This window comes from Qipengyuania sp. (assembly GCF_965277845.1).
In the GTDB taxonomy this organism is placed as follows: Bacteria; Pseudomonadota; Alphaproteobacteria; order Sphingomonadales; family Sphingomonadaceae; genus Qipengyuania.
In genome coordinates this window covers 1,230,117-1,287,098 of the sequence record NZ_OZ255844.1, presented here as the reverse complement: position 1 = coordinate 1,287,098, position 56,982 = coordinate 1,230,117, and the positions used below count along the sequence as shown (strand labels likewise).

The window sequence follows — 56,982 nt, the reverse complement described above, 5'->3', positions numbered from 1 at the left end:
AAAGGGAGTTCGAATTCGGTCAATCTGTTTCAATCGAAATCGGGTGGGGTCCAGCGCCGGTTAGAGCGATTCCGGTAGATAGTCGCCAAGCAGGCTGCGTTCCATCGCATTGCCCCAGCCCGCACCGTGGTCGCTGGTGTTTCTCTCCACATGGGCCGGCGTGATCCGGTGCTCCCCATAGGCCAGCAAGGACAGCACGGCCCCGGGACGCAAATGCCAGCTCGCCCAGGCCAGCGGCGTATCGCCATGGGCGTCGCGCACTTCCTTGTCGGCTCCATGATCGAGCAACAGCTGGATACCCCGCGGGTCTGCGAACGCGGCCGCGCGGTGCAGCGGGGTTTCACCGCGCGTTCTCACATCGCGCATGAACCCGCCGGTTTCGCGGCCCGGCACGGTCGCGGCATTGGTATCCGCCCCATGCTCGAGCAGCAGCCGGACGACGTAGTTGTAGTGGGGACGACCTGCCTTGCAGAAGGCACTGTGGAGCGCGGTTTCGCCGGTATCCGCATTGGCATAGCGCGCATCGGCGCCTTGCATCAGCAGGAAGTCGCACATCTTCCAGTGACCGAAGAACGCGGTGTTTCCCAATTCTTCATCGAGGTCGATGCTCGACAAGTCCCCGCCGGCATCGAGCACCAGCTTCATTGCAGTGACGTCGTCGTAATAGACCAACCACTGCAGCGGCTTGATGCGCCCCTGCGTCAAAACGTCGCGCCAGTCGTCGCGCTTCAACAGATCGACGAACAGATCGGTCCGCCCGGAGGCGATGCGAATCAGCATTTCGTCCGGCTGCATTGACTACTCCCATTCGAGATTGGCGGGCGGCTTCGAACCACCGTCATACACCAGCCGGTTGATACGCTGAACATCATTGGTGATGAGGGAGGCGACACGGCCGAGGGCGACGCTCCCATAGCCCGAATTCCGCGCTCGTCCCGTTGGCCCCGTCTATTCGCCGCGCGCAAACCGCTCCACGAAATCTCCGACGCCCTCCATGTCGTCAAAGCCGAAGATGTAGGCGATTTCGACCGTATCCGAGAAATCGAGCCCACCTGCAGCGACCGCCGGGTTCACATAGGCAGCGACCGGGTTGTGAAGGTCGGACAGGCGTTTTGCTTCGGCCCAGATCGGGCCGATGTGCGGGTCGGCGAGCAGCGCCTGCCAGTGCCGATTTTCCGTCGTATTGAAGGCGGGCGAGCCATTGTCGGGGAAATTGCCGTCTTGGATGCGGTGGTAGCGTGTGTTGTAGACGACGGTCTGCATGGCCTCGTCACTGGTCATGCTTTCATTCCAATAACTGTGCTGGACCACGTGAACGCCGGTCCACATGTCCTTTGGTAGCTGCTCGACCGCAGCAGCGGTCACATCGGACTGCCCTGCTTCGGCAACCCACACCCTGCCGCCACGCGCAATAGTCGTGTGCATCCGCTCGGCGAGCGCGACGACCGTGGCATCGCGATCAGCGTGCGCGTCCAACCACTTGTCGCCGAATGCGAGAGTGAAGAGCTGTGCTGCCGGAAGAAACTTCCCGCCCTGCGAGCCATAGGCACCGGCGGTGGCAATATAGTCGATACAGGCATAGTCGGGGTGCCTGAGTACCGATCCCAGCCCCGCGACCGCCTGCAAATCATCGACGTCGGGTTTGGAATCGTAATTGGCAACCAGAAGATCGCGCGAGGGATCGAACAGGCCCAGCTTTTCGGGAGCCTTGCAGTCAAGCGCTGTCGCGACGTCCGGCGTGGTTGCGCATGCGGCAAGGCCAAGCGTCAGCGGTATGAGGAGGACTTTCCCGATAGATATCGAAGTCAAGTTCCGCCCCTCCCCGCTTTGCGCTCTACTGTTGCAATTGTCCGCGAATTGCGCCCCTCGGATATTCTGCCGTGTGGACGTTCACGTAATAATTGCCGATGCCTTCGTCGAAGGCTTGTTGCACCCACGAGGTATCGCTGCTGCATCCACGCCAACCGCCCTCTGTTGCCTGCTTGAGCGGGAGGACCACTGGACCCTCCGTCCCGGCGGCACCGCGATGGATATGCGCGCCCGTGATCGGCGCAATATTTTCAAGATCGCTCAGGTCCCAGCACACCCGCGTAAGCTCGTCGGCAAAGCTGATTTCCGCCAACCCCGACCCATCGGGGTCGCCCGGATGCACCTCGTTCGCGCCGCTAAGCTCGGCAGTATAGGTCGAAGAAATGGCCTCGGTATAGGTCTGCTGGACCGTTTCGCAGCCGATGAGAGCGATAGCAGCGGTGGCGGTGACAAGCGTGCGACGGATCATTGGGTCCCCCTTGCGACAATAAGTCTCGCAATTGGAACGGGAGGCTGTGGGGGATGTTCCCTGGCCTCTGCTGGCCTCACTCCCACTCGATCGTGCCCGGGGGCTTCGACGTATAGTCGTAAACCACGCGGTTGATGCCCTGTACCTCGTTGATGATGCGCGTGGCGACGCGGCTGAGAAAAGTGCTGTCGAAGGGATAGATATCGGCGGTCATGCCATCCGTGCTGGTCACCGCACGCAGTCCGCAGACGCTGTCGTAGGTGCGCCCGTCGCCCATCACGCCGACGGTCTTGACCGGCAGCAGCACCGCGAAGGCCTGCCAGATCGCGTCGTAAAGACCCGCATTGCGGATTTCCTCAAGGTAGATCGCGTCGGCCTTCCGCAGGATGTCGCAGCGTTCCTTGGTCACCTCGCCAGGGATGCGGATGGCCAGGCCCGGGCCGGGGAAGGGATGGCGGCCCACGAAAATCTCGGGCAGGCCCAGCTCGCGCCCCAATTCGCGGACCTCGTCCTTGAACAGTTCGCGCAAGGGTTCGACCAGTTCCATGTTCATGCGCTCGGGCAGGCCGCCGACATTGTGGTGGCTCTTGATGGTGACAGAGGGCCCGCCGGTGAAGCTGACGCTTTCGATGACGTCGGGATAGAGGGTGCCCTGCGCAAGGAAGTCGGCGCCGCCGATTTTCTTGGCCTCGGCCTCGAACAGATCGATGAAGGCGCCGCCGATGAACTTGCGCTTCTTTTCGGGATCGGTCTGGCCTTCGAGGCCGCCGAGGAACATCTCTTCGGCATTCACATGGACCAGAGGGATATTGTAATGGTCGCGGAAGAGGGTGACGACCTGCTCGGCCTCGTTCATGCGCATGAGGCCATGGTCGACGAAGACGCATGTCAGCTGGTCGCCAATGGCCTCGTGGATGAGGACCGCGGCAACCGCGGAATCGACACCGCCCGAAAGGCCACAGATGACCTTGCCGTCGCCGACCTGTTCACGGATTTCGGCGATCTTGGTCTTGCGGAATTCGGCCATGGTCCAGTCGCCCGCCAAGCCGCAGACGTGACGCACGAAATTGGCCAGCAGCTTGCCGCCATCGGGCGTATGGACGACCTCGGGGTGGAACTGGGTGCCGTAATAGCGGCGCTCGTCATCAGCGATCAGCGCGAAGGGCGCACCGGAACTTGTTGCGACGATACGGAAACCATCGGCAATCCGGGTAACCTTGTCACCGTGACTCATCCAAACCTGGTGCGTTTCGTCCGGCTTCCACAGGCCGTCGAACAGCACGCATTCATCCGACACCTCGCAGAATGCGCGGCCGAACTCGCCGCCCTCGCCAGTTTCATGCCCCGGGCGGACCTCGCCGCCGAGCTGGTGGGTCATGACCTGCTGGCCATAGCAAATGCCGAGCACGGGCACACCGCTTTCGAAGATGATGTCGGGCGCGCGCGGGCTGCCTTCATCGGGTACGCTGGCCGGGCCGCCGGACAGGATCACGCCCTTGGGCTTGAGCCGATTGAAGGCATCTTCCGCCTGTGTGAACGGTGCGATTTCCGAATAGACCCCCGCCTCGCGCACGCGGCGTGCAATGAGCTGGGTGACCTGACTGCCGAAGTCGACGATCAGAATGGAATCGGGAAGATGTTCTGCCTGCATGGCGCACCCGTTAAGGCCAGCGCGCCACGCCTGTCCAGCACCAGCGAACCGATTGCGTGGCAGACGCTGGAAAACGGGCCTGGCGGCGCTTGCTCGACGTTGCGACTATGCACTTCGGTGCAATTCGCAAGGAATGCCCGGACCTTATCCCGTCGAGAATAGCGGGATGCCGCTCATCAGGCCCAAATGCATACGAGTTCTGCGTTGCGTGAAACGCAACGTCGTTCAACCTTTTCTCACTTTCTATCACTCGACTGAAAGATTATTACCGACCTCACAGCCGGACGGTGACCCCTGATACTCCGTCCCGGACGATTTGCAGGAGCGTCGGTCCCCCAAGCAACCGTGCTTCTGGCCTTCCTCGCCAATAGCGGCCGGCCACCGGCCCCCCGCACCGGCGAGGCGATATGGCAGCGAGTAGAGACGCGGCCGCCGACATTCCTCTCCCTCCCCCCTAGAAGTCGGCGCCGCGTCTCGAAACGCTCGCGGCGATTCGCCCGTGTAACTTTCGCAAAGGCATACGCGAACGTCCTTGCACACTCACGCAAGGAGATTTGTCATGTTCGATTTCGCAAACCGCTTCGCCGCCCTCATCCTGGCCGCCGGTCTGACCAGCCTGCTGCTATCACCGACGGTAATCTAGACGGGCAAGCCCTGCCGCTCGGCCTCCGCGCGCAGGTCGGTCTTAAGCAGCTTGCCGATATGGCTGCGCGGCATGTCTTCGATCGCGTGAAGCTGGGCAAGGCGCTGGGTTCTGCCCAGCCGCGCATTGACCCTCTCGCGGATCGCCTCGCAGTCGCCCGCACCGTTTCTCAGGGTAACGAATCCCACGGGCGTTTCGCCCCAACGCTCGCTCGGCACGCCGATTACCGCGGCTTCGACCACCTCGGCCTCGCGCAGCAATTCGCCTTCGAGATCGACGGGGAAGATGTTGAACCCGCCCGAGATGATCATGTCCTTGGCGCGGCCGACTAGCTCGACGAAACCGTCGGCATCCACACGGCCGATATCGCCCATCCGCTGCCACACTTCGCCCGTTTCGGGATCGGTCCAGTAGCCTTCGCGCGTCTTGTCGGGCTGGTTCTTGTAACCTGCCATCATGGTCTGGCTGCGCCCGATCAGATTGCCCGCTTCGCCCGGCGGCACGGGCTTATCGGCATCGTCGAGCACTTTCAATTCGCTGCCCGGCGCGGGGCGGCCGACAGTGTGCAGCTTGTCGGGGAACTTGTGCGCTTCGAGCAGGCACACCACCCCGCCCTCGGTCATCGAATAGATCTCGATCAGCGCGCCGGGCATCCGGTCGAGTACCTCGCGTTTCAATTTCGCCGGGAAGGGCGCGGAAGTACAGTATTTGAGGTGGAGTGCGGAAAGATCGAAGTCATCGAAGCGCGATTCCTGCATCAGGCGCCGGTATTGAACCGGCACCAGCATTGTCGCGGTCGCCCGGTCGTCTTGCGCGAATTCCAGCCACCGAAGCGCGTCGAACTTGCGCATGACCCTCACGGTCCCGCCCGCAAGCAGTGGTGGCAGGAAAGCGACCATGGTGGTGTTAGAATACAGCGGGGTCGAGGCCAGCGTGCGCACCGGCAGGCCGCTTTCGAGCCAGCTTGCCGCCGTCGCGGCGAATTGCCGCCAACGCATCTGGTGCGAATGGACGATGCCCTTGGGCGTGCCGGTCGTCCCGCTGGAATAGATTATGTTGAACGGATCGCCCGGTTCCGGGTCGAAAGCCGGCGCGATGGTTCCTTCCGACGCCATCCAGCTATCGAGATCTTCGTCGAGCACGACGCGCGTCATGCCCGCGAAGCAATCCTCGCCCAGTTCGACCAGCTTCGCGCGATCGATGAAGATGTGCTGCGCGCCCGAATCGCTCGCCATTCCGGCGAGCTGGTCGGGACTGGCGCTGGTGGTCAGTGGCGCTGCCACTCCGCCCGCGCGGACCGCGGCGAGAAACACCAGCGCATAGGGGATCGAGGAATAGCCGAGGATTGCTACCGACTGGCCTCGCTCGAGGCCCTCCTCTGCCAGCCGCGCGGCGATCCGCTCGACCCTGTCGCCCAGTTCGGACCAGGTCAGCTCGCCATCGTCGTCTCGCATCGCGACCTGGCTGCCCAGGGCTGCGGCGTTGGCGGCGATGATGTGCGGAAAGCTGCCGAAGGGTTCGGCCAGCGCGGCAATCTGTGTCTCTCCCATGCGCGCACCCTATCGTCGCGCGCGCGCCTGTCGAGAGACTAGATCAGCATTCGATCACATTGACCGCCAGACCGCCCTGGCTCGTCTCCTTGTACTTGCTCGACATGTCGAGCCCGGTCTGGCGCATGGTCTCGATCACCTGATCGAGGCTGACGCGAGTGTCGGTCTCGGGCCGGTGCAGCGCGAGGCGCGCGGCATTGACCGCCTTGACCGCGCCGATGGCGTTGCGCTCGATACAGGGCACCTGCACGAGCCCGCCGACGGGATCGCAGGTCAGGCCGAGATTGTGTTCCATGCCGATTTCCGCCGCGCAGGCGACTTGCTGGGGCGAGGCGCCCCACAGCGCCGCGAGCCCGCCCGCAGCCATCGAGCAGGCGACGCCGACCTCGCCCTGGCAGCCCATCTCGGCGCCAGAAATACTCGCGCGCTGCTTGTAAAGCAGCCCGATCGCACCCGCGGTGAGCAGGAAAGTGCGGCGCCGCTCGGTACAGCGAGCGCCCTCGTCCTCGCAATAAAAGCGGATCACCGCCGGGATGATCCCCGCCGCGCCATTGGTCGGGGCGGTCACCACGCGCCCGCCCGCCGCGTTCTCCTCATTCACCGCCATGGCATAGCAATTGAGCCAGTCGAACAATTGTTCGCGTTCGTTCGATTGCGGGTTGGCCGAGAGCTTGTCCCACAGATCGGGCGCACGCCGCGCGACTTTCAACCCACCCGGCAGGATACCGCGCTGCGACAGGCCGCGATCGATGCACTGGTCCATCGCGCTGGCGATACGGTCGATGCCGTCGAGCGTCTTGTCGCGCGGGCGGAAGGCATCCTCGTTTGCAAGTACGAGTTCCGCGATCGGAAGGCCGGCCTCCTCGCATGCCGCGAGCAACTCTTCCGCCGAACCGAAATCATGCGGCACGCGCGCGCCCGCATTGATCCGATCGTCCTTGGGCTTGCGCTTCAATTGCGCTTCGGAGGCGACGAAGCCGCCGCCGGTCGAATAATAGGTACGCTTGGACAGCTGCTTGGCCGCGGCATCATAGGCGACCAGCGTCATGCCATTTGGGTGCAGATCGGGAATGATATGCCCTGCGAGCTCGATATCGCCGCTCGGGTCGAATGCGATCTCGCGCGCGCCTCCGAGTTTGAGTCGCTTGTCGCCGCGCAGCCGTTCTAGCGCTGCCGCAGCTTCGTCGGGGCAAGTCGTGTCGGGAGCGAAGCCCATCAGGCCAAGGATCGTGGCATCTACCGTCCCGTGCCCGACACCCGTCAGCGCCAGCGAGCCCTGCAATTCGACGGCCACTCGTGCGGTCTTGTTCAGCTTGCCCGACTTGGCCAGCGCCCGGACGAAGGTCCGCGCAATCCGCATCGGCCCGACCGTGTGCGAGGACGAGGGGCCGATCCCGATTCTGAAGATGTCGAGTACCGATAGCATGCGGCTCGGGATGCGCTTTTCGCATGCCTAAATCAACCGGTTGCAGCTGAAACCGATGCCACGCCAATCTGTGGGTAAAATCGACTGCAAAACTTTGGATTTCCGCCACCGAAAGCCTATATGATCGGCATGGATGATACCCCTGAAAATACGGGCGCAGAAGCGCCGAAAAAGAACGGTTACGGCGCGGATTCGATCAAGGTCCTCAAGGGCCTCGACGCAGTGCGCAAACGGCCTGGCATGTATATCGGCGATACCGACGATGGATCGGGTCTCCACCACATGGTTTTCGAAGTGTCTGACAATGCGATCGACGAAGCGCTGGCGGGGCACTGCGACCTCGTCCTGATCGAACTCAACCCCGATGGCTCGGTCAGCGTTGAAGACAATGGCCGCGGCATCCCCGTCGACATGCACAAGGAAGAGGGCGTGTCGGCGGCGGAGGTCATCATGACCCAGCTGCACGCGGGCGGTAAGTTCGAGAACACCAGCGACGACAACGCATACAAGGTCTCGGGCGGCCTGCACGGCGTGGGCGTTTCGGTGGTGAACGCGCTCTCGGAATGGCTTGAACTCACCATCTGGCGCGACGGCAAGGAGCACTGGATGCGCTTCGAGCACGGCGATGCGGTCGAGAGCCTGCGCATTGTGGGTGATGCGCCCACGGTCGAGCAGAATCCCGACGAGAATGGGTTCAAGAAGGGCACGCGCGTCACCTTCAAGGCTTCCGAAGACACCTTCAAGAACGTCACCGAGTTCGATTTCGAGAAGCTCGAGCACCGTTATCGCGAGCTCGCCTTTCTCAATTCGGGCGTGCGCATCCTGCTGCGCGACAAGCGGCACGAGCAGCCTCTCGAGCACGACCTGTTCTACGAAGGCGGGATCGCCGCCTTCGTCAGATACCTCGACCGCAACAAGCAGGCGCTGGTGGCCGAACCGATCGCTGTGTCGGCCGAAAAAGACGGCATCGGCATCGACGTCGCGCTCGAATGGAACGACAGCTATTACGAAAACGTCCTCACCTTCACCAACAACATCCCGCAGCGCGACGGCGGCACACACCTCGCCGCATTCCGCACCGCGCTGACCCGCACGCTCAACAATTACGCATCCAACTCGGGATTGCTGAAGAAAGAAAAGGTCTCGCTTTCGGGAGAGGACATGCGCGAAGGCCTGACCGCCATCGTATCGGTAAAGCTGCCCGATCCCAAATTCTCCAGCCAGACCAAGGACAAGCTGGTCAGCTCGGAAGTTCGCCAGCCCCTGGAATCGCTGATGGGCGAGAAAATGGGCGAATGGCTGGAGGAAAACCCGAACGAGGCCAAGGCGATCGTCCAGAAGGTGATCGATGCCGCCGCCGCACGCGAAGCCGCCCGCAAGGCACGCGAAATGAGCCGCAAGGGCGCGATGAGCATCGCCTCGCTGCCCGGCAAGCTGGCCGATTGCCAGGATCGCAACCCCGCCAATTGCGAACTCTTCCTGGTCGAGGGTGATTCGGCAGGCGGCTCGGCCAAGCAGGGCCGCGACCGCAAGACGCAGGCGATCCTGCCGCTCAAGGGCAAGATCCTCAATGTCGAACGCGCGCGTTTCGACCGGATCATCTCCTCGAAAGAAGTCGGCACGCTGATCCAGGCGATGGGCACGGGCCTGCGCGACGAATTCGACCTCGAGAAGCTGCGCTACCACAAGATCGTGATCATGACCGACGCCGACGTCGACGGCGCGCATATCCGCACGCTCCTGCTCACCTTCTTCCACCGCCAGATGCCCGAGATCGTCAAGGCCGGACACCTCTTCATCGCGCAGCCCCCGCTCTACAAGGTGACCCGCGGCAAGAGCGAGGTCTATCTGAAAGACCAGGCCGCCTATGATCGCTACCTGATCGCGCAGGGGCTCGACGGGCGGGTGCTCGAAACCCAAGGCGGCGGCGTGCGGGGCGGCGGCGAACTGGAAGCGCTGGTCGAACACGGCCTTCGCATGCGCAACCTGCTCGGCTTCGTGCCGCGCAAGTACAAGACCGACCTGATCGAGGCGATGGCGCTGGCTGGCGCGCTCGATCCGCAAGGCGACCGCTCGGCGGCGCTCGACCGCGCTGCCGCGCACCTGCAAATGGGCGATCCCGAAGCGCGCTGGAGCGCCGAGACCGGCGAAGACGGCAAGGTCCGCCTCAGCCGACTTTGGCGCGGGGTAACCGACGTCCACGAGATCGATCCCGCCTTCCTCGACAGCGCGGAGGCACGCAAGCTCCACCGCGTCGCGCATGACTTCGCGGATCTCTACACGAGCCCCATGCGGCTCGTGCGAAGCGGGACCGGGGCCGAGACAGATGAGGTCGATACCAGCGATACGGAGGACGATGCACCGATCCTTGCCGACGATGCGATCACCCTCCCCACGCAACTGCTCGAATCCGTCATCGCCGCTGGACGCAAGGGCCAAAAAATCCAGCGCTACAAGGGTCTTGGCGAGATGAATGCCGAGCAGCTGTGGGAGACCACGCTCGACCCCGACAACCGCGCGTTGCTGCAGGTCAAGGTCGAGGATGCCGATGTGACCGACGAGATCTTCACCCGCCTGATGGGCGACGTCGTCGAACCGCGCCGCGAATTCATCCAGAACAACGCGCTCAACGTCGCCAATCTGGACGTCTGACCGAGTGAGCGGGGGGCAGGCAACCAAGGGGGTCGAGCAGGGCGGGTTTCTGCTCTTCCTCGGCCTCGTCTCGGTGGCCTTGCTGGCTGTGGTACTGCCCTTCGCGCGCCCGCTTCTCTGGGCGGCGCTGGGCGCGATCCTGTTCCAGCCGCTCTATCGCTGGTTTCACGAGAAGCGCCCGGAAAAGGAAAGCCAGTCCGCGCTCGCCAGCATGGTGGTGATCCTGTTTGCGGTCGTCCTACCCGCATTTTGGATCGGCAGCGCCGTGGTCGACGAGGCCGCGGGACTTTTTCTGGCTTTTCGCGACGGCGATATCGACGTTTCGATCTACTTCGAACGCGTTTTCGCCGCGCTTCCCGCCAATATCCAGACCTCGCTCGCCAGCGCCGGCTTTGGCGATTTCGTCGCGGTGCAGGAGCGCGCAACCGCCTTCGTCCAAGCCAGTCTGGGACTCATCGCAACCCAGGCCATCGCCATCGGCGGCAGCGTATTCGGCTTCGTGCTGGCCTTCGCCGTTGGTCTCTATGTCAGCTTTTTCCTCCTGCGCGACGGGCGCGCGGTCGGCGATGCGATCCTCGCGGCGCTGCCGATGGAGCGCCCTGTGGCCGACCGCCTCGCCGAACGTTTCCTCACGATCGTACGTGCAACGATCAAGGGCTCGGTCGTGGTCGGGCTGGTACAGGGGGCGCTGGGTGCGCTGACCTTCTGGATCGTGGGCATTCCTTCGGTCCTGCTGCTTGGCGTGATCATGGCGATCGCTTCGCTATTACCCGCACTCGGACCGGCGATCGTGTGGGTCCCGGCGGCGATCTATCTGTTGGCGACGGGTGCGATCTGGGAAGGCGTGGTGGTCATCGTCTCGGGTATCGCCCTGATCGGCATGGCGGACAATGTCCTGCGCCCGATCCTCGTCGGTCGCGATACGGGCATTCCCGACTGGCTGGTCCTCGTCACCACGCTTGGCGGGATCGCCACGATGGGCTTGTCGGGTATCGTCGTCGGCCCGCTGGTCTGCGGGCTGTTCCTCGCGGCCTGGGGAATCTTTGCCGAGCAACGCGGGCCCGACGGCGCGAGCGTAGCCGAGGGACCCGAGCGCGAGACCGGAGCCTGACTAAGCCGCGCGGATATCCTTCGTACCGCGCGCACCGCCATCCTTGGCGTCGAGCCCGTCGAAAATGGCCGATACGATCAGCGCCAGCTTCTCCTCGCTCAGCCGTTCGTCGAGCATGGCGATCAGGTAGGGCTGCAAATAGCAGATCACCATCTGGTTGATCAGCGACAAGGCGGTGTCGACCTCGAGGCCTTCGAGGAAACCTTCTGCCTGTGCCTCGGCGATAAGCTCGCACAGATAATGATCGCCGAGGTCGATATAGCTGCGCGCATATTCGAAATAGCGCTCGCCCATTTCGACATAGAGGTTGAAGGTCGCCGGATCGTCGCGGAAATTCTTGCGCAGCAACCGAAAACGGCGGGCGAAGAACTCGTACATTTTGCGGCGTGGCGGCAGGTCGGAGGCCATCACCTCGTCCATGACGGCGAGCTTGGGCGCGAACCATTCGGCGGTAATTGCCTCGAACAGATCGCCGTCTTCAGGAAAAACCACCTCGACCCGTGCGCGCGCGATCTTGAGCTCGGCAGCTAGCCGGGTGCGGGTGACTTCTTCGCCCGTGCGCTCCATCAGAGCCATCGCCTCGCGCGCGAAGCGACTGCGCAATTCGTCGATGTCCTTCTCGCTCACGCTGGCGCGCTCCCCAATTGGCCTTCCGGCAAATTAGGGACGGATGCGCGCCGGTTAAACCCCTTACGGGCTTAGCCGACGGATTTCTTGGGCGGGAGCGGGAAGAAGGCCGAGGTGCGAGCCTTGTACTCCGCATAACCGGGGCGCGATCTCTTCATTCCCCCTTCGAGCAGCGGCGCTCCCGACCATTTGGTTAGCGTGAAAGTCAGGAAGATCGGCCCGATCACGGTCGTTGCGGCGACCCACCAGCCGGCCGAGGCGGCAGCGATCCAGATGCCCCACCACACGCAGGCATCGCCGAAATAGTTAGGATGGCGGGTGTAGCGCCACAGCCCCTTGTCCATGACCTCGCCCTCGTTGGCCGGATCGGCCTTGAAGCGCGCAAGCTGCCAGTCGCCCACCCATTCGAAGAAAATGCCGATGGCCCAGATCGCGAAGCCGAGCAACGCCAGGCCGCTGATCGGCGTCAGCGATCCTGCTTCGAGAATGCCATATTGCGCGGGGCTGGAGACCATGAACAGCAACACCGACTGGCCGAGGAAGACCTTGGTCAGTGCGGCGATCGCGAAGCGCCCCTTTTCCCGGTCCTTCTTGAGGATGCGTTTGTAGCGCTTGTCCTCGCCCTCGCGCCGCCAGCGGATGAAGAGGTAGATGGCGAGCCGCGCGCCCCAGATCACTGCCATCGCCATCAGCAGCGTCGCCAGCGGGCCTGGCTCGTAAAGCCGCAGCCAGCTGACCAGTGCCATCAGCGCCATGCCCCCGCCCCAATAGGCATCGACGAAGCTGACATCGTCGATCTGTACAGCGATCACCCACAGCACGAGCGCCATGCCCAGCAGGATCACCGCATTGGCGAGCAGCGCTTCGACGATCATTTCGCATCCTCCTCGATCAGGCGCAGGGCCTGTTGTTCCAGAACCCTGAAGCGCCCGTATTCGGGCAGTTTGGAGCGCATGAAGCGGGCGATTTCAAGAAGCGTTTCGCCATAGTTCCCGGTCGGCACGATTGCCGGGCCGAAGCCGAGTAGCCGTCGCTCGTTGCACACCCATGCGGGCACGATCGGCACGCAGGCGGCACGCGCAATATTGTAGAATCCCGATTTCCATTCCCCGCTGGAGTTGCGCGTGCCCTCTGCGGCGACAACCAGGGCGAGATGATCGCGCCGTTCGAACTCGTCAGCGATCTGGTCCACCATGTTGGCGCGCCGCGTCCGGTCGATGGGTATGCCGCCCATATCGAACATGAAGTTGCGCATCACACCCTGGAACAGCGTGTGCTTGCCCATGAAATTGGGTTCCACGCCTTCCGCGGCGGTCGCGCCGATGAAGAAAACGAAATCCCAGTTCGACGTATGCGGCGCGCCCGCGATGACGAACTTGGGGATGTCGGGCAGGTGCCCGTCGAGCTTCCAGCCCCTCAAACGATAGATCGCCATGATGATCCGTCGCACGATGCGCGACAGGATCGAACGCTTGCGGCGCGGCCCGTTGGACGACAATTCTCTCTCCCCTGGAAGCCAGACCTAGCAGCTACGTCGGGGAAAGCGATAGGGATGCAGCGGTTTGCCGCCGATTACATCCGGAAGACGCCGAACTGGGGTTTCTCGGGGATCGGCGCCTCGAGCGTCGCGGCGAAGGCAAGGCCGAGCACATCACGGGTCTGCACCGGATCGATCACCCCATCGTCCCACAGGCGCGCGGTGGCGTAATAGGGATTGCCCTCGTCTTCGTATTTCTGGCGGATCGGAGCCTTGAATGCCTCGGCCTCCTCCTCGCTCCAGCTGTCCGCATCGCGGTGGACTGTCGCCAGCACGCTCGCCGCCTGCTCGCCGCCCATCACGCTAATCCGCGCATTGGGCCAGGTGAAGAGGAAACGCGGCGAATAGGCGCGGCCCGCCATGCCGTAATTGCCAGCACCGAAGCTGCCGCCGATTACCACGGTGATCTTGGGCACGGTCGCGGTTGCGACCGCGGTAACGAGCTTCGCGCCGTGCTTGGCGATCCCCTCGGCCTCGTACTTCCCGCCGACCATGAAGCCCGAGATATTCTGCAGGAACAGCAGCGGAATGCGCCGCTGGCAGGCAAGTTCGATGAAATGCGCTCCCTTGCGCGCGCTTTCGGAGAACAGCACGCCATTATTGGCGAGGATCGCCACCGGCATGCCCCAGATATGCGCGAAACCGCAGATGAGCGTGCTGCCATAGTGTTGCTTGAACTCGTGAAACTCGCTGCCGTCGACCAACCGCGCGATGATCTCCTTCACATCGTAGGGTGCACGCACGTCCTCGGGGACGATGGCGTAGAGATCGTCGGCATCGAACTTGGGCGGGCGCGGGTCCTTGAGCGCAACGTCCTTCGCCGCGCCGGTATTCGCACCCAACTGGCTGACGATATCGCGCACGATGGTGAGCGCGTGCTCGTCATTCTCGGCGAGATGGTCGACCACGCCCGATTTCTTGGCATGAAGGTCGCCGCCACCTAGGTCCTCTGCGCTGATTTCCTCACCCGTCGCGGCCTTCACCAGCGGCGGTCCGGCGAGAAAAATCGTGCCCTGGTTGCGCACGATCACGGTCTCGTCGGACATGGCGGGAACATAGGCGCCGCCCGCGGTGCAGCTCCCCATCACACAGGCGATCTGCGGGATGCCCAGTGCCGACATATTGGCCTGGTTGAAGAAGATACGCCCGAAATGGTCGCGGTCGGGGAAGACTTCCGCCTGGTGCGGCAGATTCGCCCCGCCGCTGTCGACGAGGTAGATGCACGGGAGCCGGTTCTCCTGCGCGATCTCCTGCGCGCGCAGGTGCTTCTTGACCGTCATGGGGTAGTAGGTGCCGCCCTTCACGGTGGCATCGTTGCACACGATCATGACCTGCCGGCCCGACACGCGCCCGATCCCGGCGATCATCCCCGCACCGTTGATCGCGTCTTTATACATGCCATTGGCGGCGAGCTGGCCGATCTCGAGAAACGGGCTGCCCGGATCGAGCAACCGTTCCACCCGCTCACGCGGGAGCAGCTTGCCGCGCGAGACATGCCGCTCGCGGCTGCCTTCGGACCCGCCAAGCGCGGCCGCAGCGACGGTGGAGCGCAAGTCAGCCGCAAGCGACTTGTTATGCTCGAAGCGCGCCTTCGCATCCGGCGCTTCGCGGTCAAGTTGCGATGTGAGAACGGGTGCGGTCATGCAACTTTCTCCGGCTGTGCAAAGCCATAGGGATTTTCTCGCCCGAGCTTCAAATGTTCGAGATTCATGTCGATCGCCAGACCGGGAGTGCCTTGTTCGCGTTCAAAAGGGGCGAAGGGCATCAACCAGATAGAAAGCCGTTCGATCTGGTCGAGAACTTCGATCGGAGGATGAGACATGCCGCCTGCTTGTGCATTGACCCGCAAGAAACGCGCCAACGATTCCTTCGCAACACAGCTCTGTCCGGTGAACGACCTTAGGCAAACAGCATAGGCACCAGACGTCCACGCATCCCACTCCTGGTTGGCGATTGATGTCGCCATAGCGATCTTCACGACACCATTTTCGAAAGCGTCCGGATAATTCGTAAGAGCCAGCGGCTCTGATTCCAGAGCATCGACAAACTGGGCGGCGAAATCCTTACGGTTCTGGGCGGCAGCTTCTTCAGCGCTGCTCCCGTCGCGCATGATCAGCACAGCTCGGCGGAGCCAATACGCGGCCGCCGGAGCATAGCGATCTTCTCCCCCAGCAGCTGGCGCTGAAGGGGATTTCCCAGTGTAACCGGCAAGGGCAGACCACCACTCACCGCTAACGTTGCGGCTATATACCACTCCCGGCGCCGCTTTCGCGTTGAGCAGTTCGTCCAACGCCTGTTCAGACAGCCCGCACTGATTGGCGAGGGCTTCCTTGGTGACGAACCAACGCTCTACGTAGCACGAGGTGAGGTCGCTCACCCCGCCGCCCCGATCAACTCGCGGCCGATCAGCATCCGACGAATCTCGTTGGTGCCCGCGCCGATGTCGAGCAGCTTGGCATCGCGCATGTAGCGCTCGACCGGCCAGTCAGTGGTGTAGCCCGCGCCGCCCAGTGCCTGGACGCTCTCCGCCGCAACCCGGAAGGCATTCTCGCTCGCCAGCAGGATGGCACCCGCGGCATCGAACCGCGTGGTTTTGTCCGCATCGCAGCTCTTGGCCACCGCGTAGGTATAGGCGCGCGCCGATTGCAGCGCGACATACATGTCGGCGACCTTCGCCTGCATCAGCTGGAAGCTGCCCAGCGGCTTGCCGAACTGCTTGCGCTCGCGAAGGTAGGGGATGACCGTGTCGAGGCACGCCTGCATCACGCCGAGCTGGAGCCCGGCGAGCACCACGCGCTCGTAATCGAGCCCGCTCATCAGCACGCCCACGCCGCCGTTTTCGGGGCCCATGATGTTCTCTTCGGGCACGAAGCAATCGTCGAACACCAGCTCGGCGGTGGGGCTGCCGCGCATGCCGACCTTCTCGATCTTCTGGCCGATCGAGAAACCGTCGAAGTCCTTCTCGATCAGGAAGGTGGTGATCCCGCGGCTGCCCGCATCGGGCGTGGTCTTGCCATAGACAACCAGCGTATCGGCATGGGGCGCGTTGGTGATCCAGAACTTGGTGCCGTTGAGCAGGTAGCCGCCCTGCACCTTTTCGGCTTTCATCTTCATCGAGACGACGTCCGACCCGGCGCTCGCCTCGCTCATCGCGAGGCTGCCGACATGTTCGCCGGAGATGAGCTTGGGCAGGTATTTCGCCTTCTGCTCGGCATTGCCCCAGCGCGCGATCTGATTGACGCACAGGTTGGAATGCGCGCCATAGCTGAGGCCGACCGATGCGCTGGCGCGGCTGACTTCCTCCACCGCGATGACATGTTCGAGATAGCCGAGACCGAGGCCGCCATCCTCCTCGCTCACAGTGATGCCGTGCAGGCCCAGCTCGCCCATGGCGGGCCACAGCTCTTCCTTGGGGAACCAGTCCTCGCGGTCGACTTTTTCGGCCAGTGGAGCGATCTGTTCGTCGGCGAAACGGCCGACGCTCTCGCGAATCATCTCGGCGCTTTCGCCGAGCTGGAAATCGAAATCGGGGGTCGCGCGCATGCTCTCTCCTTGGGGCTCCGCGAAAATTCGTATGCGGAGCGGGCCGATAGCCGAGCAAGCGGCACGGGGCAAACCCAATAGGCGGCCCCAATTGGCGGCCGGCATGCGCCGGCGGCGCTAAGTGCTTTACGCCGTGGGCGCATGGTCCTAGGCGAATGGACATCGGCATGTATCGGAAGGGTTCCATCCTGTGGCCCGGGGGCAAGGCACCCTCGGATGCGCATTGCGACGAGGACAAGCGTCTCGCGATCCTTGCCGCGCATGGCGTAGATGCGCTGGTCGACGATCCCGAGCTGCAGGAACTCGTCGAACTCGTCGCCAAGATTTGCGCCGCGCCGATGGCGCTGGTCACCATGGTCGAGGAGGGCCGGCAGCTGTTCCTGACCCGCACCGGGATCGATGCGCGCGAAACGCCGCGTTCGACCAGCTTCTGCGCGCATGCGATGCTCGGCAGCGAAGCGATGGAAGTATGCGATGCCCGCGAAGACGAGCGTTTCGCCGACAACGCCCTGGTCACCGGGCCGCCCTACATTCGCTTCTATGCCGGCCACCCGCTGATTTCGGCCGAGGGCGCACCGCTCGGCGCGCTATGCGTGATCGACACGGTGCCGCGCAGCGCCGGGCTAACCGGCTTCCAGCAGGAGAGCCTAGGCGTCCTGGCCAGGGCGGTCATGCGGCGCATTTCGCAGCGGCGGCTGGGCGAAACCGCGCAGGAAGCGGTGGCAGTGCGCGACGACTATCTCCAGCGCATGATCGACAGCGTGCCGGGGATCGCCTGGTCGGCCGACGCCTCGGGTAAGTTCGACCAGATCAATGCGCAATGGGAAGACCTGACCGGTCTCCCGAAACCCACAACGGTCGAGGACTGGCGCGCTGCGATCCACCCGGACGACTGGGACAAGGCGCTGGCGGCGTTCGAGGCCTCGCTGGAAAGCGGCCGGCCCTACGAGTACGAATGGCGCTTGAAGCTCTCCGATGGCGACTATCGCTGGATGCTCTCGCGCGCGGTCCGCATCCCGATGGGCAAGGATGCCAATCGCTGGTTCGGCACGGTGATCGACGTCGACCGCCAGCACCGGCTGTCCGAATCGCGCGACCTGCTGGCGAACGAGTTGTCGCACCGCATCAAGAACATCTTCGCCGTCGTCTCCGGCCTCGTCGCGATCCGCTCTCGCGGCAAGCCGGAAGTCGCCGATTTTGCCGCCGAACTGAACCAGACCATCCGCGCTTTGGGCGCGGCGCATGACTATGTTCGGCCCGGTCACGGGAAAGGAGGTGGCACCCTGTCGGGGCTGCTCGCCGACCTGCTGGCTCCCTATGGCACGGCAGAGCAGGAACGTTTCAGCGTAAGCGGCCCGGGGATCAAGATCGGCGCCCGCGCTGCGACGCCGCTGGCGCTCATTTTTCACGAGCTGGCGACCAATTCGGCAAAATATGGCGCGCTCTCCTGCGCCGAGGGCCATGTCACGGTCACCGTGGAAGACGATTGCGCGGGCGGCGACGATGTGTGCGTCAACTGGGAAGAGAGCGCACGCAGCTGCGGCATTCCCGACGAAAGCGAGCGCGAAGGCTTCGGCTCGCGCCTGCTGCGCATGGCGGTCGAGGGTCAGTTGGGCGGAACATTCGAGCGGACCTTCTCCGAGGAAGGGCTCGAGGTCAGGATCGTCTTCCCGCGCTCCGCGGTCGAAAGCTGATCGCGCGCTCGACTTGCCACCCCCGCCCGGCTGTGCTTTCCCCGGGGCGTGAAACAGGGAACGTCACGATGAGACGTATCATAGATGCTGCACTGGCCAGCCTTGTCCTCGCCGCCTGCGCTCCCGCCGGCCAGAGCGGTGACGAGTCCGCTGCCACGCCGGAGACCGCGCTCACTCCGACGGGCGAACCTGCGCCGGAAATCTTCTCCGCCACAGCCTGGCGCGCCGTGGCGGAGGACGGTGCGCGCTACACCACCTATCTCGATCCCGACGGTACCTATCGCGATTTGCGCAATGGCGATCCCTGGCAGACCGGCAGCTGGACCTATGATGAAGGCGCGCGTCCCAAACTGCTGTGTTTCACGCCCGATGACGAAAATGCCATCGAGCGCTGCTGGGAGCCCGGCCGGATGTCCGGTGACACCATGCGGGCCGAAAGCGACGGCGGGCTGACCATCGAACTCGAGCGGGTGGATTACGAGCTGCCCGCCGAAGGGGAACCCGCCGAGGACGATTCGGGGGCGTGACAGATGCGCCCGCACCGCTGCTCGAATTTTGCGACTTGCGGAAAACCTACGAGACGACTGCGGCGGTCGACGGAGTTTCGCTGGCGATCGCGCAGCGCGAATTCGTTGCGCTGGTCGGCGCTTCCGGCTCGGGCAAGTCGACACTGCTGAAGACGGTCAACCGGCTCGTCGACCCGACGACCGGTACCGTGCGGTTCGAAGGCGAAAACGTCGAAAGCCTGCCGCTCGCCGCACTGCGCCGCCGGATCGGCTATGTGTTCCAGTCGATCGGCCTGTTTCCGCACATGCGAGTGGACGAGAACATTGCCATCGGCCCGCGGCTGGTCGGCGAGAAGCTGGCGGAAGGGCGGATTGCCGAACTGCTCGAACTGGTCGATCTCGACTCGACCCTCGCTGCGCGAATGCCCGACGAATTGTCCGGCGGGCAGCGCCAGCGCGTCGGGGTTGCGCGCGCTCTGGCCAACGAGCCGCACCTGCTGCTGATGGACGAGCCCTTCGGTGCGCTCGATCCGATTACGCGCGATGCGCTCGGCGAACGGGTGCGCGCGCTGCATGAGGAGCTGGGCCTGACCACCGTGATGGTGACGCATGACATGGCCGAAGCCCTGCTGCTGGCCGACCGGGTGCTGGTGATGCATGCAGGCCGCGTCGTCGCCGACGAGACGCCGCATGCCCTGCTGGACGGTGCGGGCGGCGAGATCGCGCAGGGTCTCGTCGCCGTCCCGCGCGCGCAGGCCGACCGGCTGGCGGAGCTGGCACGGTGAACGATATCGGGATTGCGCTTCTAGGCCTCGGCGACAAGCTGGCCGCACATGTCCTGCTGTCCGCTTCCGCCATTGCGCTGGGCATCGCGGTGGCGCTGCCCCTGACGATCTGGGCGAGCCGCTCGCCCGCCGTCGCGCGGGCGACGCTCGGTTTCGCCAGTCTCGTCCAGACGATTCCCGCGCTCGCGCTGCTGGCGCTGTTTTTCCCGATCCTGCTGAGCCTGCGCGCGGTCTTCGGCGAGGGATTGCCCACGCTCGGCTTCCTGCCTTCGCTGCTGGCGCTCTCGCTCTATGCCCTGCTGCCGATCCTGCGCAACGCGGTGACCGCGCAGGCCAATCTCGACCCGGGCGTGATCGAGGCCGCCGATGGAGTGGGAATGAGTTTCTGGCAGCGCCTGCGGCTGGTCGAAGCCCCGCTGTCCGCGCCCTATATCATGGCCGGCATCCGCACCGCCGCAGTCTGGACCATCGGCGCGGCGACGCTGTCGACCACCATCGGCCAGCCAAGCCTCGGCGATCCGATATTTGCCGGGCTGCAGACTCAGAATTGGGTGCTGGTGCTTGCCGGATGCATTGCCAGCGCCGGGCTGGCGCTGGTGGCCGATGCACTGCTCGGCATGATCGAAAAAGGACTCGCCACGCGCCGACGCCTGTTGGCTGTCGGCGGGCTGGGCGCGGTCGTGCTCGGCGTCCTGACCGCGCTCACCGTGCAGTTCGGGGCCAGCGACGATGATCGCATCGTGATCGGCGCCAAGAGTTTCTCGGAACAGTATATCCTCGCCCGTCTGATCGGACAGCGGCTCGAGGCGGCAGGCTATTCGGTGGACTATCGCGACGGACTCGGTTCGGCAGTAGCGCATCGCGCGGTCTCGACCGGAGCGATCGACGTGCTGGTCGATTACACCGGCACGATCTGGACCAATCAGATGGAGCGGCGCGACAATCCCGACCGCGATGCCATGCTTGCCGAGATTATCGAGTGGGAAACGCGCACCAGCGGTACGCATGTCCTGGGCCGGCTGGGATTCGAGAATGCCTATGGCCTCGCCATGCCACGAGCGAAAGCCGAGGCAGGCGGCTTCGAGAGCATCGGCGATCTCGCCGCGCGCGCTCCCAGCATGACCATCGGCGGCGATCCGGAATTCTTCGAGCGGCCCGATTGGTTCGGAGTACGCGACACCTATGGGCTGCGGTTTGCCGAGCGGCGCAATTTCTCGCCCACATTCATGTACAACGCGCTGCAATCGGGGGAGGCCGACGTGATCGGCGCCTATACTTCGGACGGGCGGATCGCGGCCGACGATTTGGTATTCCTCGACGACCCAGAGGGCGCCTTTCCGAATTACGACGCCATCGTCCTGCTCAGCCCGGAGACGGGAGCGGACGACGGGATCGTCGCCGCGCTGTCGCCGCTGGTCGGCGCGATCGATGTCGAGGCGATGCGCGCGGCCAATCTTTCGGTCGACCGCGAGGAAGACCAGCTGTCGTTCGACGAGGCCGCGCGCAGGCTGGCTCAGCGCGTCGGCCTGTGACCTAGCGCGCCCGATTCCACACCTGCGTCTGGCAGAACGGCCCGATACAACCCTTTACCTCGAGCCGATCCGCTCCCTTTCGACGGATGACCGAGCGGTAGGTCTTGCCGCTCTTGGGGTCGTAGATCGTCCCGCGCCACAATTCCGCTTCCTCGGTAAAGCCGGTCAGGATCGGCATGCCCAGGAGCTTGCGGCCGCGCTTCGCCCTGTCTTTGTTATTCACGTCGCGCTGGTCCACCCCCTGCGGCGGGGGCACGAGGAACTTCGCAATCCGCCCGCAGGTGCTGCGCCCGCAATCGCCGATCTGGATAATCGCGTCTTTCTCGGCCGTGATCCAGCGCCCCTCGATCGGATCGGCGGCAGCAAGCGGGGTGGCGGCGAGCGACAGGGCGGCAAGGGCGAGCAGGCGTTTCATGTCTCGGATTTCCTCCGCTGGCCTTCGGGAAAGCCGGCCCCGCGCGGCCAGTCGCGCGCGGTCAATGCCATGCATTTGAACGGCTCGCCCATTGCCTCGGGCTGAACGAGACGGTCGTGCGCCACCTTGATCTCCCCGGCGCGGGAGGGTGAAGCCTTGGCCAGCGCCTGCGCACGCAATCCGACGCCCATCGAGGTGAGCCACGCACCCTGCGTGGTCAACATGCTCGCCACGCCTTCGCGGCGCGCAATCGTATCGAGCGTGGCGAAATCTACATGCGCGGTGAGGTCCATCTCGCCCGGCGCGGCAAAGACATCGACTTTCTCATGCGCGCGCACCGCCTGCAGCGTCGAGCCGGTGCGCGGTGCCAAATGCCCGTAATCGATCAACAGCGCCGCCCCGCCCTGCACGTCGAGCCGCCGCGCCAGCGCCTCGACCAGCGCGGCCGCCGCCGGGCAGGTCTCGATTACCGTGCCCGGCTGCGCAGCGCGCTGCCCCTCTGGCACGGCGTCCTCCATCGGGTTCGGACCCGCGACAAAGGCAAGCTCGCCTTGTTCGAGGCCCACCATCCGTTCGCGCCAGCCCTTTTCGGTCATCGCCAGCTGGCGGATCGGCAGCGCGTCGAGGAATTCATTGGCCAGCAGCAGGATCGGCCGGTCTTCGGGCAGCGTATCGAGCGTATCGTGGAATTGCGCACCGCCGAGCGCCCCACTCTGCACTTTGCGCAAGGCCTCCGAGCCCTCGACAAGGTGCACATCCGGCCGCAACCCCTGGCTCGCCATCGCGCGCAAGGCGTCCCTCGCCAGCGTCCCGCGTCCCGGGCCGAGCTCGACATAGATCGCCTCCGCGGGTCGGCCCGCCCGTGTCCAGATATCCGCCAGCCACAGCCCGGCCATCTCGCCGAACATCTGGCTGACTTCGGGCGCGGTGGTGAAATCGCCGGCTGCGCCGAGCGGATCGCGCGAGCTGTAGTAACACGCGTTGCTCTCGCCCATGTAGCGCGACACCGGCATCGGTCCGTGCTGCGCGATCAGACGGCGAAACGTCGCCGCAAGGTCGGTATGCCCGCCATCGCTCATGTGGTTTGCGGTTTGACTTTCGCCGCGCCGCCCACCGGTGGTTTCATCAGCGCATAGGCGATAACCACCAGGCCGATGGCGATCATCGGAAGGCTGAGCCACTGGCCGCGCGAGAGGCCGGTTTCGACCACGACATAGGCAAGGTGCGCATCGGGCTCGCGAAAGAATTCCATCAGGAAGCGGCCCAGCCCCATGCCGATGGTGAACACGCCGACCAGCAGCCCGGCGCGGTAGCGCGCGCGGGTCGACCAGAACAGCGCCATCAGCACCACGCCGAGAAGCAGCCCCTCGAAGCCGGCCTGATAGAGCTGGCTGGGATGGCGGGCCAGCTGGTCGGGATCGGTCGGAAAGACCATGGCAAGCGGAAAATCGCTTTCCACAGGACGGCCGTAGAGCTCGCCATTGACGAAATTTGCCAGTCGACCGAGCATATAGGCCAGCGGCACGTTGACCGCGATGTAATCGCAGATTCGCAGCCAGTTCAGCCCGCCGCGCCAGGCGACCCAGCTGATCGCGACGAGCACGCCGATCACGCCGCCATGGAAGCTCATCCCGCCTTCCCACAGCTTGAACAGATCGGTGCTGGCGAGCAGTTCGGGCTTGTAGAAGGCCGCATAGCCCAGACGCCCGCCGAGGATCACGCCAAGCGTGCAGTAGAAGAACAGATCGTCGGCATGGCGCTGCGCCATCGGCGCGCCAGGCGATTTGATCATCTTCGACAGATGCCAATAGCCGAACAATATGCCGAGCAGGTAGGCGAGCGAATAGAACCGCAACTGGAATCCGCCGATCTCGAACAGATAGGGGCGCAGCCCCAGATTCTCCCAGTAGATCGGCTCCGCGGCGCCCGATGCAGCCAGTAGTGACAGCAAGTCGTAATCCCCTTAGAGGTGTGTCCAAGGCCGCGACCGGCGACCCATCGGGGGCGGCTTTTGGCATAGCAGGGGTTTTGGGGAAAGCCTGCGTCGAGCCGCAATTCATGCGCGAGCCTCGAACACGGGGCCGTGCGCCGTATTGGAGAGGACACGAAACAACCCATGCCGACACAACTCGACAAGGACATCGACCGGATCACCAAGGCCGTGACCGCACCCGGCCAGATGTTCGAGCTGACCGAAGTCACCCGCCGCGGCGTAACCATGCCCGCATTCAAGAACGCCCCGCCCAGCGTGGTGCACTACTTTGCGTATTTCTGTAACGAGAAGAAGGACGAGGTCTTCATCGTCGACGGCGATATGCGCCTGACTTTCGGCGAGATCTGGCACGCGGCCACCCATGTGGCGCATGGCCTCGCCACCGAACACGGCATCGAGAAGGGCGACCGGGTCGGGCTTGCCGCACGCAATTCGACCAACTGGATCGTCGCCTACATGGGCATCCTCATGGCCGGCGGCTGCGCGACGCTGCTCAACGGCTGGTGGACGGGCGAAGAGCTCGCTTACGGAATCGAGCTGTGCGAATGCAAGCTGGTGCTGGCCGATCCGCAGCGGGCCGCCCGACTCGAAGGTATCGAGCATCCGGCCAAGCTGGTCGTGTTCGACCATGGCACGCCGTCCGAAGGCCTCGCCCCTGTCTGGGCTGCCGGCGATACGGCGATGCAGATGCTCGGGCAGATCGGGCCGGACGACCTGGCGACCATTCTCTATACATCGGGTTCGACCGGCCATCCCAAGGGCGCCTATTCGGACCATCTCGGCGTGGTTTCGGGCACGATGAACTATGTCTGCCAGACCGCGATGATCCTGCAGTTGCTGACCGAGCGCGGCGAAGCGCCGACCGTGCAGCCCAGCGCGCTGGTGGCGGTGCCGCTGTTCCACGTTACCGGCGAGGTCCCGCTGTTCCTGCAAAGCTTCGCCATGGGGCGCAAGCTGGTGCTGATGCCCAAATGGGACGCGACCGAAGCCCTGCGCCTGCTCGAGAAGGAACAGATCACCTATTTCGTCGGCGTGCCGCTGATGAGCTATGAAATCGCGGTCCATCCCGAGCGCGAGAAATACGATCTCTCCCAGTGCAAGACCTTTGCCGGCGGCGGGGCCGCGCGCCCGATCGAGCATGTGAAGAAGATCAAGGATGCCTTTCAGGACGGTTATCCCGTCCTCGGATATGGCCTCACCGAAACCAACGGAGTGGGCGCGGGCAATCTCAACGAGAACTACCTCGCCAAGCCAAGCAGCACCGGCATGCCCTCGTTGCCGCTGGTCGACATGGCGATCCTCGACGATGACGGAGAGCCTCTAGAAACCGGCAAGATCGGCGAAGTGTCGATCCGCTCGGTGTGCAACTTCCTCGGCTACTGGAAGAACGAGGAGGCCACCAAGGCCGCCTATTCCGACGATGCGTATTTCCGGACCGGCGATCTCGGCTATCTCGACGAGGACAATTACCTCTTCATCGTCGATCGCAAGAAGGACATCATCATCCGCGGCGGTGAGAACATCTCCTGCATAGAAGTGGAAGAGGCCATCTATGCGCATCCGAAGGTGGCCGAATGCTCGGTCTTCGGCCTGCCCGACGAACGCTTCGGCGAGATTCCCGCGGCGGTCTACTATCTGCACCCGGGCGAAAGCCTGTCGGCCGAGGAACTGCAGGACTTTCTGCGCGAACATATCGCTGCGTTCAAAGTTCCTTCGCTGATGTGGCAGAGCGAAGAGCAGCTGCCGCGCCTCGGAACGCAAAAGGTCGACAAGCGCACGGTCAAGGCCAATTACGCCAAGGAGCACCAGGCCGCTTGAGCGCAATCCGAGTCCCCCGACAGCGCGCGATCATCGACAGGCGCAAGCTTGCCTCCGCGATCGAAGCGCTGGTCGGGGAGCATGGCGATAAGGCACGTCCGCATGTGGTGAAATTGCTCAAGGCCGCGCTCGACTCAGGGCGCGCCGAGCTTGAACGCAGGCTGGAAGAAAGGCCTTCGGCCGGACACGAGAATGCGGGCGGCTTTGCCTTCCTCATCGACCAGTTGATCCGCGTGATCCACGATCATGCGACCACCCATCTCTATCCCGCCGCCAACCGCTCGCAGGCAGAGCGGCTCGCGGTCATGGCGGTGGGCGGATACGGCCGCGCGGAAATGTCGCCGCATTCGGATGTCGACATCGCTTTCCTTGTCGGGGGAAAGAAAACCGCCTGGTGCGAGCAGGTGGTCGAGGCGATGCTCTATATGCTGTGGGACCTCGGGCTAAAGGTCGGCCATTCCACGCGCACGCTCGACGAGGCGATGCGCCTGTCCAAGAGCGACCTCACGATCCGCACTTCGCTGCTCGAAGGGCGCTACGTCTGGGGGGACCAGGAGCTTTTCGACGAGGGATCGCGGCGATTCACCATGGAAGTGGTGCGCGGCAACGAGCGTGCGTTCGTCACCGAAAAGCTGGCCGAACGCAATGCGCGGCACGTTCGCATGGGCGATAGCCGCTATGTAGTCGAACCCAATGTCAAGGACGGCAAAGGCGGCCTGCGCGACCTCCATACGCTCTACTGGATCGGCAAGTTTATTCACCGGGTGCGTACGGCATCCGAACTGGTCGATGTCGGCCTGTTCACGCGGGCCGAATATCGCAGCTTCCGGCGCGCGGAGAACTTCCTCCTCGCGGTGCGCAGCCACATGCATGTCCTCACCGGCCGGGCCGAGGATCGGCTGACCTTCGACCTCCAGCGGCGTATCGCCGAACGGATGAATTTCGCCGAGCGCCCCGGCAAGAGTGCGGTCGAGCGCTTCATGCAGTTCTATTTCCTGCAGGCCAAGCGCGTCGGCTCGCTTACCGGGGTGTTCCTCGCGCATATCGACGAGCAGTTCGAGGCCAGGACGGCGCGCCGCGGTTTCTTTGCCGGGTGGAAAGCCAAGGCACGGCAACTCAAGGGATATCGCGTGCATGCCGGCAAGATCGGCGCCCCATCCGACGACTGGTTCAAGCGGAACCCGGTTCGGCTGATCGAAATTTTCCAGCTGGCCGAGGCCGAAGGGCTTGAAATTCATCCCGAAACCATGCGCCAGGCGAACCGGGACTGCGGGCTGATCGACCATTCGATCCGCGAGGACGAACGCGCCAATGCGCTGTTCCTCGACCTGCTGTGCGGCCGCAACGATCCCGAAATGGTGTTGCGCTGGATGAACGAGGCGGGTGTGTTCGGGAAATTTGTTCCCGATTTCGGCAAGGTCAACGCGCAGATGCAGTTCGACATGTACCACCACTATACGGTGGACGAGCACACCATCCGCGCGATCGGATTGCTCAACAAGATCGAGAAGGGCAAACTGGCGGACGACCACCCGCGTGCCACGCGGCTGATCCACAAGGTCAATTCGCGCCGCGTCGCCTATGTCGCTGTGCTGCTGCACGACATCGCCAAGGGGCGCGGGGGCGATCATTCGGTGCTGGGCGCCGAGGTCGCGGAGGAACTGTGCCCGCGCTTCGGCCTGACCGAAAGCGAGACCGAGATGGTCGCCTGGCTGGTGCTCAACCATTTGCTGATGAGCCATACGGCGCAAAAGCGCGACCTGACCGATCCAAAGACGATCGAGGATTTCGTCGCGCAGGTGCAGAGTCAGGAACGCCTGCGTCATCTCGCGATCCTGACCGCGGTCGATATCCGCGCGGTCGGACCGGGCACGTGGAACAGCTGGAAGGGCCAGCTTCTGGGCGAACTTTATGACGTTTCCAGCGAACGGCTGCGGCTCGGCCATATGCGCCACGGGCGCGGCCAGAAGATCGCGCATAAGCAGGCAGAGGTGGTCGAGATCCTCGGCGACGAGGCTGCGCTGGTCGAAGATCTCGCAAAGACCATGGGCGACGCCTATTGGATCGCCGAGCCGAGCGACATCATCGCGCTCAATCTCGTGCATTACGCGGCCGCGCGCCAGCAGGAACACGAGCTGTCGATCCACTGCGAATATTACGAGGCACGCGGCGCGACACTGGTGACGGTGATCGCCGCGGACCACCCCGGCCTGTTCTACCGCATCGCTGGGGGAATCCATCTTGCCGGCGGCAACATCATCGACGCGCGGATCCACACGACGCGCACTGGCTGGGCGCTCGACAATTTCCTCGTCCAGGACCCGCATGGCGAGCCCTTTGCCGAAGCGGGCCAGCTCGCACGGCTCGAGAAGAGCATCGCCGACGCGCTTTCGAATACCGTCGACCTCGCGCCCCGTCTAGCCCAACGCCCGCTGGCGCACAGCCGGGCGCGCGCCTTCGATGTCGCTCCGCGCGTGCTGTTCGACAACAAGGCCTCCAACAAGTTCACCGTGATCGAGGTGAATGCGCGCGATCGCCCCGCATTGCTCAATCGGCTTGCGCGCGCGCTGTTCGAAAGCCGACTGGTAGTGCATTCCGCGCATGTCACCAATTACGGCGAGCGCGCGGCCGACACTTTCTACGTGACCGACCTCACCGGCGGAAAGCTCGAGCCGGGCGAGCGCATGAACCGTATCGAGGCGCGGTTGATGGAAGCCGCCAGCGACGCGATGCAGGACCGGCTCGAGAACGCGTAAGCGGCCGGCTCAGCCCGGTTCGCTACGTTCTCCGAACAACGCCGTGCCCACGCGCACATGCGTCGCGCCGAGCTTGACAGCGGTTTCGTAATCGCCGCTCATGCCCATGCTGCGGCCTTCCAGTCCGTGGTCGCAGGCCAGCTTGTCGAGAAGGGCAAAGAAGGGGGCGGGCTCGATCTCGAAGGGTGGCAGGCACATCAGCCCCGCCACCGGGATGTCCGCATCGCGCGCCCGGTCGAGCAGCTTGGGCAGATCTGCCACCGCGCAGCCACCCTTCTGTTCCTCCTCCCCCACGTCGACCTGAACGAAACACGGTATGCGCTTGTCCAGCTTGTCCATCGCCTTGCCCAGCGCCTTGACCAGGCTCGGGCGGTCGAGCGAGTGGATCGTGTCGAACAGTGCTACCGCATCCTCGGCCTTGTTCGACTGGAGCTGGCCGATCAGGTGCAAGTGCACATCGGGATAGGCTTCGCGCAGCGCGGGCCATTTCCCCTGCGCTTCCTGCACGCGATTCTCGCCGAAATGACGTTGGCCTTGGCGCAGCAGCGGTTCGATTCTCTCCGCCGGATGCGTTTTGCTGACTGCGATCAGCGTGACATCATCGGGCTCGCGGCGGGCGATCGTGCAGGCCTTGGCGATGTTCGCCCGCACCTGCTGAAGCGGAGTGTCTGCCTTTTCCATCGCGCCGCGCTATAGCGTGTATGTGGCTCGAAACCAGTCCCTCCCCCTGCTGTGGCTGCTCAGCGATGCGCGCAACGACGCGCGGCTGGAGACGGCCCTGCGCGCATTGCCGGAAAGGTCGGGCTTCGTGTTTCGCCACTACCATCTCGATCCCGAGGCACGGCGCGCGCGGTTCGACGAACTGGCAACCACGGCGCACAGCCTTGGCCACACCGTCATCCTGTCGGGTGTCGAGGACTGGGGCGCGGACGGACATTACGGCCCGCCGGAGCGCCTTGGCCCGGGCCTGCGTCTCGCCACCGCACATGACGGCGACGAAATGCACACAGCGCTCGAGGCCAACCCTGATGCGATTTTTCTCTCGCCGGTGTTCCCGACAGCATCGCATCCCGGTGCCGCGACGCTCGGCGTTGAACGCTTTCACGCGCTCGCGCGGCAGTCGCGAGTGCCCGTAATCGCACTGGGCGGCATGACGCACAAACGGGCACGCGAACTCGACTGGCCCCGCTGGGGCGCGATCGACGGACTCGGTTCATCTCCGACCGAAGGGAGGCAAGGGCGACCGCCCGCCCGCAGCGACTGCAAGGAGCGAGGATAGCCAAGTGAGCGGATGCGAACGCCGGCGCTTGAGGCGAACCGAAACAGACGCCGCTTGACCTCGGAGTCCCCGAGGATTCATACTGCACGCTCTCGACGGATCAGGGGAACACAGATGGCTTCGCGCGCAGGCGCAGCACCCGATTGGCGCGCGGCATTCCGCCGCTCCTTCCGCCGCGCCACGCATATGGCAGGCGCGGGGCTGCTGTTCGCGCTGCTTATCTTCCTGACGCTCTCGCTGGCGAGCTACACGCAGACCGATCCCAGCCCATCGACCGCCGCCAGCGGCGACGACATTCGCAACTGGATGGGCGCCAGCGGCGCCTGGGCGAGCGAGCGAGCGCTCAATTTCCTCGGGCTGCCCGCGGTTCTGCTGCTGCCGCTTCTCTACATCTCCGCGCGTCGATTGTGGACCGGGGTCGAGCGCGAGGACGAGGAGGAAACGCCCGGCCGCTGGTGGGGTCCCTTCGCCATGCTGCTCGCCGCAATCGTGCTGCTCGGCACAGTGCTCGCACTCATGTTCGACCCGGCGACCGGCAGCCTGCCTGCCGGCCTTGGCGGATTGTTCGGCCAGCTGGGCGGTCTTTCCATCGAGGCGGTGGCGGACCGGTTCGGCGGCGAATTCGCAGGCTGGATCGTGCTGGCGCTCGCTCTGGTGGCGCTCGGCGGAGGAATTGCACTGGTCACGCGCGTCTTCGCGATCGACTGGGCACAGTTCCTCACTCTTCCGGATTTCGTCAGGCGCAGGGCGCAACTGCCGGACCTCGACCTGCCGCTCGCCCCGAAAAAGCAGAAGCGCGCCAAACAACGGGTCGAGGATGAGGACGATACCGACGCGGTTCCAGTACGCGAGCCGCGCCGCGCGCCCGAGATCGCCGATCCCGCGCCGACTCCCGCGCAGCCCAAACCCGCCAAGGCCAAGCAGCGCGACATGTTCGCCAGCTTCCAGCTGCCGAGCCACGATTTGCTCGACGATGCACCGGAAAGCGCGGCGCCCAAGCTCGACAAGATGGCGCTCGAACGCAATGCGCGCCTGCTCGAAAACGTGCTCGACGATTTCAACGTCAAGGGCGAGATCACCGCCGTTCGCGCCGGCCCGGTGGTGACCATGTACGAGCTCGAACCCGCGCCCGGCATCAAGGCCAGCCGCGTGGTCGGCCTGGCCGAGGATATCGCGCGCAACATGTCCGCGATCTCCGCGCGCGTCTCACCCATTCCCGGCCGGACGGTGATCGGGATCGAACTTCCCAATGCCGACCGCCAGATGGTGAGCTACAAGCAGCTCGCCAATTCGGCCGCCTTCGTCGACCACAAGGGCAGCCTGCCGATGATCCTTGGCAAGGATATCGCGGGCGAACCGATCGTCGCCGACCTCGCCGCCATGCCGCACCTGCTCGTCGCGGGCACTACCGGGAGCGGTAAATCGGTCGGGCTCAATGCCATCCTGCTGTCGCTGCTCTACCGCTTTACTCCCGACGAGTGCCGCCTGATCCTGATCGATCCCAAAGTGCTCGAACTCAAGAGCTACGACGATATTCCGCACCTGCTCAGCCCCGTGGTGACCGAACCGCACAAGTCGGTGCGCGCGCTCAAATGGGCGGTCGAGGAGATGGAGAAGCGCTATCGCATGATGAGTAGCGTGAACTCACGCAACATCGCGGGATTCAACGAGAAGGTGAAAAAGGCGATCGAAAAGGGCAAGCCGCTCGGCCGCCGCGTGCAGACCGGCTTCGATCCCGAAACCGGCGAGGAGCTCTACGAAGAAGAGCAGCTCGATTACGAACCGCTGCCGCTGATCGTGCTGATCGTCGACGAGCTGGCCGATTTGATGGTCACCGTGGGCAAGGAGATCGAGGTCCTTATCCAGCGCCTTTCGCAGAAATCGCGCGCGGCAGGTATCCACCTGATCATGGCGACGCAGCGCCCCTCGGTCGACGTCATCACCGGCGTGATCAAGGCCAATCTGCCCACGCGGATCAGCTTCAAGGTGACCAGCCGCATCGACAGCCGCACGATCCTGGGCGAACAGGGCGCCGAACAACTGCTTGGCAAGGGCGACATGCTCTACAAGCCCAACACCGGCGCGATGATCCGCGTGCACGGCCCGTTCGTGTCGGACGAGGAAGTCGAGCGCGTCGCCGATCACTGGCGCGCGCAGGGCAAGCCCGACTATGTCGACGCGGTCACCGAAGAGCCCGAGGACGGTGGGTTCAATTTCGAGGACGAATTCACCGCCAGCGACAATCCCGACGAGCGCAAATACCGCCAGGCGTGCCAGATCGTGATCGAGAACCAGAAGGCGAGCGGCAGCTGGCTGCAGCGCCAGATGGGCGTCGGCTACAACACCGCCGCCAAGTGGATCGAGCGGATGGAGGCCGAAGGTCTGGTCGGCCCCGCCAACCATGTCGGTCGCCGCGAAATCTTCCGCGACCAGGACGGCAATCCGATCTAGGCCGCCAGCGCCGACCGGCCGAGGTATCGCGCAGATTTGACGCGACTTCCTTTCGACTTGCGGCTAAATCGCGCAGCAATGCCTACCGCGACCGAGACTTCCGCTACTCCCGCCCCATCGGGTGCTTCGGGGGGGAGCGAGCAATCCAAGCGGCGCCCGATCAGCCGCTGGACTCTCCTGCGCGCGCTCGCGGAAATCCGCATGTGGTGGCGCGACGGGGTCATCGCCGACCTCGACCACGTCGCCACGATCGAGCGGGTGCGTGGCGAATCGCTGCTGACCAGTCGCTATATCTTCATGACCGCGATGAGCGCCGGGATCGCCATCCTCGGCCTGCTGCTCTCCTCACCCGCCGTGGTGATCGGCGCCATGCTGCTGTCGCCACTGATGAGTCCGATCATCGGAACGGGCTTTTCGCTGGCGACCGGCGATGCCGACTGGCTGCGGCGTTGCGGCAAGGCGCTGGCTGCCGGCTCGCTCTTCGCCATCCTTTTCTGCGCGCTGATCGTCTTCTTCTCTCCGCTCCAGACGGTGACCGAGGAAATCGCCGCACGCACGCGGCCCAATCTGTTCGACCTGCTGGTGGCGTTGTTCTCGGCACTGGCAGGCTCCTATGCGGTAATCCGCGGACGCGAGGGCACGATCGTCGGCGTGGCCATCGCCACCGCCTTGATGCCGCCGATTGCCGTAGTCGGCTTCGGTCTCGCCACCTTCAACTGGACGGTCTTCGCCGGGGCGCTGGGCCTGTTCATCACCAACCTCGTTACCATCGGCCTGACCGCGGCAATCATGGCGCGGCTCTACGGGTTCGAATCGGGCGTGACCAATCGCCAGGGCAAGGTCGAATCGGTCGTCATCCTTGCGGTGTTCATCGCCATGGCGGTGCCGCTGGGCTTTTCGCTGCGGACGATCGCTTGGGAAGCCAACGGCCAGCGGATCATCAACCAGGAGGTCGCCGAGGCCTTCACCGATCGCGCGCGCGTCGAGCAGCCGGTCGTCAATTGGGACTCCGAGCCGGTGACCGTGTCGGCCAGCGTCTTTACCCCCGAATTCAACCCCAATGCCGACTCCGAGGTCGCACGGCGCCTGATCGAGCGGCTAGGCCGCGCGGTGGTGGTCAACATCGACCAGTTCCAGGTCGGCACCGATCCGGGGGCCGCCGAACAGGCCGCGCTGGCGCAGGCCCGCGCGCGCGAAGCGGCCGAGGCCAGCGAACGGCAAATCGCCACGCTCGCACGCAGCCTGGCGCTGATTGCCGGAGTCGAACGAGGCGACGTCCTGCTCGACCGCGAAAACAAGCGTGCGCAGGCTGCGGCGCAGCCGCTCGAAGGGCTCACACTGTCGGGCTATCGCGAGCTAGAGCGCCGGCTCGAACGCACCGTACCCGGCTGGACGGTCGAATTGCGTCCGCCGCTGGCCGAATTGCCCGATGTGACGTTGGGCGAGGAAGGGCTGGATGCCGAAAATGCCATCCGCCTCGCGCTGGTCGGCTGGGCCGCGCGGCGCACCGGGCTGCGCATCACGCTGACCGGCAGCGAAGACGCGCTGGAAGCCGTACGCCTAGGGCTCGGCGAAGATGCGGAATTCGTCGACCTGCGTGCCGAGGGACAAGGCGACACGGTGAGCGCCGCCTGGTCGACCGCAAGCGCGCCCTAGACCATCCGCGCAGGCTTGCCGCAGCTTGGTTACAGCTGTAACGGGCGCGCCCATATAAGGAGTCCTCCCCATGCTCATCGGCAGCCCCAAGGAAATCAAGAATCACGAATACCGCGTCGGCCTGACGCCCGAGAGCGCGAAAGAGCTCGTCATGCAGGGTCACGAGGTATGGATCGAAACGCAAGCGGGCTGCGGGATCGATGCCGCCGACGAGCAATATGTCGCCGCCGGGGCGAAGATCGTCGACGGGCCTGACGCGATCTTCGCCGAGTGCGAAATGGTCGTGAAGGTCAAGGAACCGCAGGCGGTCGAGCGTAAGAAGCTGCGCGAGGGCCAGATCCTCTACACCTATCTCCACCTCGCCCCCGATCCGGATCAGACCAGGGATCTCGTCGAAAGCGGCGTCACCGCCATCGCTTACGAGACCGTCACCGGTCCGCGCGGCCAGTTGCCGCTCTTGAAGCCGATGAGCCAGGTCGCCGGTCGCATGAGCGTGCAGGCCGGCGCGACCGCGCTCGAGAAGGCGCATGGCGGACGCGGTGTGCTGCTCGGCGGGGTGCCGGGCGTGATGCCGGGCAAGGTCGTGGTGATCGGCGGCGGTGTGGTCGGCTTCAACGCCGCGCAGATGGCAGTCGGCCTTGGCGCGGACGTCACCATCCTCGACCGCGATCCCGAGGTGCTGGAGAAGGTCGGCACGCATTTCGAAGCGCGCGCCAGCACGCGCTTCTCGAATGCCGCGAACCTTTACGACGCCGTGTGTAACGCCGATCTCGTCATCGGTGCGGTGCTGATTCCCGGCGCGGCGGCACCCAAGCTGGTGACCCGCGACATGCTCGGCGACATGCAGAAGGGCGCGGTGCTGGTCGATGTCGCGATCGACCAGGGCGGCTGCTTCGAAACCAGCAAGCCGACCACGCATGCCGATCCGACCTATGTGGTCGACGATATCGTCCATTACTGCGTCGCCAACATGCCCGGCGCAGTGGCGCGCACCAGCACCTATGCGCTCAACAACGTCACCCTGCCGCACGCGCTGCGCATCGCCCGCATGGGGTGGAAAGCCGCGCTCGCCACCGACCCGCACCTCGCCGAAGGCCTCAACGTCCACAAGGGCGAAGTGACCTATGAAGCGGTCGCCAGCGAACTGGGCTACGATTACCGCCCGGTGGCGGACATCCTCGCCTAGACGAAGGGTTCGAGCACGTCGGGCCTGACGCGGACCAGCCGGCCCGAAGCACGATCGAGCATCGCCCAGGTGGTCGCCGCGCCGACGATGACCTTGCCCGCAGCGTTGCGGAAATCGACGCGCCGCAGCGAGGTCGCGCCCCGCGCAGGCCCCTCGATCCAGGTTTCGCCGGTAACGCTTTCGCCGGCATCGATATTGCCGCGATAGTCGATCTCGTGACGCGTCACGACCCAGAAGAACACCGCGCGATCCTCCGGTCGGGCCACCGCGTCCCAATGCGCGGTGGCCATGTCCTGGATCCACTGCACCCACACCGCATTATTGACGTGGCCGAGCTCGTCGATGTGCTCGGCCCTGGCGGTAAAGCGCTTGGTGAATAGCGTTCCCATCCCGACCGCCTAGAGCGCTACGCCCAGTGCCGCGAGATCGGCCCGCGCCTGCTCCGCATCGGTGAAACGGCGTGCGACCATCCCCACTGCCTCCGCGCCCGAGACATTGGCCGGTACGTCATCGAAGAACAGGCATTCGCTCGGGTCCAGCGAACCCGCCTCGATCACGTGATCGTACATTTTCGGATCGGGCTTCAGCACGCCCAGTTCCGCCGATAGCGCCGCGGCTTCGAACATCGGCCAGAAATCGTGCCGCTCCTTCAGATGGGCGACGATTTCATGCACGTTGTCGGTTATCGCGAAAAGGCGGTAGCCCGCCGCCTGCAGTTCCTTCATCAGGTCATGGGTGTCTTCGAGCAGCACCATGCTGTCCATCAGCACATCGTACAGCCGGTCGACCTCGGCCGAGGTCAGGCCCAGCTCGGCGATGTAAAGCGCTTTCGCATCCGCCAGCGTGTGCTCGCCGCGATTGACCGCGAGCCAGATGGGATTGCTGGACAATGCGGGCCTAAAGGCCGGGTCGTCGACCCGTTCGCTGCCGAAGGCCTTTCGCTCGATCCCCCGAGGGTCCCACGGGACGACGACATTCCCGATATCGAAGACGACATTGCTGATGGTCAATCCGCGTCCCCGAAACCCAGCTGCCACAGGATGAAGGCGACTTCCTCGGCCGTTTCGCGGATCGACTGGAAACGGCCCGACTTGCCGCCGTGCCCGGCGCCCATATTGGTCTTCAGGAGCAGCTCGTTGTCGTCGGTCTTGTATTCGCGCAGCTTGGCGACCCATTTGGCGGGTTCCCAATAGGTCACGCGCGGATCGTTGAGCCCGGCGGTCACCAGCATCGGCGGATAGTCCTGCGCCACGACCTGGTCGTAGGGGCTGTAGCTCAGGATATAGGCGAAGGCCTGCTTCGACAGCACCGGATTGCCCCATTCGGGCCATTCGCCGGGCGTCAGCGGCAGTTCCTCGTCGAGCATGGTGTTGAGGATGTCGACGAAGGGCACATGCGCCACCACCGCGCCCCACAGATCGGGATCGGTGTTGGCGACCGCGCCCATCAGGCTACCGCCCGCCGAACCGCCCGAGATGCTGATCTTGCCCTTTTCGGTATAGCCCTTTGCAACGAGACCCTTCGCCGCGTCGACGAAATCGTTGAACGTGTTGGTGCGTTCGTTGAGCTTGCCCTGCAGGTACCATTTGCGCCCCAGATCGTCGCCGCCGCGAATATGCGCGATGGCATAGGCGAAGCCGCGATCGACTAGGCTGAGGCGCGTGCTGGAAAAGCCCGGTGGAACCGCATAGCCATAGGCGCCATAGGCATAGAGATGCAGCGGGCCGGTCTTCGGCCGGTCCTTGCGCATGACCAGGCTGACCGGGATCATGGTCCCGTCGCGCGCCGCGATCTCGACCCGCTCGGTGGTATAGAGATCGGCATCGTAGCCGCTCGGTATCTCCTGTTGCTTGAGCAGTTCGAGCTCGCCGCTGGCGACGTCGTAGTCATAGACCGAATCCGGAGTGACCATGCTCTCGTAGGAAATGCGCAGCTTGTCCTGATCGTATTCGGGGTTGTTATCGAGCCCCGCATTGAAGCTCGCCTCGGCAAAGGCGACAGGCTTGACGAGGTTGGGATCGGCGTAGGAGCGCAGCTGGATCTGGTCGAGCCCGCGTAGCCGCCCTTCGGTGACGTAGAAGTCCTTGAACAGGTCGAAATCGGTCAGGTAAAACTCGTCCGATCCGGCGATCAGCGTGGTCCATTCGCCCGGCGCCTCAAGCGAGGCGGTCGCCAGCCGGAAATTGACGTGATCGTCGTTTGTATGGACCCACAGCGTCCCGTCGCGCACGTCGACGTCGTATTCGACGCCCTTGGTCCGCGGCTTCACCAGAATCGGCTCGGCAGTCGGATCGTCTGCGGGAACAAGGCGGACCTCGCTGGTCTCGTTGTCGCCGGTGGAGATGATGAGCCAGTCTTCCTGCGCGGAGAGGCCGCTACCGACCCGGAAGCCTTCGTCCTGCGTCTCGCGATAGAGCTCGACATCCTCGCTGACCGGCGTGCCCAGCACATGCATGGTCGCATCGTGGACGCGCCAGTTGTCGTCGGCGGTGCCATAGACCAGCGCGGTGTCGTTCTTCACCCACACCAGCCCCGACAGCGTGCCCGGGATTTCGTCGGGCAGCAGTTCGCCGGTCTGCAAATCCTTGATCCGCGCGGTAAAGCGTTCGGACCCGTTGGTGTCGGCCGAATAGGCGAGATAGCGCCCGTTCTGCGAGACCGAAAAGGCGCCCAGACGGAAGTATTCGACGTCCTTGGCCAGCTCGTTCTCGTCGAGGATCAGTACCGGATCGCCGCCGGCCACCGGCTTACGGTAATATTTGCGGTACTCCGCACCCTCTTCGAATTCGGACCAGTAGAGCCAGTCGCCGCGGCGCTGCGGTACGGTGGAATCGTCCTCCTTGATCCGCGCTTTCATCTCTTCGAACAATTTGTCGACCAGCGGCTGGTGCGGCTCCATGCGCGCTTCGAACCAGGCGTTTTCCGCTTTCAGGTGATCGAGCACATCCTCGTCGTCGATCGTCGGATAGGACTGGTCCTTCAGCCAGTGATAGGGATCGGCGATTGTGATGCCGTGATGCGAATAGCTGTGGTCGCGCTTCTCGGCAGTCGGCGGCGAAGTCGGCTGTGTCACTTGGGTCCCTTCGGAAGTCTGGGCATGGGTTGGCGCGGCCAGCGCCAGGGCTGCGGCAGATAGGCACGCGGCGTATCGCATGAAAGGCATGATCGGTCCTCCCCAAGCGGCGCAAAACTGGAAAGCGGCGCCGCGGATGACTATGAATGGGGAGTGATTATGCGGCCATGCCATGGCCCGCAAGCGCCGAGTCGCGCAAAGCGCAACCGGCCTCGATGAAAGGATTCCTCCCATGCTGATGCAGACCTACGAAGCCCGCCTCGACGGATTGCGCCGCGAACTCGCCAAGCGCGGGCTCGACGGCTTCGTGATCCCGATCTCCGACGAGCATATGAGCGAGTATGTCGGCGCCTATGCGCAGCGCCTCCAATGGCTGACCGGCTTCGGCGGCAGCGCAGGCAGCGCAGCGGTGCTCACCGACAAGGCGGCGATGTTCACCGACGGCCGCTATACCGTGCAGGTGCGCGAGCAGGTCGACGGCATGCTGTACGATTACGAGGACGTGCCCGCCACTTCACCTGCGAAGTGGATTGCAGAGCACGCGCCCGAGGGTGCGAAGATCGGCTACGATGCGTGGCTCCACGGCATCGGTTGGGCCGAGGAGGCGCACAAGCTGTTCGCCAAGAAGGGCATCGAGCTGGTCCCGGTCGCGGGCAATCCGATCGATGCGATCTGGGACGACCGCCCGCAAGCCTCGCTCGCCGCCGCAGTCCCGCATGACGCGGAGCACGCCGGCCGATCGAGCGCCGACAAGCGCGCCGAGGTGGCCGACTGGCTCAAGGCCGAAGGCTATGACGCCACAGTGATCAGCGCGCTCGATTCGGTCGCCTGGCTGCTCAACATGCGCGGCAAGGACGTCGACAATACGCCGGTCGCGCTGTCCTATGTCCTAGCGCATGCCGACGGTACCGCCGAGCTGTTCATCGCGCTCGACAAGGTCACTCCCGAACTGACCAAGCATCTCGGCAATGCGGTGACCGTACGACCCCGGGATGAATTCGTGCCCGCGCTCGAAGCGCTGCAAGGCAAGACCGTCGCGGTCGATCCTAACCATGCGGTCGCGGGTATCTTTCACGCCCTTAAGACGGGCGGGGCGACCGTGGTTCGCGCAGACGACCCCACCGTCCTCCCCAAGGCGATCAAGAACCCTGCCGAACAGCAGGGCCACCGCGACGCGCAGGCCCGCGACGGGGCGGCGGTGTCGCGCTTTCTGCGCTGGATCTCGATCCATGCGCCCTCGGGCGAAATCGACGAGCTGACCGCTGCGGCCAAGCTGCGCGAATTCCGCGAGGCGGTCGGCGTGCTGAAGGACGCGAGCTTCGACACGATCAGCGCCGCCGGTCCGCATGCCGCGCTGCCGCATTACAAGGTGGACGAGGACAGCAATATCCCGATCCCGCCCTCCTCGATCTACCTGTGCGATTCGGGCGGCCAGTATCTCGACGGCACCACCGACATCACGCGCACCGTGTGGGTCGGCCCGGGTGAACCCACCGCCGAAATGATCGAGCGCAACACCCGCGTCCTCAAGGGCCACATCCAGCTCGACATGCAGAAATTCCCCGACCACACCACTGGCGGCGCGCTCGATGCGCTCGCGCGTATGCATCTGTGGAACGGTGGGGTCGATTACGGCCATGGCACCGGCCACGGCGTGGGCAGCTATCTCTCGGTCCACGAGGGTCCGCAGCGCATTTCCAAGCCCGGCGGCGCCTTCCCCGGCACCGAAACGCCGCTGCGCGAAGGCATGATCCTGTCGAACGAGCCCGGCTATTACAAGGCGGGCGCCTATGGCATCCGGATCGAGAATCTCGTGCTGGTGGTGCCGGCCGGTATCGAGAGCGAGGGCGACTATCTCGGCTTCGAAACGCTGACCTTCGTGCCGCTCGACCGGCGTCTGGTCGACAAGGACCTGCTCACCCCGGCCGAAATCGACTGGTGGAACGAGTATCACGCCAAGGTCTGGAACATCCTCTCGCCGCAGCTCGCGGGTGAGGACCTCGAATGGCTGAAAGCGGAATGCGCACCCTTGTAGGAATGTCTTTGTTCCCGTATTGTTCTCGCGAATCGCTAGCGGTCGCGAGTCGCTGAAACAAGGAGCATTACCATGATCGGATACGTCACCCTCGGGACCAACGACCTCGAGCGCGCAGCCAAGTTCTACGACCCTATCGCCGCCGAAATGGGCGTCGGGCGGATGATGGAGTTCGACAGTTTCATTGCCTGGGGCGATCCGGGCGGCGGTGCCGGGATCGCCGCCACCAAGCCGTTCGACGGCAAGGAGGCGAGCACCGGCAATGGCACCATGGTCGCGCTGCAGGCCAAGGACCGCGACCAGGTCAAGCGGCTTTACGACATCGCGCTCGCCAATGGCGGCAGCTGTGAGGGCGAGCCCGGCCCGCGCGGCGAGCCCGACGAGAACGGCATGGTGTTCTACGCCGCCTATTTCCGCGATCCGGACGGCAACAAGCTGAACGCCTTCCTCATGGACAAGGTGGGCTGACATGACCGGGCCACGCCGTCTCGCCGACAGCTTCATCCATCTGGGGCTCGGCGCGACGGCGGTCCCCCAGCCGCCATTCGACGGGATGGAATGGTACGAGGCTTATGGCCAACGGCACGGTGCCGACGGGCGCGAGGGCCGGCTGGTCAGCCAGCACACATTCACCGAAGGCTGGCCGAGCTGGGAAATGCACCCGCTGGGCGACGAGGTGGTGATCTGCATCGCGGGCGAAATGGTCCTGACGCAGGAATTTCCCGGAGGTCGCCGTGAATCGGTGACGCTGACGCCGGGCGAATATGCGATCAACCCGCCCGGCGTGTGGCATATCGCCGACGTCGAGGACGAGGCGAGCGCGATTTTCATCACTGCGGGCGAGGGAACGCAGCACCGCCCGCGCTGACTTTCGCTCCGGTGAACGGACCCGCCGGTGCGGTACAATGCGTTACAATTCAGGCCGGGTTCGGGATATTGCTGCGACATTGCAACCCTAGAACAGGGACACGAGCTGCGGCGGGCTTCACACGATCCCTCTCAGACCCCCCTGGTCCGTCGCAGCTCTCCAGACCTTTGGAGATATGCGATGACCAAGACTTTTCTCACGCTTTCCGCCGCCACGCTGGCGCTGACCGGCACGGCCGCGCTCGCCAATCAGGATCGCTGGACCAAGCCGGACGCCGATGGCGACGGCGTGGTGACGCTGAGCGAAGCGCGCGCGCATGGTGCGCAGGCTTTCGAACGGATGGACGCCAATGGCGACGGCGTGCTCGACGCCGGGGATCGCGCAGCCATGCAGCAGGAGATGTTCGCGAGGGCCGACAGCAATGGTGACGGCGAATTGTCGCAGGACGAAATGCGAGCCATGCGCGAAGCGCGAATGGAACGCCGCGAACAGCGCCGGGCACAACGCGCCGAGCGCCGCGCCGCACGCATGGACGAGCGCTTTGCCCGGTTCGATACCGACAATTCCGGCGGTCTTTCGCAGGATGAACTGGCCGCGATGCGCGAAGCGCGTGGTCAACGCCGCGGCATGCGCCGTGGCCAGGGCCCGCGACGCATGCTGCGCATGGCCGATAGCGATGGCGATCGCACCGTGACCCGCAGCGAATTCGACACTGCGGTCGAAGCCCGCTTCGCCCGTGTCGACGCCGATGGCGACGGCGCGATCACCCAGGCCGAGCGGACCGCCGCGCGGCAGGCGATGCGCGCCGAATGGCGGGCCAAGCGCAGCGAGCGGCGCGGCCAGTAAGCGCTTGATCGCGCGCGCATTCCGGCGGTAGGCGCGGGCAAGGACAGAGCATGACCGATCCCGCGCCCACCACCATCCTGCTCGTCGATGACGAACGCAGCCTGCGCGAACCCCTGGCGGAATATCTCACCCGCCAGGGGTTTGCCGTCCGCGAGGCCGAGAGCGCGGCTGCGGCGCGCAGTCTGCTTGGGCAGCAATCGCCCGATATCGTCCTGCTCGACATCATGATGCCGGGCGAGGACGGGCTGTCGCTCTGCCGTCACCTCATAGAATCCCGCGGACTTCCCACCATCCTCCTCACCGCCAGGGGCGAGGCGATGGACCGCATCGTCGGGCTCGAAATCGGCGCCGACGATTATGTCACAAAGCCGTTCGAGCCGCGCGAGCTGGTCGCCCGCATCCGCTCGGTTTTGCGCCGCGCCGAGCGCCCCGCGCCAGGACCGTCCGAGGAACTGGTCTACGGCTTCGAAGGCTGGCACCTCGATCCGCTCAAGCGTCGCCTGACCGATCCCGAGGGCACGCTCGTCCCGCTCTCGACCGCCGAATTTCGCATGCTGCGCGCCTTTTGCGACCATCCGCGCCAGGTGCTCGACCGCGACCGCCTGCTCGACATGGTCCAGGGGCGCGAGGCGCAGCTGTTCGACCGCGCGGTCGACAATCAGGTCAGCCGCTTGCGGCGCAAGATCGAGGCGGACAGCCGCAATCCGCATTTCATCCAGACTGTGCGCGGCGGGGGCTACCGTTTCGGTGCCGACGTCGCGCGGCTCCAGCGCCCCGGCGACGAAGCCTGATGCGCCTGCTGCCACGCAGCCTTTTGGGCCAGGTCATGCTGGCGCTGGCCGCCGCGCTGCTGATCGCGCAGGCGATTTCGGCGACGATGCTCTACCGCGCGGCGACCGAGCGGCGCGAATTCGCGCTGACCAGCATGGCCAGCTTCCAGCTGCTGATGGGGCAGCGGCGCGATTTGCGTGAAGACCGGCCCCGGCGCGGCACCCGCCCGCGCCTCGCCCGCCCGCCAATGGGCGAACAGCCCTTCCTGCGACTGCCGCGCCGCATCCGCTATTCGCAAGGCAGCGCCAGCCCGCTGCTTCCCGGAGAGGCGCGCGACCCCGAGCGCGAAAGCGCAATCGCCGAGCAACTCGAACGCCAGGGCGTCGAGATAGCGGAAATTGTTGCCGTCGATCGTGCGCTCGCGTCCGATCCACTGCTCCGCCAGTTCGGCGAGGTCGCCCCGCGCTGGGCGCAGCGGCTGCGCGAGGCGCCGCATGAACTGCTCGTCGTCGGGCTGCGGCGCGAGGGCAGCGAAACCTGGCAGGTCGCGCGGCTCGCCGTGCCACCCCCCGACCGCGCGATCGTACGCACGCTGGTGTTGCAGACGCTGCTGTTGTTTCTGGTGCTGGTCGGCCTACTCTATTTCGTGCTGCGCCGGATCACCCGCCCGCTCCATGCGCTGGCCGACCGGACCCGCCGCTTCGGAAGCGCAGGCGCGCCCGAAGAGCCGCTGGCGGCCAGCGGACCGGACGATGTCCGGCGGCTGATCCAAGCGCATAATGCGATGCAGGCGCGGATCGGCTCGATGCTCGACGAGAAGGACGTGATGCTCGGCGCGATCGGGCACGATCTCAAGACCCCACTCGCCGCGTTGCGGGTGCGCATCGAGAGTGTCGAGGATGCTGCCGCGCGCGACAAGATGGCGGCGACGATCGAGGACATCACCCGGACGCTCGACGAGATTCTCTCGCTCGCGCGAATCGGGCGCAGCGACACACCGCCCGAGATGACCGAACTCGGCGCGCTCGCCGCATCGGTGGTAGAGGAATTCGAGGATATGGGAAGACCGGTGACCCTCGAAGTCGCCGGCCGGATCGCCGCGCCGGTGCACCTGACCTGGCTCAAGCGGGGCTTGCGCAATCTGGTTACCAATGCGCTGCGCTATGGCGGCAATGCGCAGGTTTCGGTGCTGCGCGAGGATGGCCTGGCGGTGCTCCGCGTCGAGGACGAGGGGCCCGGCATTCCCGAAGCGCGGATCGCCGAAATGCTCGAACCCTTCACCCGCGGAGAAGCGAGCCGAAACCGCGAGACGGGCGGCGCGGGGCTCGGCCTCACGCTGGCGCGTGCGGTGGCCGAACAGCATGGCGGCACGCTGGTCCTCGCCAACCGACCCGAGGGAGGACTGCGGGCGGAACTGCGGCTGCCCGCCTAGCGCATCAGCCCGCCGATGATGTTGCGCACGAAAGCGGTCGCGCCGGTGCGCAGCGGGTCGGCGCGCGATTTCTTGCCCATTACCGTTGCCACCGCGATCGAGGTCAGCGAACCGGCCGCCGCCTTGGCTGCAGCCTTGCCCGCCTTCGTCCACATCGAGGTATGCTTGCGAGAGCGCTTGCGCACCTCGGCTTCGCCCTTCTCCTCGACCTCTTTCGCGGTTTCGGCCGCATCGGCGGCCTTGGCGGCGAGCACTTCCTCCGCGCTCTCGCGGTCGACCGCCTCGTCATACTTGCCATCAAGCTCGCTGACCGAGTTGACGATCTTGCGCTCCTTTTCGGTCACCGGTCCGAGACGCGAGTGCGGCGGCTTGATCATCGTGCGCTGCACCACGGTCGGGGCACCGTCATCGTCGAGCGTCGAGACCAGCGCCTCACCCACCTTCAGTTCGGTAATCGCCTGTTCGACGTCGAGATCGGGATTGATGCGGAACGTCTCCGCTGCCGCCTTGATCGCGCGCTTGTCGCGCGGGGTGAAGGCGCGCAGCGCATGCTGTACGCGATTGCCCAGTTGTCCGGCGATCTTTTCCGGAATGTCGACGGGGTTCTGGGTCACGAAATAGACCCCGACGCCTTTCGAGCGGATCAGCCGCACCACCTGCTCGACCTTGTCCTCGAGCGCCTCGGGCGCATCGTCGAACAGCAGGTGCGCCTCGTCGAAGAAGAACACCAGCTTCGGCTTTTCCGGATCGCCGACCTCAGGCAGGCTCTCGAACAGCTCGGCAAGCAGCCATAAAAGGAAGGTGGCGTAGAGCTTGGGGCTGCGCATCAGCCTGTCGGCGGCGAGTACGTTGATAGTCCCGCGCCCCTGCTCGTCCAGCTTGAGGAAATCGTCGATTTCCAGCGCGGGCTCGCCGAAGAACATATCCGCGCCCTGACTCTCGAAGCTTAGCAGCTGGCGCTGGATCGCCCCGACGCTGGCCTTCGAGACATTGCCATAGGTTCCCGACAACGCCTTGGCATTGTCATAGGCGTGGGCGAGCATCGCCTGCAGATCGCCAAGGTCGAGCAGCAGCAGGCCGTTCTCGTCCGCATGGCGGAAGACGATATTGAGCACGCCTTCCTGCGTATCGTTGAGATCGAGCAGCCGCGCCAGCAGCAAGGGCCCCATTTCCGAGATCGTCGTGCGGATGGGGAAGCCCTTTTCGCCGTACAGATCCCAGAACACCGCCGCATTGTCGGCATAGGCATAGTCCTCCATGCCCAGCTCCTGCGCTCGGCCTTCCAGCTTGTCGGCATGCTTGAACTGCGGAGATCCGGCCATCGAAATTCCGGCGAGGTCGCCCTTCACATCGGCGACGAAGACCGGGACACCGCGCGCGGAAAAGCTTTCGGCCAGCCCCTGCAAGGTCACCGTCTTGCCGGTGCCCGTCGCGCCCGCAATCAATCCGTGGCGATTGGCCTGGTCGAGCCGCAGGTGCTGGCGCTGGTCATTGGCGCCCAGCCCGAGGAATATTTCGCTCATAAAGGTGACTGCTCCCGCCGATCCCAGGTCCCGGCCGTTTGGCGCAGCCTTGTGGGCGCGGTCAAGCAATCCCTCGACAGGCGCTCGCCAAGCGGTAAAGGCTGGCACCGATGGCGGAACGGCATCCCTTTGTCCTGCTCGACGATGCGCGCGAAAGCGGTGCGGCCGATGCGCTGCTGTTCGAAAATCCGCGCGAGGTTTTCATCGCCCGCCGTGCCGACGAGGTCGACGCGGTGCTCTCCGCCGCGGAGGACGCACGCCGGGCGGGCGGCGAGCTGGCGGGTTACATCGGTTACGAGGCGGGGCTCGCTCTGGAAGAAAAGCTGCGCCCGCTGGCCGATGCGCGCAGCGGCGCGGCGGGGCCGCTGGTGTGGCTCGGCCTGTTCGATGCCCCGACGCGCATCGCGGCCGAAGAAGTGCTCGGCTGGCTGGAAGCGCATGCCCAGGGCAGCGGCAGCGTCGGCCCCCTCGATCCTCAGCTCTCGCCCGGCGGTTACGAGCAGGCCTTCGCCACGCTGCAGGAGGCGATCCGCGCAGGCGATATCTACCAGGCAAACCTCACCTTCCCGCTGGCAGGCGGCTTCACCGGCGATCCGCTGGGACTTTATGCCGCGCTGCGCCCGGCAGCGCAGGCGGGCTATGGCGGGCTAGTGTTCGACGGCTCGCACTGGCTGCTCAGCCTCAGCCCCGAACTGTTCGTGTCGCTCAAGGGGCGCGAGGCCAAGGCCAAGCCGATGAAGGGCACGCGCCCGCGCGGTCATGACGAAGCGGCGGATCGCGCCTTCGCCGAGGAACTCGCCGGATCGGTCAAGGACAGGGCGGAGAACCTGATGATCGTCGACCTCATGCGCAACGATCTGTCGCGCGTGGCGGAGGCGGGCAGCGTTCGGGTGGACGATCCCTTCGCGATCGAGAGCTATCCGACCATCCACCAGATGGTGAGCGTCGTTCGCGCCCGGCTGGAGAAGGACGAGGGCGCCATCGATCTGGTGCGTGCGCTGTTTCCCTGCGGTTCGATCACCGGCGCGCCCAAGATCCGCGCGATGGAACTGATCGGCGATGTCGAGCGCGATCCGCGAGGCCCCTATTGCGGCGCGATCGGGCGCATCGGGGCGGACGGGGATGCCGCCTTCAACGTGGCGATCCGGACGCTGCGGCTGACCGAAATCGAGAATGCTCGCGGCAAAGCGGTGCTCGGCGTGGGAGGTGCCATCGTCGCCGATAGCGAGCCGCGCACCGAATGGCGCGAAGCGATTCTCAAGGGCGCCTTTGCGCGCACGTCCGCGCCGGATCAGCGCGCAGCGCAGTTCGACCTGATCGAAACGATGCGGTTTACGCCCCAAACGGGGATCCCGTATATCGAAAGCCACTTGCTGCGTATCAAGAGGAGCGCGGCCGAACTGGGCTTCGCCTTCGACCGTCACGAGGCGCGCAACCAGCTTCACGCGCTGTGTTTCGTGCTCGAGAAACCGAGCCGGGTGCGCTTGCTCGCATCGCGTGCGGGGTCGATAGCGCTCGAGGCGCAGGACATGCCCGAGGCCTGGCCCCAGCCGGCCAGTTGCATCGTGCTGCCGCTGCCGGTGGATCCGGGGGACTGGCGCCTCAGGCACAAGAGTTCTGATCGCGGCTTCTATGAAGATGCGCAGCGCATCGCGCGTCAAAACGGCGCGCAAGAGGCGTTGTTCGTGCGCGAGGACGGGCTGCTGACCGAAGGCTGTTTGACCAATATCTTCGTGAAGGGCGAGGACGGCGTGTTGCTCACCCCTCCCGCCAGCCTCGGCCTGCTGCCCGGTGTCTATCGCCAGACCCTGCTGGACGAGGGCAGGGCGAGGGAAGCCGAGCTGAGGATCGAAGATCTGGCGGAGGGTTTCCTGCTCGGCAACGCGCTCAGGCTGGAAATGAAAGCGACGCTCAAGACATGACGCACATCCCGATCCTCTTCGAAGACGGCGAGGCGCTTGTGATCGACAAGCCCGCGGGCCTGCCGATCGAACGTCCGCGCCGAGGCGGCCCATGTCTCGAGGATCATTTCGAAGAGCTGAAACTGGGTTTCCAGCGCGCCCCCGTGCCCGTCCACCGGATCGACACCGATACCAGCGGCTGCCTGCTGCTGGCGCGCAATCCCAAGGCGCTCAAACGGTTTGCCAAGAGCTTCGAGGATAGGCTGGTAGAGAAGCGCTATCTCGGTGTGCTTGCCGGTGTACCCCACGCTACCGAAGGGACGATCGAACTGTCGCTGTCAAAGATCAGCAGCGCCGAGAAGGGCTGGCGAATGATCGCGGCGAAGAAGGGTAAGCCTTCGGTCACCCATTGGCGGATGCTGGCGGAGAAGGACGGTCGCGCGTTGCTCGAGTTCCGGCCCGAGACCGGCCGCACGCACCAGATCCGCGTGCATTGCCAGGCGGGGCTGGGCCTGCCGCTGCTGGGCGACCCGGTCTACGGCAACGGCAAGGGTGCACCGCGCACCATGCTGCATGCCGCAGCGATAACCGTTCCGCGCGAGGGCAAGCCGCCGATAGCCGCCCAGGCCCCGCTACCGCAGGATTTCGCCGCCCTCGGCTTTTCGGATGGCCGGGATTGAATGGGACGCATTGCCGACAAGGCGCTCGAAATCGCCGAGGAGAAGTTCATCGCTTCCTCGGGCCCCGGCGGGCAGAACGTCAACAAGGTCGCCACCGCGGTCCAGCTCCGCGTCGACGTATTCCAGCTCGGCATGCCCCCGGAAGCCTTCGAGCGGCTCAAGGAGATCGCGGGCAGCAAGCTGACCAAAGGCGGCGAAATCGTGCTGACCGCGAACGAATACCGCACGCAGGACCAGAATCGCGAGGCCGCACGCGAACGGCTCGTCGCGCTGCTGGGCGAAGCGCTCACCCCGCCGAAGAAGCGCAAGAAGAGCCGCGTCAATCGCGTCGGCAAGGTCAAGCGGCTGAAGGCGAAGAAAGCGCGGGGCGAGGTGAAGGCGAAGCGCGGCAAGGTCGACTGGTAGTCGAGATACCTGCCCACTCCGCAATGCTTGACTTTTCCCCGTGAATCACACAAAGGGCGCGCCGGACGGCGGTGCAGCCGTTCTTTTCGTTTCTGGGAAACGATTTCGGCACCAGCCCACTCCCCCTCCCGGCCACCCACTAGGGTATGCTGATGGGTGGCCGGGAGGGGGAGTGGGGCGGAACCGGTCTGACCAAGCGCAAGGAACACGCCGCCCTTATTATTTCGGCCCGAGGGCCATTCAGAAAGATCTTTAGGAACACGCCATGGCGAAGCCCGCAACCGTCAAGATCAAGCTCGTCTCGACCGCCGACACGGGCTTCTATTACGTGACCAAGAAGAATCCGCGTAACCACACGGAAAAGTTCACCTTCCGCAAATACGATCCCGTCGTGCGCAAGCACGTCGAGTTCAAGGAAGCCAAGATCAAGTAATGCTCTGCCAAGCTGAACCGCGGGAACGAGCCGGGTTCAGTGATGGTTCAATGCTCCAGTCCTAATCGCAGGAGCATGAGCATCTTGTCTTCGAAATCGAACAAACCGATTCGCGCCGCGCTGGCTCTTTCGCTGGCCGCGGCGCTTCCCGTTTCCGCCGTGCTGGCCCCGGCCCCGGTGGTCGCTGCCGAGGGCGACCTCGATCGCGCGGTCGCCGCTTTGCGCGGCATTTCGACCATGAAGGCGGATTTCGTCCAGACCGATCGCAGCGGGCAAAGCGTGCGCGGGGTGATGACGCTGAAACGCCCCGGCAAGATCCGTTTCCAGTACGAGAAGGGGGTGCCCATGCTCGTCGTCTCGAACGGCAGGTCGATGTATATGGTCGACTACGAAGTGAACCAGGTCCAACGCTGGCCGATCAAGAATTCGCCATTGGGCGCGCTGCTCGATCCCAACCGCGACGTGAAGCGATACGGCAAACTGGTCCCCACCAACCACCCCGACGTCGTCAGCGTCGAGGTGCGCGATACCAAGCGTCCCGAATTCGGCGTGATCACGCTGATCTTCGCACGCGACGCATCGGCCCCCGGCGGTCTGCGCCTGACCCACTGGGTCGCGCTCGATTCGCAGAACCATCGCACTACCGTTAGGCTCTCGAACCAGCGTTACGGTGTCGCCGTGGCCGATAGCGCGTTCACATTTCGCGATCCGCGCCGTTCGTCCCGCCGCCCGGGGTAAACGTTTCGGCGGTGAGCGGTGCGATCTGCGGGATATCCCGCTTGCCACCGTTCATTGAACAGCAATCGGGCGAGACATAATCTACATATCACGAGACGACGCGAGGCGGATTTCCCCCCTGTTGATCCCCTCGATCTGGTTCTTCTCGTTCCAAGCGTGACGAACGCTCACAGGAAACCCCCGCGCCAATGCCCCCGGCGCGGGGGTTTTTTGTGTTTTTGCTTGGGTGCGCCTTCGACATCCGTCGCAGGCTTGCGGCTGTTCCGGCTTACTCCTCCACCCGGCCACCCATAGGATACCGTGCCGTGGGTGGCCGGGTGGGGAGCGGGATGGAACAGCCAAGGGAAGCGCGGACGCGCTTCCCGCACGCAACAAAGATTCCGCTTACTTTCCTTCCCAGCCGAACGCCTTGCGGATCACGTCGTAGATCAGGTTCTGCTCCATCACGCCGCGCACGTTTTCCGCGCCCGGGCCGGTCGCATAGAGCGCCACATCCTCGCCCGCGTGCGTTTCCGAATCGAGGGGAACCGTCGCCTGCTGGCGCGCCCGCACCCCGGTTTCGGGCATCGGACGCTCGCCCGAAAACGCGCCCATGCCGTTGGCATAGCCGAGCGTGGTGTAGGGCTTGCCGTCCTCGGCCAGCGACGGCCCATCGTCGAGCGGGTTGGTGACGAGCCCGAGGATGGGATTGCCGCGCTTGGGATAGCCGGCGATCGTGAAGACGTGGCTATGATCGGCAGTCACCATGATGAGCGTCTCTTCGGGATCGGTATTGTCGATCGCCCACTGGATCGCTCGGGCGAATTCCACCGTTTCCTCCAGCGCATAGCCCGCGCGGCCTTCGTGATGGCCATGATCGATGCGCCCGCTTTCGACCATGAGGTAATAGCCCTGCGGATCGGCACTGAGGCGCGAAATCGCCGCAGCGGTCATGTCGGTCAGCGTCGGCTCGCTGCTGTCGGCTTCGCGGTCGACCATATAGGTCATGTGGCTGCGCGAGAAGAGGCCGAACAATGGCTTGTCGGCGGGCGCAGCCCGCATGTCGGCAGTCGTGGTCACGAAACTTCCGCCGGTTGCAGCCACCCATGCGGCGGGCAGATCGGCATCCGCCTCGATCCGTCGCCCGTCCTGCGCCTCCCCGTAGAAGGCGACGCTGCCGCCGCCGAGCGCGACGTCGAAGGGGGCAGCGATCAACTGGCTGGCAATGTCGGTGCAGCCAAGGCCGCGCTGGTCTTCGGGGATCCAGGCATCGGCTTCCCAGTCGCGGCTGACGCTGCGCGCATAGACCGAGGCGGGCGTCGCATGCGTGAGCCGCGCGGTGCTGACGATGCCGAGCGCGAGGCCGCGTGCGGTGACTTCCTCGCCGAGCAGCGCGAGCTCCTTACCCCTGCCCGACCTGCAATCGCCGCGCGCGATGTCGGGGCCGTAGCCGAGAACGCCGATCTTGGTCTTCACCCCGGTATGCATCGCGCTGGCCGTCCCCGCGCTGTCGGGGACCTGCGCATCGGTATTGTAGGTCTTGACCAGAGCGACATTGCCGAATGTCTCGAACGGCAGAACATATTCCTCGCCGGTCTGGCCAAGCTTCTGACCGGCGTAGATGCGGGCGGCGGTGACGGTGGAGATGCCCATGCCATCGCCGACGAAGAGGATGACGTTCTTGGCCCGCTTCTCCTCCGGGACCGCAGCGGCCGCGGCCTGCGGCGACTCCTGCGCGACGGTGGCGGTGCACCCTCCCAGCGCAAGCGCAGCGGCGGTGGCAAGGCAAAGCGGACGAATGGTCATCTGGAAACTCCCTGGATCTGAACGCGCGCCCTATATCACCGCTCGGCATGACGAAAGCGCGACGGTTTCTTGTTGCGTGCGTGAGGCGCGTCCGCGCTTCCCTTGGCTGCTTTGTCCCGCAAGCCTTCGACGGATGCGAAGGCGCACCAAGCAAAGACTCCCGCATGACCGATCCCCGACGCTTGCGGCAGTCGAAGGGCTCGCCTAACCCGCCCTCATGGTTTCTATCGCTACCTGGAACATCAATTCCGTCCGCCTGCGCATGCCGATCGTCGAACGCTTCATAAAGGAGCAGTCGCCCGACGTTCTGTGCCTGCAGGAAATCAAGTGCCAGGAACACCAGTTCCCCTACGAGGCGTTCCGCGAACTCGGCTACGAGCATTTCGCAGTGCACGGGCAGAAGGGCTATCACGGCGTCGCGACGGTCGCGAAAACACCGCTCAGGGAATTCTCGCGCCATGACTGGCAGGACAATGGCGAGGCGCGCCATGTCGGCGTCGAGCTGACCGATCATCAGGGGATGATCGTCGAGAACGTCTATGTCCCCGCAGGCGGTGACGAGCCGAACCGCGAGGTCAATCCCAAATTTGGGCAGAAGCTCGACTTCCTCGAGCGCATGACGCGCTGGGCCGATGCGATCGACCGCCCGACGCTGATCGTCGGCGATTTCAACATCGCCCCGCTCGAAAGCGACGTCTGGAACCACAAGCAATTGCTAAAAGTGGTCAGCCACACGCCGGTCGAGGTCGAGACACTGCAGCGTTTCATGGACGCGCATGGCTGGTCGGACATCGGGCGCGAGCACATCAAGGCGCCCGAGCGCTATTACAGCTGGTGGAGCTATCGCGCGAAGGATTGGAAAGCCAACGACCGCGGGCGCCGGCTCGACCATATGTGGGCGAGCCCCGAACTGGCGAAACAGGCGACCGGGCACTCGGTCCACGAATATGCACGCGACTGGGAAAAGCCGTCGGACCATGTGCCGCTGGTAACGGAGTTCACCCTCTGAGCGCAGTGTCCCCTTCCCGCCGCGCCGCGCAAGCGGTCGATGCGCTGCGCCACGGCTGGCCGCTCGCCATCGAAGGCGCGCCCGTGCTGCAACCGGTCGAGACGGCGTTCGGCGATGTGTCGGGCGAGGCGATGCTCATTTCCGCCACGCGAGCGGCAACACTCAAGCTCATCAACCAGATCGAGGCCGCCGCGCCGCGCCAGCCCGTGTTGATGCGTGCCGCCGACCCCTTCGACCTGTCTGCCGCCCTAGCCGTGGCAGACCCTGCGCTCGACATGGCCAACCCGCTCAAGGGGCCGTTCAAGGCGCTGCCTCTCGGCTGGGAGGACCAGGCGCGTGCCGCGCTCGAACTGGCGCGCATGGCCGGCGTGCTGCCCGCATATCTCGTCGACCCGCAAGGAGCGGCTGAGGCCGTCCCGCTCAGCGCGACCGACGTCGCCGCCTTTGCCGATGCCCGGCGCCTGCAGATCGCCTCACGCGCGCGGCTGCCCGTGGCGGCGGCGGAGGATGCGCGGATCGTCGCCTTCCGCAGCCCCGACGATACGCGCGAGCATGTCGCGCTGATCATCGGCGAGCAGACCGCCGACCGCGCGCCGCTGGTGCGGCTGCATTCCGAATGCCTGACCGGCGACATCCTCGGCAGCCTCAAATGCGATTGCGGGCCTCAGCTCGACGCTGCGCTGCATGCGATGGCGAGCGAGGCGGAGAAGGGCGGATGGGGCGTCCTGCTCTACATGCGGCAGGAAGGGCGCGGGATCGGCCTCGTCAACAAGCTGCGCGCCTATCGCCTGCAGGATCAGGGCTTCGATACGGTCGATGCCAACACGCGGCTTGGCCTTCCCGACGAGGCGCGCGATTTCCCCACTGCAGCGCGAATGCTCGACCTGCTAGAGATCAAGGCGATCCGCTTGATGACCAACAACCCGGCCAAGGTCGACGCACTCTCCGCGCAGGGCGTGCACATCGCGGAGCGGGTTCCACACGCGCTGCCCGACAATCCGCACAACACCCGTTATCTCGCGACCAAGCGCGACCGGTCGGGGCATTTGCTGTGACCGCCATCGCCATCCGCCCCGAGGAGCCGCGCGACCATGCAGCGATCGGCGTGGTCACGCAGGCGGCCTTCGCAGATTCGCCGCATAGCGACGGCAGCGAAGTGCGCATCATCGACCGCCTTAGATCGGACGGCGATCTGACGCTCTCGCTGGTGGCCGAGGATGGCGAGCGGATCGTCGGCCATGTTGCCGTCTCGCCGGTACAGATAACCGATGGCTCGCGCGACTGGTACGGCCTCGGCCCGATCGCGGTATTGCCGTCGCTGCAACGCCAGGGGGTCGGCTTGCGGCTGATGCAACGCGCTATCGCCGATATGCGGATGCGCGGCGCGCGGGGCATCGTGCTGCTGGGCGATCCGGCCTATTATCAGCGCTTCGGCTTCGAACACGATCCGCAGCTCGTCTTCCCCGGCCCGCCCGCCGAATACTTCCAGCGGCTGGTGATCGATGGCGATGCGCCGAGCGGAACGGTAAGCTACGCGCCCGCTTTCGGCTGAAGCCGCCGGCCGAGCGCCTGTCCCATGCGGACGGTATCGCCGGCCACGATCCCGTCGAGCCACTCGACCATGCCGGGTTCGAACAGCAGTACCACGGTCGAGCCGAGGATGAAGCGTCCCATTTCGGCGCCTGCGGCAAGGCGATGCGTGCCGCTGGCGAAGTCCTCGCGCGCCAGGGTCGGCGAATGGGTCTCCACCGGGCCGGACCATACGGTCTCGATCCCTGCGACGATCATCGCGCCGACCATGACGCTGGCGAAACGGCCGTCCTCGCCGGCGAACAGACAGGCCAGCCGCTCGTTACGCGCGAACAGGCCATCGACGTTCTCCGCCGTGACCTGATTCACGCTGAACAGATCGCCCGGCACATAGGTCGCGCTCTCGAGATCGCCCGAGGCAGGCATGTGGACCCGGTGATAGTCGCGCGGGCTGAGGTAGATCGTCGCGAAATGGCCACCCTCGAAGCGCGTTGCGGAGGCGGCGTCACCGCCGAGCAATTGTTCGGCGGTGAAGTGGCGCCCCTTGGCCTGGAAGATGCGTCCGCCCTCGATCCGGCCGATCTGGCTGACTGCACCGTCCGCCGGGCTGAGCACGAATTGCGATGCATCCGCCAGCGGCCGGGCACCCGGCTTCAATTCGCGGGTGAAGAAGTCGTTGAAGCTGTCGAATTCGCCCAGTCCGCGGGCGGCCTCGCCCATGTCGACATCATAGGCATCTACGAACCGGCGGATCAGCAGGTCGCGGAGCCATGGTACCCGGCTGGATGCGAGTTTGCCTGCGGCGCGTGAGACCGAATGGTGGGGCAGGGCATGCTGCAACCAGATGAAGGGCGAGGTCATGGCGGGGAGCGATGTCGGACTGACCGCATCAGCGCAACTGGCTATCCTTGCTTCCGCGGCGATTGATGTCGGAGTGCCGAACGGCGCCGTCGCGGCCCGTCTGACATTCGACGCAGGTTCGCACACCCGGCAGCGCCTCGCGCCGCTTCGCCGGGATCGCTTCGCCGCATTCGTCGCAATAGCGGGCGCTTTCGCCCGACGGCAGGCGCGAACGTGCCGCGCTGACGGCATCGCTTACCGAATCCTCGATCTGTTCCTGAACGGCCCCGTCGCGGGCCCAGCCACCGGCCATCGTCTGCTCCTTTCCCGATCAACGAGCGAAAAGGAGGCAGGTTTCCTCAGCGTCGTTCGAACTGGCGCACGCCGGGGCCGAGAGCATTTTCACCCAGCACCAGCGCATCGCCGGTCCAGTCGGCCACGAAAGCCGGGCTGCGCGAAAGGCCGGGCACCAGACGCGCATTATTGTCGGCGATCACCAAACCGTCCGAAGTATAGCGCGCGCCTTCGGCGCCGATCGCGATCATCGCCGACCAGTTTTCCTTGTCGCGCCCCTGCACCATCCAGTTGCCGCGGATCACGCCGGTGCCACCATTGGGCAGGTCGATCAGATAATTTGTGCCGCGGCCGTTGGCATCGTCGAAGCTGCACTCCTCGACCACGATATGCGCAGCGCGCGACTTGAGGTAGTGCCCGCCCGTGCCCTGTTCGAAGCGGCTGCGGGTGACCGTGACGCTGCCATAGTCGCCGGCATAGATCGAATGCGCGCAGCCCGCCGAATTCTCGCAGGTGCCGAGCCGCGTGAAAGTCGATTTGTCGACCACCAGTTCGCTGTTCACGCCATTGGTAGTCATGATCCCCTGCTGGCTGTCGCGAAACCAGCTTTGCGACACGTGCAGGGGCCCGCGTTCGAGCCGGATCCCCGCGCCATTGCCATCCTCGACCGAAAGGTCGGCGAAGACGAGCCCGTCGACGCTGGCGCCACGGCCGCGCAGGACCAGCGCGGCCTTGCCTTCGCACGCACGCCCGCCGAGCAACGATGACCCCGGCTGCGCGGCGCGAAAGTGGACCACGCCGTCGCGCTGGACGGCACATTCGTTCCAGTTTCCCGGCGCGATGACGATCGTGCCCTCGCGGTCGCCGATCGCGTCGACGGCGTCCTGCAGCGAGGCATAGCCGCGTCCCGTTTCGGCCACGGTGAACGTCGCCGGCCCGCCGCCCTGCGCGAACACCGCGGCCAGCGGGATCGCGCTCACCGCCATGGCCGCGACTGCTGCAAGCAGCCAGCGCGGCAGGCGGGTGGCATGGGGTACGAAGGGCGAAGCCATGCTGCTTGCCTAGGCGCTTATGGTTAACATCACCCTAATCCCTCGCGCATACGGCTTAGTCCTCTTCGCCATCGCGGAAGCGCCATCCGCCGCGTGTCTTCCGTTTCGCGATGAATATCACCAAGATGGTTGCGACCAGCCAGATGGGGGCGACGATGGCGAGGCCGACGATCGGATCCCGTTCGATCAGCGGTGCCGGTGCGATCATCACAATGATGTATACTGCGAGAACGGCCCATCCCTGCCAGGCGATCGGCAGGCCCGCTCCATAGCCATAGCGCTTCGGGGCGAACCAAGGTCTCTCGTCTTTCACCTCAGCTCTCTTTCATGGGGCGACCACGGCGAGGACGCCGGGGCGCGACGCCACCTCTTCGCCTTCGAAATAGTCCCACGGTCGGTCGGCGGTCAATGTTGGGCGATCGTGCGCAGGAAACGCTCTCCATAGGCTTCCAGCTTCTTCGCGCCGATGCCCGGCAGTTGAGCCAATTGTGCGGTCGTTGCGGGCCGCGCTGCGGCCATTTCGCGAAGGGTGGAATCGTGGAAGATCACATAGGGCGGCACCTGCGCCTCCTCGGCCAGTTCCTTGCGCAAGGCGCGCAGCGCCTCGAACAGCGGGTCGCCCACCGGATTGGGCGTTGCATCGCCGCGGCGCTTGCGTGCCCGCTTGGGCGGGACGAC

At 64.9% G+C, this 56,982-nt stretch carries 54 protein-coding genes (2 of these 54 running past the window's edge); 26 read left to right on the top strand and 28 right to left on the bottom strand.

Annotated elements, in window-relative coordinates:
- The 8 genes from ACQY4G_RS06340 to ACQY4G_RS06305 all read right to left on the bottom strand — a co-directional run.
- A protein-coding gene (locus tag ACQY4G_RS06340; RefSeq protein ID WP_421989562.1) for an endonuclease III domain-containing protein crosses the window boundary here: on the bottom strand, window positions 1–23 show its beginning. 691 nt of this gene lie to the left of the window's left edge; the window shows 23 of its 714 coding nt (coding positions 1–23); its start codon is at window positions 21–23; its stop codon lies beyond the left edge, outside the window.
- A 37-nt stretch (window positions 24–60) separates the two neighbouring features.
- Entirely contained in the window at window positions 61–795 is a 735-nt protein-coding gene (locus tag ACQY4G_RS06335) for an ankyrin repeat domain-containing protein (protein WP_421989560.1), read from the bottom strand.
- Between the two features lie 3 nt (window positions 796–798).
- Complete coding sequence (locus tag ACQY4G_RS06330) at window positions 799–858, bottom strand: hypothetical protein (RefSeq protein ID WP_421993582.1); 60 nt, start codon at window positions 856–858, stop codon at window positions 799–801.
- 90 nt (window positions 859–948) lie between these two features.
- Entirely contained in the window at window positions 949–1,809 is an 861-nt protein-coding gene (locus tag ACQY4G_RS06325; protein WP_421989558.1) for a hypothetical protein, read from the bottom strand.
- A 25-nt stretch (window positions 1,810–1,834) separates the two neighbouring features.
- Entirely contained in the window at window positions 1,835–2,278 is a 444-nt protein-coding gene (locus ACQY4G_RS06320; protein WP_421989556.1) for a CHRD domain-containing protein, read from the bottom strand.
- 76 nt (window positions 2,279–2,354) lie between these two features.
- The gene (gene guaA, locus ACQY4G_RS06315) at window positions 2,355–3,929 is read right to left on the bottom strand and encodes a glutamine-hydrolyzing GMP synthase (RefSeq protein WP_421989554.1); all 1,575 of its coding nucleotides are present in this window, start codon (window positions 3,927–3,929) and stop codon (window positions 2,355–2,357) included.
- 639 nt (window positions 3,930–4,568) lie between these two features.
- Window positions 4,569–6,122, bottom strand: coding sequence for a class I adenylate-forming enzyme family protein (locus tag ACQY4G_RS06310; RefSeq protein WP_421989552.1), 1,554 nt, complete (start codon window positions 6,120–6,122; stop codon window positions 4,569–4,571).
- Between the two features lie 43 nt (window positions 6,123–6,165).
- A complete protein-coding gene (locus ACQY4G_RS06305; RefSeq protein ID WP_421989550.1) occupies window positions 6,166–7,548 on the bottom strand; it encodes an L-serine ammonia-lyase in 1,383 nt (460 codons plus the stop codon).
- Window positions 7,549–7,677: 129 nt separating this feature from the next.
- Between ACQY4G_RS06305 and gyrB the strand changes: the two genes are divergently transcribed.
- Both gyrB and ACQY4G_RS06295 read left to right on the top strand, forming a co-directional pair.
- The gene (gene gyrB, locus ACQY4G_RS06300; RefSeq protein ID WP_421989548.1) at window positions 7,678–10,200 is read left to right on the top strand and encodes a DNA topoisomerase (ATP-hydrolyzing) subunit B; all 2,523 of its coding nucleotides are present in this window, start codon (window positions 7,678–7,680) and stop codon (window positions 10,198–10,200) included.
- A 4-nt stretch (window positions 10,201–10,204) separates the two neighbouring features.
- On the top strand, window positions 10,205–11,311 hold the full coding sequence (locus ACQY4G_RS06295; protein ID WP_421989546.1) for an AI-2E family transporter: 1,107 nt from the start codon (window positions 10,205–10,207) through the stop codon (window positions 11,309–11,311).
- Here the strand turns inward: ACQY4G_RS06295 and ACQY4G_RS06290 are convergent, their stop codons facing one another.
- From ACQY4G_RS06290 to ACQY4G_RS06265, 6 genes are all read right to left on the bottom strand, one after another.
- The gene (locus tag ACQY4G_RS06290) at window positions 11,312–11,938 is read right to left on the bottom strand and encodes a hypothetical protein (RefSeq protein WP_291171320.1); all 627 of its coding nucleotides are present in this window, start codon (window positions 11,936–11,938) and stop codon (window positions 11,312–11,314) included.
- A 71-nt stretch (window positions 11,939–12,009) separates the two neighbouring features.
- Entirely contained in the window at window positions 12,010–12,813 is an 804-nt protein-coding gene (locus ACQY4G_RS06285) for a DUF1295 domain-containing protein (RefSeq protein ID WP_421989544.1), read from the bottom strand.
- Window positions 12,810–13,436 carry a 1-acyl-sn-glycerol-3-phosphate acyltransferase gene (locus ACQY4G_RS06280; RefSeq protein WP_421989542.1) on the bottom strand — a complete coding sequence of 209 codons (627 nt, stop codon included), beginning with the start codon at window positions 13,434–13,436 and terminating at the stop codon, window positions 12,810–12,812. Before ACQY4G_RS06280 ends, ACQY4G_RS06285 begins: the two co-directional genes overlap by 4 nt.
- Window positions 13,437–13,510: 74 nt before the next feature.
- Entirely contained in the window at window positions 13,511–15,118 is a 1,608-nt protein-coding gene (locus ACQY4G_RS06275; RefSeq protein ID WP_421989541.1) for a carboxyl transferase domain-containing protein, read from the bottom strand.
- Window positions 15,115–15,852 (bottom strand): DUF6058 family natural product biosynthesis protein, encoded by a 738-nt coding sequence (locus ACQY4G_RS06270; protein ID WP_421989539.1) that lies wholly within the window; start codon window positions 15,850–15,852, stop codon window positions 15,115–15,117. Before ACQY4G_RS06270 ends, ACQY4G_RS06275 begins: the two co-directional genes overlap by 4 nt.
- Window positions 15,849–17,018, bottom strand: a complete 1,170-nt coding sequence (locus ACQY4G_RS06265) for an isovaleryl-CoA dehydrogenase (RefSeq protein WP_421989537.1) — start codon at window positions 17,016–17,018, stop codon at window positions 15,849–15,851. The genes ACQY4G_RS06270 and ACQY4G_RS06265 overlap by 4 nt, the downstream gene beginning before the upstream one ends.
- Before the next feature lie 167 nt (window positions 17,019–17,185).
- Here ACQY4G_RS06265 and ACQY4G_RS06260 point away from each other — a divergent pair, with 167 nt between their 5' ends.
- From ACQY4G_RS06260 to ACQY4G_RS06245, 4 genes are all read left to right on the top strand, one after another.
- A complete protein-coding gene (locus ACQY4G_RS06260) occupies window positions 17,186–18,712 on the top strand; it encodes a sensor histidine kinase (RefSeq protein WP_421989535.1) in 1,527 nt (508 codons plus the stop codon).
- Between the two features lie 68 nt (window positions 18,713–18,780).
- Window positions 18,781–19,239 (top strand): hypothetical protein, encoded by a 459-nt coding sequence (locus ACQY4G_RS06255; RefSeq protein ID WP_421989533.1) that lies wholly within the window; start codon window positions 18,781–18,783, stop codon window positions 19,237–19,239.
- Window positions 19,236–20,003 (top strand): ATP-binding cassette domain-containing protein, encoded by a 768-nt coding sequence (locus tag ACQY4G_RS06250; protein ID WP_421989531.1) that lies wholly within the window; start codon window positions 19,236–19,238, stop codon window positions 20,001–20,003. The genes ACQY4G_RS06255 and ACQY4G_RS06250 overlap by 4 nt, the downstream gene beginning before the upstream one ends.
- Window positions 20,000–21,535, top strand: coding sequence for an ABC transporter permease/substrate-binding protein (locus ACQY4G_RS06245; protein WP_421989529.1), 1,536 nt, complete (start codon window positions 20,000–20,002; stop codon window positions 21,533–21,535). The genes ACQY4G_RS06250 and ACQY4G_RS06245 overlap by 4 nt, the downstream gene beginning before the upstream one ends.
- Window position 21,536: 1 nt before the next feature.
- Here the strand turns inward: ACQY4G_RS06245 and ACQY4G_RS06240 are convergent, their stop codons facing one another.
- The 3 genes from ACQY4G_RS06240 to lgt are packed head-to-tail and all read right to left on the bottom strand — an operon-like array spanning window position 21,537 to window position 23,901.
- A complete protein-coding gene (locus tag ACQY4G_RS06240; protein WP_421989527.1) occupies window positions 21,537–21,950 on the bottom strand; it encodes a DUF2147 domain-containing protein in 414 nt (137 codons plus the stop codon).
- Window positions 21,947–23,029, bottom strand: coding sequence for a class I SAM-dependent methyltransferase (locus tag ACQY4G_RS06235; RefSeq protein ID WP_421989525.1), 1,083 nt, complete (start codon window positions 23,027–23,029; stop codon window positions 21,947–21,949). Before ACQY4G_RS06235 ends, ACQY4G_RS06240 begins: the two co-directional genes overlap by 4 nt.
- The gene (gene lgt, locus ACQY4G_RS06230; RefSeq protein WP_291171297.1) at window positions 23,026–23,901 is read right to left on the bottom strand and encodes a prolipoprotein diacylglyceryl transferase; all 876 of its coding nucleotides are present in this window, start codon (window positions 23,899–23,901) and stop codon (window positions 23,026–23,028) included. Before lgt ends, ACQY4G_RS06235 begins: the two co-directional genes overlap by 4 nt.
- Window positions 23,902–24,066: 165 nt before the next feature.
- On the opposite strand from lgt, the gene ACQY4G_RS06225 reads away from it, so the two are divergent.
- Entirely contained in the window at window positions 24,067–25,761 is a 1,695-nt protein-coding gene (locus ACQY4G_RS06225) for a class I adenylate-forming enzyme family protein (RefSeq protein WP_421989523.1), read from the top strand.
- Window positions 25,758–28,517: a [protein-PII] uridylyltransferase gene (locus ACQY4G_RS06220; RefSeq protein ID WP_421989521.1), complete on the top strand. Its 2,760-nt coding sequence runs from the start codon at window positions 25,758–25,760 to the stop codon at window positions 28,515–28,517. The genes ACQY4G_RS06225 and ACQY4G_RS06220 overlap by 4 nt, the downstream gene beginning before the upstream one ends.
- 9 nt (window positions 28,518–28,526) lie before the next feature.
- On the opposite strand, the gene ACQY4G_RS06215 is transcribed toward ACQY4G_RS06220, so the two are convergent.
- Window positions 28,527–29,198 (bottom strand): YggS family pyridoxal phosphate-dependent enzyme, encoded by a 672-nt coding sequence (locus tag ACQY4G_RS06215; protein WP_421989519.1) that lies wholly within the window; start codon window positions 29,196–29,198, stop codon window positions 28,527–28,529.
- Window positions 29,199–29,214: 16 nt separating this feature from the next.
- Between ACQY4G_RS06215 and ACQY4G_RS06210 the strand changes: the two genes are divergently transcribed.
- The 4 genes from ACQY4G_RS06210 to ald all read left to right on the top strand — a co-directional run bounded on the left by ACQY4G_RS06210 (window position 29,215) and on the right by ald (window position 35,089).
- Window positions 29,215–29,796 (top strand): thiamine phosphate synthase, encoded by a 582-nt coding sequence (locus ACQY4G_RS06210; RefSeq protein WP_421989517.1) that lies wholly within the window; start codon window positions 29,215–29,217, stop codon window positions 29,794–29,796.
- A gap of 114 nt (window positions 29,797–29,910) precedes the next feature.
- The gene (locus ACQY4G_RS06205; protein ID WP_421989515.1) at window positions 29,911–32,247 is read left to right on the top strand and encodes a DNA translocase FtsK 4TM domain-containing protein; all 2,337 of its coding nucleotides are present in this window, start codon (window positions 29,911–29,913) and stop codon (window positions 32,245–32,247) included.
- Between the two features lie 78 nt (window positions 32,248–32,325).
- Window positions 32,326–33,903: a DUF389 domain-containing protein gene (locus ACQY4G_RS06200; RefSeq protein WP_421989514.1), complete on the top strand. Its 1,578-nt coding sequence runs from the start codon at window positions 32,326–32,328 to the stop codon at window positions 33,901–33,903.
- 70 nt (window positions 33,904–33,973) lie between these two features.
- Entirely contained in the window at window positions 33,974–35,089 is a 1,116-nt protein-coding gene (ald, locus tag ACQY4G_RS06195) for an alanine dehydrogenase (protein ID WP_421989512.1), read from the top strand.
- Here the strand turns inward: ald and ACQY4G_RS06190 are convergent.
- The 3 genes from ACQY4G_RS06190 to ACQY4G_RS06180 are packed head-to-tail and all read right to left on the bottom strand — an operon-like array spanning window position 35,086 to window position 38,243.
- Complete coding sequence (locus ACQY4G_RS06190) at window positions 35,086–35,478, bottom strand: acyl-CoA thioesterase (protein WP_421989510.1); 393 nt, start codon at window positions 35,476–35,478, stop codon at window positions 35,086–35,088. The genes ald and ACQY4G_RS06190 overlap by 4 nt on opposite strands.
- A 9-nt stretch (window positions 35,479–35,487) precedes the next feature.
- Window positions 35,488–36,099, bottom strand: coding sequence for an HAD family hydrolase (locus ACQY4G_RS06185; protein WP_421989509.1), 612 nt, complete (start codon window positions 36,097–36,099; stop codon window positions 35,488–35,490).
- Window positions 36,096–38,243, bottom strand: a complete 2,148-nt coding sequence (locus ACQY4G_RS06180) for a S9 family peptidase (RefSeq protein WP_421993580.1) — start codon at window positions 38,241–38,243, stop codon at window positions 36,096–36,098. Before ACQY4G_RS06180 ends, ACQY4G_RS06185 begins: the two co-directional genes overlap by 4 nt.
- A gap of 151 nt (window positions 38,244–38,394) precedes the next feature.
- On the opposite strand from ACQY4G_RS06180, the gene ACQY4G_RS06175 reads away from it, so the two are divergent.
- From ACQY4G_RS06175 to ACQY4G_RS06150, 6 genes are all read left to right on the top strand, one after another.
- Complete coding sequence (locus ACQY4G_RS06175) at window positions 38,395–40,197, top strand: aminopeptidase P family protein (RefSeq protein ID WP_421989507.1); 1,803 nt, start codon at window positions 38,395–38,397, stop codon at window positions 40,195–40,197.
- A gap of 72 nt (window positions 40,198–40,269) precedes the next feature.
- Window positions 40,270–40,665 carry a VOC family protein gene (locus tag ACQY4G_RS06170; protein WP_067692643.1) on the top strand — a complete coding sequence of 132 codons (396 nt, stop codon included), beginning with the start codon at window positions 40,270–40,272 and terminating at the stop codon, window positions 40,663–40,665.
- Window position 40,666: 1 nt separating this feature from the next.
- The gene (locus ACQY4G_RS06165; protein WP_421989505.1) at window positions 40,667–41,065 is read left to right on the top strand and encodes a cupin; all 399 of its coding nucleotides are present in this window, start codon (window positions 40,667–40,669) and stop codon (window positions 41,063–41,065) included.
- Between the two features lie 180 nt (window positions 41,066–41,245).
- Window positions 41,246–41,911 carry a hypothetical protein gene (locus ACQY4G_RS06160; protein ID WP_421989503.1) on the top strand — a complete coding sequence of 222 codons (666 nt, stop codon included), beginning with the start codon at window positions 41,246–41,248 and terminating at the stop codon, window positions 41,909–41,911.
- A 50-nt stretch (window positions 41,912–41,961) separates the two neighbouring features.
- Window positions 41,962–42,702 carry a response regulator gene (locus tag ACQY4G_RS06155; protein ID WP_421989502.1) on the top strand — a complete coding sequence of 247 codons (741 nt, stop codon included), beginning with the start codon at window positions 41,962–41,964 and terminating at the stop codon, window positions 42,700–42,702.
- Window positions 42,702–44,114, top strand: a complete 1,413-nt coding sequence (locus tag ACQY4G_RS06150) for an ATP-binding protein (RefSeq protein ID WP_421989500.1) — start codon at window positions 42,702–42,704, stop codon at window positions 44,112–44,114. The genes ACQY4G_RS06155 and ACQY4G_RS06150 overlap by 1 nt, the downstream gene beginning before the upstream one ends.
- Here ACQY4G_RS06150 and ACQY4G_RS06145 read toward each other — a convergent pair.
- On the bottom strand, window positions 44,111–45,637 hold the full coding sequence (locus ACQY4G_RS06145) for a helicase HerA-like domain-containing protein (RefSeq protein ID WP_421989498.1): 1,527 nt from the start codon (window positions 45,635–45,637) through the stop codon (window positions 44,111–44,113). The two genes, ACQY4G_RS06150 and ACQY4G_RS06145, sit on opposite strands and share 4 nt — an antisense overlap.
- Before the next feature lie 110 nt (window positions 45,638–45,747).
- Between ACQY4G_RS06145 and pabB the strand changes: the two genes are divergently transcribed.
- The 5 genes from pabB (at window position 45,748) to ACQY4G_RS06120 (ending at window position 49,794) form a co-directional block, all read left to right on the top strand.
- Window positions 45,748–47,559, top strand: coding sequence for an aminodeoxychorismate synthase component I (pabB, locus tag ACQY4G_RS06140; RefSeq protein ID WP_421989496.1), 1,812 nt, complete (start codon window positions 45,748–45,750; stop codon window positions 47,557–47,559).
- Complete coding sequence (locus tag ACQY4G_RS06135) at window positions 47,556–48,218, top strand: RluA family pseudouridine synthase (RefSeq protein ID WP_421989494.1); 663 nt, start codon at window positions 47,556–47,558, stop codon at window positions 48,216–48,218. The genes pabB and ACQY4G_RS06135 overlap by 4 nt, the downstream gene beginning before the upstream one ends.
- Entirely contained in the window at window positions 48,219–48,623 is a 405-nt protein-coding gene (gene arfB, locus ACQY4G_RS06130; protein WP_291171264.1) for an alternative ribosome rescue aminoacyl-tRNA hydrolase ArfB, read from the top strand.
- A gap of 265 nt (window positions 48,624–48,888) precedes the next feature.
- Window positions 48,889–49,056, top strand: a complete 168-nt coding sequence (gene rpmG, locus ACQY4G_RS06125) for a 50S ribosomal protein L33 (protein WP_067692617.1) — start codon at window positions 48,889–48,891, stop codon at window positions 49,054–49,056.
- A 75-nt stretch (window positions 49,057–49,131) separates the two neighbouring features.
- Entirely contained in the window at window positions 49,132–49,794 is a 663-nt protein-coding gene (locus ACQY4G_RS06120; RefSeq protein WP_421989492.1) for a LolA family protein, read from the top strand.
- Window positions 49,795–50,178: 384 nt separating this feature from the next.
- Here ACQY4G_RS06120 and ACQY4G_RS06115 read toward each other — a convergent pair whose 3' ends face one another.
- Window positions 50,179–51,579: an alkaline phosphatase gene (locus tag ACQY4G_RS06115; RefSeq protein WP_421989490.1), complete on the bottom strand. Its 1,401-nt coding sequence runs from the start codon at window positions 51,577–51,579 to the stop codon at window positions 50,179–50,181.
- 217 nt (window positions 51,580–51,796) lie between these two features.
- On the opposite strand from ACQY4G_RS06115, the gene xth reads away from it, so the two are divergent.
- Genes xth through ACQY4G_RS06100 form a run of 3 tightly spaced genes read left to right on the top strand, consistent with a single transcriptional unit; the run spans window position 51,797 to window position 54,140 of the window.
- Window positions 51,797–52,588, top strand: a complete 792-nt coding sequence (gene xth / locus ACQY4G_RS06110) for an exodeoxyribonuclease III (protein WP_291171485.1) — start codon at window positions 51,797–51,799, stop codon at window positions 52,586–52,588.
- 5 nt (window positions 52,589–52,593) lie between these two features.
- Complete coding sequence (gene ribA, locus ACQY4G_RS06105; protein ID WP_421989488.1) at window positions 52,594–53,643, top strand: GTP cyclohydrolase II; 1,050 nt, start codon at window positions 52,594–52,596, stop codon at window positions 53,641–53,643.
- Window positions 53,640–54,140, top strand: coding sequence for a GNAT family N-acetyltransferase (locus ACQY4G_RS06100; RefSeq protein WP_421989486.1), 501 nt, complete (start codon window positions 53,640–53,642; stop codon window positions 54,138–54,140). Before ribA ends, ACQY4G_RS06100 begins: the two co-directional genes overlap by 4 nt.
- Here ACQY4G_RS06100 and asd read toward each other — a convergent pair.
- The 5 genes from asd to recQ all read right to left on the bottom strand — a co-directional run.
- Complete coding sequence (gene asd, locus ACQY4G_RS06095) at window positions 54,119–54,979, bottom strand: archaetidylserine decarboxylase (protein ID WP_421989484.1); 861 nt, start codon at window positions 54,977–54,979, stop codon at window positions 54,119–54,121. The genes ACQY4G_RS06100 and asd overlap by 22 nt on opposite strands.
- A 28-nt stretch (window positions 54,980–55,007) precedes the next feature.
- On the bottom strand, window positions 55,008–55,271 hold the full coding sequence (locus tag ACQY4G_RS06090; protein WP_421989482.1) for a DksA/TraR family C4-type zinc finger protein: 264 nt from the start codon (window positions 55,269–55,271) through the stop codon (window positions 55,008–55,010).
- Between the two features lie 46 nt (window positions 55,272–55,317).
- The gene (locus tag ACQY4G_RS06085; RefSeq protein ID WP_421989480.1) at window positions 55,318–56,304 is read right to left on the bottom strand and encodes a right-handed parallel beta-helix repeat-containing protein; all 987 of its coding nucleotides are present in this window, start codon (window positions 56,302–56,304) and stop codon (window positions 55,318–55,320) included.
- Between the two features lie 55 nt (window positions 56,305–56,359).
- Window positions 56,360–56,617, bottom strand: coding sequence for a hypothetical protein (locus tag ACQY4G_RS06080; RefSeq protein ID WP_421989478.1), 258 nt, complete (start codon window positions 56,615–56,617; stop codon window positions 56,360–56,362).
- Between the two features lie 92 nt (window positions 56,618–56,709).
- On the bottom strand, window positions 56,710–56,982 hold the end of the coding sequence (gene recQ, locus ACQY4G_RS06075) for a DNA helicase RecQ (RefSeq protein ID WP_421989476.1). It continues 1,497 nt past the right edge of the window; the window shows 273 of its 1,770 coding nt (coding positions 1,498–1,770); the start codon falls outside the window, past its right edge — the gene reads right to left on this strand; the stop codon is at window positions 56,710–56,712.

Bases quoted from the DNA above. Each gene is read 5' to 3' on its own strand.
- ACQY4G_RS06335 (WP_421989560.1), bottom strand. From the start codon at position 795: ATGCAGCCGGACGAAATGCTGATTCGCATCGCCTCCGGGCGGACCGAT.
- ACQY4G_RS06320 (WP_421989556.1), bottom strand. From the start codon at position 2,278: ATGATCCGTCGCACGCTTGTCACCGCCACCGCTGCTATCGCTCTCATC.
- guaA (WP_421989554.1), bottom strand. From the start codon at position 3,929: ATGCAGGCAGAACATCTTCCCGATTCCATTCTGATCGTCGACTTCGGC.
- ACQY4G_RS06310 (WP_421989552.1), bottom strand. From the start codon at position 6,122: ATGGGAGAGACACAGATTGCCGCGCTGGCCGAACCCTTCGGCAGCTTT.
- ACQY4G_RS06305 (WP_421989550.1), bottom strand. From the start codon at position 7,548: ATGCTATCGGTACTCGACATCTTCAGAATCGGGATCGGCCCCTCGTCC.
- gyrB (WP_421989548.1), top strand. From the start codon at position 7,678: ATGGATGATACCCCTGAAAATACGGGCGCAGAAGCGCCGAAAAAGAAC.
- ACQY4G_RS06285 (WP_421989544.1), bottom strand. From the start codon at position 12,813: ATGATCGTCGAAGCGCTGCTCGCCAATGCGGTGATCCTGCTGGGCATG.
- ACQY4G_RS06275 (WP_421989541.1), bottom strand. From the start codon at position 15,118: ATGACCGCACCCGTTCTCACATCGCAACTTGACCGCGAAGCGCCGGAT.
- ACQY4G_RS06265 (WP_421989537.1), bottom strand. From the start codon at position 17,018: ATGCGCGCGACCCCCGATTTCGATTTCCAGCTCGGCGAAAGCGCCGAG.
- ACQY4G_RS06260 (WP_421989535.1), top strand. From the start codon at position 17,186: ATGTATCGGAAGGGTTCCATCCTGTGGCCCGGGGGCAAGGCACCCTCG.
- ACQY4G_RS06255 (WP_421989533.1), top strand. From the start codon at position 18,781: ATGAGACGTATCATAGATGCTGCACTGGCCAGCCTTGTCCTCGCCGCC.
- ACQY4G_RS06240 (WP_421989527.1), bottom strand. From the start codon at position 21,950: ATGAAACGCCTGCTCGCCCTTGCCGCCCTGTCGCTCGCCGCCACCCCG.
- ACQY4G_RS06235 (WP_421989525.1), bottom strand. From the start codon at position 23,029: ATGAGCGATGGCGGGCATACCGACCTTGCGGCGACGTTTCGCCGTCTG.
- ACQY4G_RS06225 (WP_421989523.1), top strand. From the start codon at position 24,067: ATGCCGACACAACTCGACAAGGACATCGACCGGATCACCAAGGCCGTG.
- ACQY4G_RS06215 (WP_421989519.1), bottom strand. From the start codon at position 29,198: ATGGAAAAGGCAGACACTCCGCTTCAGCAGGTGCGGGCGAACATCGCC.
- ACQY4G_RS06205 (WP_421989515.1), top strand. From the start codon at position 29,911: ATGGCTTCGCGCGCAGGCGCAGCACCCGATTGGCGCGCGGCATTCCGC.
- ACQY4G_RS06200 (WP_421989514.1), top strand. From the start codon at position 32,326: ATGCCTACCGCGACCGAGACTTCCGCTACTCCCGCCCCATCGGGTGCT.
- ald (WP_421989512.1), top strand. From the start codon at position 33,974: ATGCTCATCGGCAGCCCCAAGGAAATCAAGAATCACGAATACCGCGTC.
- ACQY4G_RS06190 (WP_421989510.1), bottom strand. From the start codon at position 35,478: ATGGGAACGCTATTCACCAAGCGCTTTACCGCCAGGGCCGAGCACATC.
- ACQY4G_RS06180 (WP_421993580.1), bottom strand. From the start codon at position 38,243: ATGCGATACGCCGCGTGCCTATCTGCCGCAGCCCTGGCGCTGGCCGCG.
- ACQY4G_RS06175 (WP_421989507.1), top strand. From the start codon at position 38,395: ATGCTGATGCAGACCTACGAAGCCCGCCTCGACGGATTGCGCCGCGAA.
- ACQY4G_RS06170 (WP_067692643.1), top strand. From the start codon at position 40,270: ATGATCGGATACGTCACCCTCGGGACCAACGACCTCGAGCGCGCAGCC.
- ACQY4G_RS06165 (WP_421989505.1), top strand. From the start codon at position 40,667: ATGACCGGGCCACGCCGTCTCGCCGACAGCTTCATCCATCTGGGGCTC.
- ACQY4G_RS06160 (WP_421989503.1), top strand. From the start codon at position 41,246: ATGACCAAGACTTTTCTCACGCTTTCCGCCGCCACGCTGGCGCTGACC.
- ACQY4G_RS06155 (WP_421989502.1), top strand. From the start codon at position 41,962: ATGACCGATCCCGCGCCCACCACCATCCTGCTCGTCGATGACGAACGC.
- ACQY4G_RS06150 (WP_421989500.1), top strand. From the start codon at position 42,702: ATGCGCCTGCTGCCACGCAGCCTTTTGGGCCAGGTCATGCTGGCGCTG.
- ACQY4G_RS06145 (WP_421989498.1), bottom strand. From the start codon at position 45,637: ATGAGCGAAATATTCCTCGGGCTGGGCGCCAATGACCAGCGCCAGCAC.
- pabB (WP_421989496.1), top strand. From the start codon at position 45,748: ATGGCGGAACGGCATCCCTTTGTCCTGCTCGACGATGCGCGCGAAAGC.
- ACQY4G_RS06135 (WP_421989494.1), top strand. From the start codon at position 47,556: ATGACGCACATCCCGATCCTCTTCGAAGACGGCGAGGCGCTTGTGATC.
- arfB (WP_291171264.1), top strand. From the start codon at position 48,219: ATGGGACGCATTGCCGACAAGGCGCTCGAAATCGCCGAGGAGAAGTTC.
- rpmG (WP_067692617.1), top strand. From the start codon at position 48,889: ATGGCGAAGCCCGCAACCGTCAAGATCAAGCTCGTCTCGACCGCCGAC.
- ACQY4G_RS06120 (WP_421989492.1), top strand. From the start codon at position 49,132: ATGAGCATCTTGTCTTCGAAATCGAACAAACCGATTCGCGCCGCGCTG.
- ACQY4G_RS06115 (WP_421989490.1), bottom strand. From the start codon at position 51,579: ATGACCATTCGTCCGCTTTGCCTTGCCACCGCCGCTGCGCTTGCGCTG.
- xth (WP_291171485.1), top strand. From the start codon at position 51,797: ATGGTTTCTATCGCTACCTGGAACATCAATTCCGTCCGCCTGCGCATG.
- asd (WP_421989484.1), bottom strand. From the start codon at position 54,979: ATGACCTCGCCCTTCATCTGGTTGCAGCATGCCCTGCCCCACCATTCG.
- ACQY4G_RS06090 (WP_421989482.1), bottom strand. From the start codon at position 55,271: ATGGCCGGTGGCTGGGCCCGCGACGGGGCCGTTCAGGAACAGATCGAG.
- ACQY4G_RS06085 (WP_421989480.1), bottom strand. From the start codon at position 56,304: ATGGCTTCGCCCTTCGTACCCCATGCCACCCGCCTGCCGCGCTGGCTG.